General features: G+C 29.1%; 28 protein-coding genes (1 of these 28 only partly in view). 11 read left to right on the forward strand and 17 right to left on the reverse strand.

Annotated elements, in window-relative coordinates:
• Positions 1 to 28 precede the first annotated feature (28 nt).
• The 3 genes from CG473_RS01940 to CG473_RS01950 all read left to right on the forward strand — a co-directional run bounded on the left by CG473_RS01940 (position 29) and on the right by CG473_RS01950 (position 9,189).
• Entirely contained in the window at positions 29 to 7,840 is a 7,812-nt protein-coding gene (locus CG473_RS01940; protein WP_166623184.1) for an ABC transporter permease, read from the forward strand.
• A gap of 77 nt (positions 7,841 to 7,917) precedes the next feature.
• Entirely contained in the window at positions 7,918 to 8,274 is a 357-nt protein-coding gene (locus tag CG473_RS01945) for a hypothetical protein (protein ID WP_094254630.1), read from the forward strand.
• A 369-nt stretch (positions 8,275 to 8,643) separates the two neighbouring features.
• On the forward strand, positions 8,644 to 9,189 hold the full coding sequence (locus CG473_RS01950; RefSeq protein WP_166623185.1) for an IS3 family transposase: 546 nt from the start codon (positions 8,644 to 8,646) through the stop codon (positions 9,187 to 9,189).
• Positions 9,190 to 9,340: 151 nt separating this feature from the next.
• On the opposite strand, the gene CG473_RS01955 is transcribed toward CG473_RS01950, so the two are convergent.
• Positions 9,341 to 9,811 (reverse strand): hypothetical protein, encoded by a 471-nt coding sequence (locus CG473_RS01955; RefSeq protein WP_094254632.1) that lies wholly within the window; start codon positions 9,809 to 9,811, stop codon positions 9,341 to 9,343.
• Positions 9,812 to 9,951: 140 nt separating this feature from the next.
• Here CG473_RS01955 and CG473_RS01960 point away from each other — a divergent pair, with 140 nt between their 5' ends.
• Together CG473_RS01960 and CG473_RS01965 are read left to right on the forward strand one after the other, a co-directional pair.
• On the forward strand, positions 9,952 to 11,109 hold the full coding sequence (locus CG473_RS01960) for a hypothetical protein (RefSeq protein WP_094254633.1): 1,158 nt from the start codon (positions 9,952 to 9,954) through the stop codon (positions 11,107 to 11,109).
• Positions 11,110 to 11,341: 232 nt separating this feature from the next.
• Complete coding sequence (locus CG473_RS01965) at positions 11,342 to 12,955, forward strand: ABC-F family ATP-binding cassette domain-containing protein (RefSeq protein ID WP_094254634.1); 1,614 nt, start codon at positions 11,342 to 11,344, stop codon at positions 12,953 to 12,955.
• Between the two features lie 60 nt (positions 12,956 to 13,015).
• Here the strand turns inward: CG473_RS01965 and CG473_RS01970 are convergent, their stop codons facing one another.
• Positions 13,016 to 13,516, reverse strand: coding sequence for a hypothetical protein (locus CG473_RS01970; protein WP_094254635.1), 501 nt, complete (start codon positions 13,514 to 13,516; stop codon positions 13,016 to 13,018).
• Positions 13,517 to 13,649: 133 nt separating this feature from the next.
• Complete coding sequence (gyrB, locus tag CG473_RS01975; protein ID WP_094254636.1) at positions 13,650 to 15,590, reverse strand: DNA topoisomerase (ATP-hydrolyzing) subunit B; 1,941 nt, start codon at positions 15,588 to 15,590, stop codon at positions 13,650 to 13,652.
• Positions 15,591 to 15,717: 127 nt separating this feature from the next.
• On the opposite strand from gyrB, the gene CG473_RS01980 reads away from it, so the two are divergent.
• Entirely contained in the window at positions 15,718 to 16,443 is a 726-nt protein-coding gene (locus CG473_RS01980; RefSeq protein ID WP_094254637.1) for a phosphotransferase, read from the forward strand.
• On the opposite strand, the gene CG473_RS01985 is transcribed toward CG473_RS01980, so the two are convergent.
• The 3 genes from CG473_RS01985 to gli349 form a co-directional block, all read right to left on the reverse strand.
• Positions 16,444 to 16,899: a hypothetical protein gene (locus CG473_RS01985; RefSeq protein WP_094254638.1), complete on the reverse strand. Its 456-nt coding sequence runs from the start codon at positions 16,897 to 16,899 to the stop codon at positions 16,444 to 16,446.
• A 121-nt stretch (positions 16,900 to 17,020) separates the two neighbouring features.
• A complete protein-coding gene (gli521, locus tag CG473_RS01990; protein ID WP_094254639.1) occupies positions 17,021 to 30,547 on the reverse strand; it encodes a gliding machinery surface structure protein Gli521 in 13,527 nt (4,508 codons plus the stop codon).
• A gap of 14 nt (positions 30,548 to 30,561) precedes the next feature.
• Positions 30,562 to 40,134, reverse strand: a complete 9,573-nt coding sequence (gene gli349 / locus CG473_RS01995) for a gliding machinery surface structure protein Gli349 (protein ID WP_094254640.1) — start codon at positions 40,132 to 40,134, stop codon at positions 30,562 to 30,564.
• 238 nt (positions 40,135 to 40,372) lie between these two features.
• Between gli349 and CG473_RS02000 the strand changes: the two genes are divergently transcribed.
• The 3 genes from CG473_RS02000 to CG473_RS04340 all read left to right on the forward strand — a co-directional run bounded on the left by CG473_RS02000 (position 40,373) and on the right by CG473_RS04340 (position 41,518).
• Positions 40,373 to 40,834 carry a hypothetical protein gene (locus tag CG473_RS02000; RefSeq protein ID WP_094254641.1) on the forward strand — a complete coding sequence of 154 codons (462 nt, stop codon included), beginning with the start codon at positions 40,373 to 40,375 and terminating at the stop codon, positions 40,832 to 40,834.
• Between the two features lie 79 nt (positions 40,835 to 40,913).
• Positions 40,914 to 41,333, forward strand: coding sequence for a hypothetical protein (locus CG473_RS02005; protein WP_094254642.1), 420 nt, complete (start codon positions 40,914 to 40,916; stop codon positions 41,331 to 41,333).
• 50 nt (positions 41,334 to 41,383) lie between these two features.
• Positions 41,384 to 41,518, forward strand: a complete 135-nt coding sequence (locus tag CG473_RS04340) for a hypothetical protein (RefSeq protein WP_279526408.1) — start codon at positions 41,384 to 41,386, stop codon at positions 41,516 to 41,518.
• Between the two features lie 66 nt (positions 41,519 to 41,584).
• Here CG473_RS04340 and CG473_RS02010 read toward each other — a convergent pair whose 3' ends face one another.
• The 11 genes from CG473_RS02010 to CG473_RS02060 form a co-directional block, all read right to left on the reverse strand.
• A complete protein-coding gene (locus CG473_RS02010; protein ID WP_094254643.1) occupies positions 41,585 to 42,517 on the reverse strand; it encodes an NAD(P)/FAD-dependent oxidoreductase in 933 nt (310 codons plus the stop codon).
• A 9-nt stretch (positions 42,518 to 42,526) separates the two neighbouring features.
• Positions 42,527 to 44,032 (reverse strand): APC family permease, encoded by a 1,506-nt coding sequence (locus CG473_RS02015; protein WP_094254644.1) that lies wholly within the window; start codon positions 44,030 to 44,032, stop codon positions 42,527 to 42,529.
• Positions 44,033 to 44,098: 66 nt separating this feature from the next.
• Positions 44,099 to 44,950 carry a DegV family protein gene (locus CG473_RS02020; RefSeq protein ID WP_166623187.1) on the reverse strand — a complete coding sequence of 284 codons (852 nt, stop codon included), beginning with the start codon at positions 44,948 to 44,950 and terminating at the stop codon, positions 44,099 to 44,101.
• Between the two features lie 59 nt (positions 44,951 to 45,009).
• Positions 45,010 to 46,578: an MHO_4530 family protein gene (locus CG473_RS02025; protein WP_094254646.1), complete on the reverse strand. Its 1,569-nt coding sequence runs from the start codon at positions 46,576 to 46,578 to the stop codon at positions 45,010 to 45,012.
• A gap of 2 nt (positions 46,579 to 46,580) precedes the next feature.
• Complete coding sequence (locus CG473_RS02030) at positions 46,581 to 48,767, reverse strand: ATP-dependent helicase (protein WP_094254647.1); 2,187 nt, start codon at positions 48,765 to 48,767, stop codon at positions 46,581 to 46,583.
• Position 48,768: 1 nt separating this feature from the next.
• Positions 48,769 to 49,392: an RDD family protein gene (locus CG473_RS02035; protein WP_094254648.1), complete on the reverse strand. Its 624-nt coding sequence runs from the start codon at positions 49,390 to 49,392 to the stop codon at positions 48,769 to 48,771.
• Complete coding sequence (asnS, locus tag CG473_RS02040) at positions 49,393 to 50,745, reverse strand: asparagine--tRNA ligase (RefSeq protein WP_094254649.1); 1,353 nt, start codon at positions 50,743 to 50,745, stop codon at positions 49,393 to 49,395.
• An 88-nt stretch (positions 50,746 to 50,833) separates the two neighbouring features.
• Positions 50,834 to 52,771 carry an ATP-dependent helicase gene (locus tag CG473_RS02045; protein WP_094254650.1) on the reverse strand — a complete coding sequence of 646 codons (1,938 nt, stop codon included), beginning with the start codon at positions 52,769 to 52,771 and terminating at the stop codon, positions 50,834 to 50,836.
• Between the two features lie 81 nt (positions 52,772 to 52,852).
• Positions 52,853 to 53,542, reverse strand: coding sequence for a 50S ribosomal protein L1 (rplA, locus tag CG473_RS02050; RefSeq protein ID WP_094254651.1), 690 nt, complete (start codon positions 53,540 to 53,542; stop codon positions 52,853 to 52,855).
• 3 nt (positions 53,543 to 53,545) lie between these two features.
• Positions 53,546 to 54,130: a 50S ribosomal protein L11 gene (gene rplK, locus CG473_RS02055; protein WP_094254652.1), complete on the reverse strand. Its 585-nt coding sequence runs from the start codon at positions 54,128 to 54,130 to the stop codon at positions 53,546 to 53,548.
• Between the two features lie 181 nt (positions 54,131 to 54,311).
• Positions 54,312 to 55,004 (reverse strand): hypothetical protein, encoded by a 693-nt coding sequence (locus tag CG473_RS02060; RefSeq protein WP_094254653.1) that lies wholly within the window; start codon positions 55,002 to 55,004, stop codon positions 54,312 to 54,314.
• A 144-nt stretch (positions 55,005 to 55,148) separates the two neighbouring features.
• On the opposite strand from CG473_RS02060, the gene CG473_RS02065 reads away from it, so the two are divergent.
• Positions 55,149 to 57,410 carry a HinT-interacting membrane complex protein P80 gene (locus CG473_RS02065; protein ID WP_094254654.1) on the forward strand — a complete coding sequence of 754 codons (2,262 nt, stop codon included), beginning with the start codon at positions 55,149 to 55,151 and terminating at the stop codon, positions 57,408 to 57,410.
• A gap of 9 nt (positions 57,411 to 57,419) precedes the next feature.
• On the forward strand, positions 57,420 to 57,671 hold the beginning of the coding sequence (locus CG473_RS02070; protein ID WP_094254655.1) for a HinT-interacting membrane complex lipoprotein P60. It continues 1,053 nt past the right edge of the window; 252 of the gene's 1,305 nt are visible here — the first part of the coding sequence; its start codon is at positions 57,420 to 57,422; its stop codon lies beyond the right edge, outside the window.

Consider the following 57,671-nt stretch of genomic DNA (forward strand, 5'->3'; position numbering starts at 1 on the left):
AGTGATTTACAATCGGGAAGGAAAAATAATGAAGAAGTTATTTAAAGAAGCGTTTCATTCGCTTAAAAATAATAAATTCATGATTCTTTTACTTACTATAATTACTTTACTTAGTTCAGGATTACTTACGGCACTTTTTAATGTTAGAGATAGTTATATTAACCAATATAGAAATGTTGAAACGGTTTCAAAATTACATGATTACACAGTAGATTTGGATTTGCAAGCAAATGGTTCACTACCTGAAAGCGGAACATATTTAAAATCTGAAACAGTTTTTAGTTTGGCTAGACCAACTGCTGAAAGAAAAGTTTTAAATTTTAATTCAAGTTATGTTTTATTAAATATTTTGCTTGATATTGATTCTAACATGTATATAAATACAACTGATTTAGAACAATATTTTAATGAAAGTAAAACTTCAAATGAAGTCGTTGTCGATAGAAATAATAACACTATAACATTTGCTAGTGGCTATGTTATGAAATTGTATAATTTGAGCGGTCAAAACACTTACAGTGTTGCTAAAACTAATTATTCAATTGATTCAAATACTGAATTTAGTTTTGATAAAAAATATTTTTTAAGAGAAATTGCAAATTTGAATTTAAAAAATATTGATAATGATTTTTTGTCTAATGTTGGTTCGATATATTTAAACATTAGAACAAAAGAAGCTTCATTAAGCGTTGCAAAATCAGTGCAATGACAAAGAAATAATGAATTACTAGTTGTTGAAGGTCAAAATTTAGCAACTATTTTAGGGTATAAATTAAATTCTGATGGCTACTACTATTTTGATGCAACAATCATGCCAGGAATTAATATTGAAAATCATTTTATTAACAATGATCAAAGCATACTTAATTATGCTTCTAGTTTTAGTGGTAATTTTAAATTAACTTATTTAACCACGCCTTTAAATATCCAAGGTGATCAACTTTTTATTAGTCAAGGTCAAACATTTAATATTCCGCAATCAGCAATTCAATCAAGTTTAATTAAAACTGAATATTTAAGAACTAATTATGATTTCAATTATAACAACGGTAATGAATACACTGGAGTATATAAAACTATAGCTGATAAAATTAATGATGGCAGTGAATATCAATCATTAAAAAGCGGCTATTTTTGAAAAAAACGAATTGTTGAATACATAAATGGCACACAAGTTTTGAGTACAGACTATGTTTTAAATTCAAATGACATAAATCAAGAAATTGTTTCTTCATCACAACCAACAAGCACTTCAATTTTTCAATTAGAAAATTTTGCAAATCTTAATCGACTTGAATATTCAGCAAGAATTGGTGAACTTAGTGATACAAGCGTTGTTGAAAAATTAGATAGTGCATTTCAAAGTTCAGCAGTAGCTGCTTTAAGAAATACAGTTATTCAAAAAGTTGGTGAATATGCTGGCAAGTCAAACATTGGTTATCGTCAAACTACAGTACTTAATTTGCTTGTAGAAGACAAAGATGGAAATAACCAAAATTATAGTTATCTTTTTGTTAATACCGGTAATGAAAATGCAGTGGTAGCTTCTGTAGTAACTGGTGTAGGTAGGTTAATTCAAGAAAGCGAAAAAAATACTCTTAATACTAACGATAGTAAAGATTCTGAATTTTTTAGAAAAGAATTTGTAAATCCAGCAGCTGCAGGTAAATTAGCTTATGACATGTTAGTTTCAAATACATATGTTGATCCAACTTATTTAAAAGTTAAATTATTTTGAGAAACAGCTGAATTTATCCACGAAGGACAAAGCCAAAAAGCAGAAGAACAAAAGATTGTTCAAATTGTTAAAATTGATGATCCAGATCAAAAGTACGGAGTGTTTTTACAAAGAACAGGAGATTTTGAATTCTTTTTCTTAGCAACTAAAAAAGGTGATGTTTGAGTTGAAGAAAAGAAAATAAATGGACCTGATTTTATTCCTTGAATAGTGGAAAATAACTTTTCACTTGATGCAACTCATGACGGTCCTTGAGCTAAAGTAAATGGTGATTTAATAACAATTCCAACTTATTTAGTAACCATTAAACAAGATGCTGTAGTTGAATTAGCTAAGACAGGAAAATTAACAATTGCAGCTAGAAGTATTAAAGATAATTTATTTAAAACATCATTAGTTACTGAAGGTTTTTGAAGTAGTGAAAATGTTGATCTATTTGTTGATTCAGGAGTAAGAGCAATTATTGAAAATGACGTTGGTTCTTTAATTGCAACTACATTCAATCCTAATGCAATACCTAAATTAGCTTCTGACATAATTTACAACATTGTTAACAATCATGGAGAAGAAGCATTTGAAAATTTATTTACTAAAATAATTGACAATCTTTATACAAGAATTGAATCAAGTGGTTCAAGTATTTCTGAACAAAAAAAATACATAAAAGAACAATTAGATAATGTTTCAATATTTACAGGTTATTTAAAACTTAACCTATTTTCAAATTTACCTTTAGGTTTATCAATTGAGCAAATATTAGAATATATTAAAGATCCAAAAGTGTTCTTAACTATAATTAAAAATTTAATTATTGCAATAAATTGAACAGAATATACAGCCGAAGTTAGAGACTTTTATAATAATGTTTGAAACAAATATATCGATGATAAAAAAACACTTCAAACTGATTTAAATCTACTTTTACCTTTGTTAAAAAATTTAGATACAACTGTTTTTAAAGATTCATTTAAAACAATTATTAATAACATAGATTTGAATGCTTTATTAAATCCAGAATTAGAAAATTCACTTTATCAAGTCGCTTTAAAAAATAATAATGTTACAGAATTAAACCAACTTAAATCACTATTGATTAAATTGCAAGGTTCATCAGAACAAAGTCCTTACGAAAATATTAATTCAGCTTTAAACCAATTTATAGACATTTGAGATGTTGATGCTTTTGTTTCACTTATTTTAGCTAATGCTAATTACAAAGATTTTAAATTCAACAGCGAAGGAATTACATATCGAGCTTTATCATTAGAAAAAGAATCAGTTTTAGCCGCTTTAATTAGTAGTATTGTTAATCGCTCAAATTCAAATACAGGAAATAATGAAAAGCAATTTAAAGAGATAATTATTAGATTGCTTAATTTAAGTGATGCCGGAGTTTTTAACGACATAATTGGATACATTCCTGATTTTTCTAATTCAAATAAAATTGGTATTGCTGATTTAGGTTTATTAGGAAGTGCACTTTCACAACTTACAAATAAAGTAAATGTCAACAATACAAATCCAGTAAATACATCTACTGAAAATAGTACTTTAATCATAACCAATAACAACAATTGAAATAATTTTAGACTTACTTCTAACAATTTTATTAATGCCTTAAGTAATAAAGAAACTTTATTAGAAATTGAAAAAAATTGAATCATTTCAAACATTTGAGATATACCAGAAATTACTATTGAAAATTATGATGCAATCATTAAAAAAATTGAAGAAGAAATAGCATATAGATCAGCATATGTTTTCGAGCAATCACAAAATAACTTTGCAACTTTAACAAATATTGCTTTAAATACAACAGCCGATGATGAAATTTATAATCAAGCCAAAAATGAGATTTTAAAAAATGCACCAGTAAGTATTGTTTACGAAGATGGCAATTTAAATCTAGATGCTGGTAAGTTAAGCTCGCCTTTATATTTTTTAATTTTGAAATTAAAGTACGCTTTTAAAAATGATTTAGATACATTTAAAACTGAATATAAAAAGATAGCTGATTTAATTTTTAATAGTTCAAGAAATAGTCAAACATTGCAACTTACTTTTGAAGCAGAATTTTTAAATCTTATTAATTCATATGATCTTTATCCAGATACAAGCGATAATATTACTTTAGAAACTAATTTTAAAATTTCCAAATCTTTAGCATCTAACCGAAGATTAAGTAATGAATTATTTCAAAAAGATTCTAGTGGTAATTTTTTAAATTCATCATTTAATAATTGAATGAATACATTACATGATGAAACTAAAAAATTAATATCAGCCGATCCTAATTTATTTGTTGAAACAATGGGAATGTGAGCTGCATTATATAATTATCATCCTGGGGTAATTAATACATTTAGATATGATGTAAATAATACAAATACTAAAAATTTATACAACTATATTGTTGATTTAGAAAATGTAGTTTTTAGTAACGAAAATGTTTTTGTTCGTATTTTAAATGATGCTAATTCAAGTTGAAACACTGGTAGATTATTAAATCTAATTAGTCTTTCATCAACTTTAGTAAATCCATTAATGAATGCAATACTGCCTCAAGTAACTTTATGATTTATTGCCGATATTGCTGCTCATCCTAATTCAGCTGCTGAAGAATTAGTTAATAGAGCTAACTTAGCTTATATTGTCAATAATAAGTTAATTAATTTTAGTTCTTTAAATTTTGATGAAATTAAAGAACTAATTGTGCAAATGCTTAATCCTAGTCAAATTTCAAATGTAGCTGATAATACAAATAGTAATTCTGCTAACGTAATTGAAACGGAAAACCCGCGTGCATTTGTGTTAGATTATGCTTATTTAATCGATAGAGGAATATTACAAAATAACGATAATTCTCAAAACATTTTACCTATTTTTGGAATTCAACCAAATACCCTTTTTAATGCTCTATTAAGCGCCTTTGCACAATTAATAGAATTTGGTCCAACTGTAGTTTCATATTCTAATTCTGCTTCATCTGTAATTAAATTAAACGAAAGCTTTATGCGTGCAAATAATTTAACAGCATACACAGGAACACTTCCAGCTGATCCATCAGAAATGAGCGACTTTTTTGTAAAGAATGCAAACGAGAAATTTATTTACGAAATCTTAGGAAATAAATATGTAATTGTAGGTTCAGATACTACAGGTGATTTACTTTATCCAGTTCTTGATGAAAATAATTTACAAGTTAATACAAAATATCAAGCTATTGTTTTTGTAAATCAATATGGCTGAGATAAAGCTACAAAAAGCAGTAATTCTGCTATAAAAAATTACTTGCTTGTAGCAAATCAAACAGGGGTTTCAAATGAAGATGCTGTTAATAATGTTAAAGCAATCATTAATGAATCTAGAGGTGTAGAAGGCGGACTTGAAAAAGTTTATTTAGCTAATGTAACCGACCCTATTAACCCCGAAAGAGCTTTAAGAAGCCGTGTACCTTCAAATTTATTTTCGGCAATTTTAAACTTTAATTTAGCAGTTGTTATCTTTTTACTTTTTTTAATGGCTGTAGCTTTTGTCTTTGCAATTAGAAGATACATCAATAATAAAAGTGCAGTATTTGGGATATTAGTATCGCAAGGTTATAGTAATAATCAAATTGCTTTATCTGCACTTCCAGTAGCACTTGTTACTACATTATTAGGAAGCATTACGGGTTATTTAATTGGAAGCTTTTTTGTTGGAAATTTAACATCTTTATTACAGAGTTTTTGAACTAATCAGCCCACACCTGTGTTATTTAGTTTTTTGTCTTTTAGTCTTGCTTTAATTGTTCCGATTCTCTTTGTTGTTATTCTTACTTATTTAAGTGTATATCTAATATTGCGTAAAAATCCACTTCAGTTGATGAACGGTCAGTCGAATTTAGTATTTGCTAATTTGGTAAGAAATGTAAGTACTAAATTTAGAAAAAATAAAATAACAACTAAATTTAGTGGAGCTTTATTTTTCAATAGTTTTTATCGTTTAATTTGGTTAGTTGGTTCTGTTGTATTATCTATAGTTGTTTTCTTAACAAGTATAAGTTCACAAACAACATTTAATAATTCCATTGAAAAAACTTTTGAAAATAGGAAATATGCATATAAGCAAGATTTAGTTAGTCCAACATCACAAGCTGGAGCATACAAAAGTTTTGATCCTAGTTCAATTAATAATAATGTTTATGTTCCAATTGGTTTAGCGCCAGAAGCTAATACAAATTATGGTAATTATTTTGCTCCTGGTTTTAGTGAAATTACTAACGCTTCGGCAAGTAATGATAGATTTACAAATGGTAATCCAACTGAAAATGATATCCATATTGTTTCTAAAGCTTCAGCAGACATATTACTGCAAGGTGTTGTAACAATAAATCCTTGATCAACAGGGTTTTCTCAATTGCCAGCTTCATTTAAAAGCAAAATTGATTCAACACTAGAATCAATTGCAACTAAATTAATGTTTTATCAAAATAGAACTGGGTATAAATTTATTTTAAATCAAAGTGAAAATGAAGTTTTATTAGGTGCGGCTCCATATCTAGATCAAGATGAAAAAACTCATAGTTATTTTGTCTTTGGTCCTAGTGCAGGTAAAGGAAGTTTATATTCATCATTTTATTTAAATTACTTTAGTGATGATTTAAATCAATATATTGCAAAGCCAATTACAAACATTGATTCCGTTTACAATACGTATACAAATTCACACACAAGTAGCCGTGATTATTTTAGAGATTTTTTAATAGATGCATATACAAAACTTTATAAAGATGAATCATTAAGTGATTTTTTCATAAGTTTTGGAGGAACTAAATTTATAAAAGAAACAGATGAAACTTATTCATATGCTTCTGGTAAATTCCTTGGACAAGTAAATCAACTTAATGTAAATAACAATGTAAAAATATATGGTTATAAAAACAATAGCAAAATGGTTGAATTAGTAAGTTCATCTAATAATAAATTAGGCAGCTTATTAGAACAAGAAGTTCTTAAAGAAAAAATAACATTAAGAACAAACGGAGTAGATGATCAAGTAATAACTTCTGAAATTGAAGTAGATGTTTATCCATTAATAATTAACCATGTTAGTTCAAAAAAATATGGACTTAATGTTAATAATATTATTAAATATGAAGTTGATAATCACGTTGATAGATTTAAAAATAAAATTACAAATCCAAATTCAGATTCTAGTTATATTTATTTTAAAGTTGTTGGAGTAAATGACACTTACGTTAATGATGAATTTATTACATCTCAAAATTATGTAAATAAAATTACAGGTTTAGATACTCTCAAAACACCTAATAACGAAGTAGCATATAATGGAATATTTACAAATGATTCAAATAATAATTTGACAAATGGCGGAATACCATTTTATTCAGTAAGTGGTTATTATCCAGCAATTTTTAGTTGACCTGATTCAACTTTTAATAAAGAACTATACAAGCAAATTTATTTAAGAAATGGAATATTGCAATCAAGCGGAATTACTGAAAGCGAGTTACTAAGATTTATAGGTGATCCAAGTATTAGTGATTTAGAAGCAGCACAAGATAATTCTAATTATGTTGCAAATGCCTTAGAAAAATACAAAGCTTTATATGGCGAAGATATTTATTCAGTTGCTTTAAATAATTTATCACTTAAATCAGTAGAACAAAATTTTGCTGCTTCAGTAAGTACTTCTTTAACCAAATTCATAAATTGAATTGCAATTATTTCAATAATTATTTCAATCATAATTCTAACTTTAATTTCAACTTTTATAATATTTGAAAACAAAAGAAATATTGCCTTATTTAGTATCTTAGGTTATACATTAAAAGAAAAGGTAAAATTGTTCTTTGGTGTATTTGCTCCCTTCTTAATATTTGCTTTCCTAGTTGCTGTTGGTTTAACTTTTGCTTTATATAATGTTTTAGATAATTTCTTAGCAAAAAGCACATCAATAAGCTTGCCAAATGGAATAGAAGCGTGACATGTTATTTTGGGATTACTATTGATTGTTGGTGTTTTTATTGTTGGTGCAGGTTTAGCATTTTTTAGGATTTTGAAAATAAAAGCAATCTCAATAATGAATAGTTCGAACTAATTCCTGGGTTCATGATTTTAGATAACATATAGCTAATTATGATAAAATAGGCTTAAAACGTTTTAAAGGAATTACATATGACAAATATCTCTACTCATGAGAAATCACTATTAAAATTAACCCTTGCTACAATAATTGTATCTGCAATTTGAATACCAGTTTATATAGCATTCTTGAGCATAATTTTCGCGCGATTTTCAGCAATTTCTGGGTCAATTTATGCAGCAGTTGGTTTTGTTGGTTTTGTTGCTTCTGGTTTAGGTATCGCAATTATGGTTTTATCAATACTAGTTGCAGTGCAATCAAGTCAATCAAAAAATGAAGCTGCAAATAGATTGTTATTATGAGCAGTATTAAATATATTTTTTTGTGCATTACTTTTCCCTTGAATTATGCTTATTATTCAACGACAAAAAGTTATTAACGCAAAATAATTTGAGTTTTAAAACCCTTAAATTTGTTTATTGCAACTTAAAGGGTTTTTTTATTTTACCCAAATCAAATTGATTAATAACTCGAACTAACAATAGATTACAACTAGAAAATAATAAGAGCCAATAAATATCAAAAGTTCCAAAATAGCGCTTTGAAAAATACTTATTTTTTTTAACACAAAATATAAAAATACTAGTCATTATTAACTATAGGTAATATGAAATTGTTATAAGTAGGATAAATAATTGCTAAAAAATCAAAAGTTATACAATTTAACCACAGATACTTCAGTACATAGATGAATTAACTCTATTAGTAAATTGGGTTGGATGCTGTATTTGCAAAAATCTGTCCGAAGGATTATAGATATGACAAAAATAAACAATGAAAAAGATTCAGAATTTAACAAACAAAGGGATGAATTAATTAAAGAATTAGATTTAGATCCAGAGACATGAAAAATTTACCCGCGTGACTCTAAAGAGGTTAAAGATTCAAAAAAACAAATAATGAAATTGGAAATGCAGCGCGCTCTTGAAAGAAAAGTTTTTGAAGCTCATAGAGGAAAAAGTGCAGAGGAAATACGAAAAAATAAAAAAAGAATCGAAGCAATTGCAATAAAGCAGCTAACAATAATATTTAATCTTAAGGGTTTACTTTCAATTGCAAAATTAGTAAAAAAATCTTCTTATTATTACAATCTAAAAGAGAAAATTTTATCAGATGAAGATAAAGACATAATTGACTTTATTGTAAAGAAATTTAAATCATTAGAATCACATAAAGGTTATCGAATGATCACAATATATGCTCGTGATTACTGTGAAAGTAAGGGTTATCCAAAAATTAATCAAAAAAAAGTAAGAAGAATAATGAGAGAAAATAATCTTTTTGCAAATAAAAAAGATGTATAAATATTTGAAAAATTAAAAAACTGGACTAATTAAGTGCGGTTCAATGTGGCCTACAAAATAAAATTAATTAGTTCTATTTTTTGATTGTCAGTCATAATATTGAGAAACCATAAAAATAAAAAGGGCAAAACGCCCTTATTTTTTCTTACAACTAATCTTGCAAATCATCATTTTTTTCAGATACTTTTTCTGAAATCATTTTAATATTTCTATCGCAAATAATTCAAGGAAAGAAAAACTGAGAAAAGAAGATTGCTAATATTGGTCATACGATTTGACTATTAATTTCACTATTTCTAATATTTGAAATTTTTACAGCTAAAATAATTTGCAATACTAAATTTGCAATTCAAATTGCCCATGTCGCTATTCACAATATTGTAATCATAATATAAAGCACGGATGCAGCAATCAAATGTGGGGCTACTAAAATAAAGTAAAATATATTAATAGTAAAACTAAAAATATCATAGCTAATTATAGAAGCTATAATAAATAAAACAGCTGTCACTCAAAATAGAATTGCTAAAGTAATCGCAATTCTAACAGTCGGTTTAATGTGCCTTTTTATTTCTATAAATTTTTGTAAATCTTTTTTGCTTAACTCGATTTTTTCTTCCATGATTACCTCAATTTTATTTTACACAAATCGCAAAATTATATGAATTATTTAATACGGGGGTGCAATTTAATGATTTGCATTCATATTAGGTAGCTTAAAATAAATTATAAATGTAAGCTTTTAATATTTATAATAGTTTTATGGTCGAAAAATTAGATGAATTGTATTCATGCGAAAATTTTAAGAAAAGTGTTGAACCAAAACTCACCGAACTTGTTCAAAAATATTTGTTTGAAAAACAAAAAGAAAGAATAAATAAATTTAACTTTTGAAAAGGGTGAATATTTTGATTTGTATTTACAATTTTTATATTGATTGTTTTATCTTGTTTTGCCGGCTTCATTTATTTTTATTTATTAACTGATTCATTTTCTGTGTCTTCAATTTCATTTTTAAGTGTAGCGTCTATATTTTTAATTATTTTAATATCAATACTAATTTATAAAATTTATTATGACTATTTTACTCGTGCAGTCAAAAAAGAAATTAATAGAATGCAGATAATTAACACTATGTTAAGCGCAATGCCAGGAATTTCAGTACTTGAAATGAGTGAAGATAAAATATTTGATTTTAGATACATATTAACTAAAAATATTCCACTAGAAGCTGAAATAAAAAATAAATCTCCCTTTATCACTTTAGTAATTGAGGGAAGACATAAAATGGAATTAAAAGACAATATATATTTTTGAGTCGATCAAGAAGAAGATAAAAAATATAAACATTGAGTAGATTTTTTTGGTGCAAGAATTACCTTAAATAATCAAACACCAAGCTGAAGATTATTCAACTACATGTTGCTAAACAAAAAGAAGGATGTGCCTAAAGGTTATTATTATGTAACTGACGATGATAAATTTAACATACTAACTCGGTTTGTTGTTAACAGATTGACTTTCAAAGATAAATTACATCTTGAAGATACAAATATTATTTTAAATTCATTGCCGCCATTACATTTTAGAGATACGAAAATTTTAAAAAAGGGAACTGAAATAACTATTGCAACTCAGCAGTTAAGGCGTTCATGGTTAATAATGGATGATACAATAAGACCTCATCAAACTATTCAAATAAATAAAAAAATTAACGAAATGATGGAAGATGCATTTCAATTTTACAAATTTATTATTTTAGCTTTTTATCCTATGAAAATATATGATAGAGAAGGAATTTCTGAAAGCGATGATCTAGTTACAGACTTATATAAAATGAAAAGCGAAAGCGAAGAATTAATTGAAATAAAAAGAAAAAATGAAAAGTGAATAAGCACAATTTTTGATGACACTTTATAGAAAATAAATGTTTTATAACCAAATTATTAAAATATCTTTAATTTTTAAAACTTAGTTATAGTTTTAAATTTTTTGATAAAAATCAAATTTGAACACCAACTTATATAATTACTATTTTTTTAAAAATTATGCTAGATTTTGAAAACAATAATAACAAAAAAATATATAAATACAATGCTATTAATGATTTATGATAAAGTTAAATATATTACACATATTAAGGATGTATTAAATGCTACAAGTATCATCATTAGGAAAAAGATTCAACGATAAAAAATTATTTGAAAATGTTAATTTACAATTTTTTGAAGGCAATATTTATGGTATTATCGGCGCAAATGGGGCCGGAAAAAGTACTTTTTTAAAAATATTATCTAAAGAAATTGAACCTTCAAGCGGGCAAATAATAATTGATAAGGGTAAAAGAATTTCTGTCTTAGGTCAAGATCATAATCAATATAACGATATGGTTGTAACTGATATTGTTATAATGGGAAACGATCAATTATTCAAAATAAAAGAAGAAAAAGATGCAATATATATGAATCCTGACTCGACTGAAAAAGATTACGAAAGAGCTGGGGTTTTAGAGGAAAAATTCGGTTTAATGGGTGGATATACAGCCGAAAATGATGCACAACACTTGCTTAGCTCTTTAAGAATTTCAAAAGAAAAATGAAATGTACCTTTAAAGGATTTAAAGGCTAATGAGAAAGTTAAAGTTCTTTTGGCAAAAGCATTATTTGGAAATCCTGACATATTAATTATGGATGAGCCAACTAACCACCTTGACCTTATTTCTATTAAATGATTAGAGAAATTTCTTCAAGAATATGAAAATATTGTTATTGTTGTTAGTCACGACAGCGATTTTTTAGATGAAATTTGTACAAATATAGTTGACATTGATTTTGGTGAAGCAAGAATGTTTACAGGTAATTATTCATTTTGAAAAGAATCAAGTCAATTAGCTTTGGAAATGAAAAAGAAAACTAATCTTAAAAAAGAAGAACAAGCTGAGAAATTGAAAAGTTTTATTGCACGGTTTTCTGCTAATGCTTCAAAGTCTAGTCAAGCTACAAGTAGAAAAAAAGAGCTTGAAAAAATAACGTTAGATGAAATTAAACCTTCAAATCGAAAATATCCGTTTATTCAATGAGAAATCAATCGTAATCCAGGTAAACAAATTTTACATGTTGAAGACCTATCTTTATCAAATGATAAAGGGGAATGATTATTCCAGAATGTTTCTTTTACAATGAATGCAAATGAAAAGGTTGCTCTAATTGGTGATGATGATATTGCAAAAACACGGTTTTTAGAAGTTTTATTAGGATTAAGACAGCCAACTTCAGGTAAAGTCGAGTGAGGAAAAACAATTAAAACCAGTTACTTTCCAAATGATAATAGCAAATTTTTTGAAACAAATGAAACCATCTTAGAATGAATCGCAAAATGGCCTCTAGAAAATGAAATCGCAGAAAATAAAGACAATAGCGATCATAGAATGAGATCATTTTTAGGTAGAATGCTATTTAGTGGTGATTCTGTATTTAAAAATGCAAGCGTAACTAGTGGTGGGGAAAAAGCAAGATTAATGTTTTCTAAAATGATGCTAGAAGAAGCAAATTTCTTAGTTTTAGATCAGCCTCTAGATCACTTAGATACCGAATCAATTGATTCTGTAATAGATGGTTTAAACCAATATAAATCTTCAGCAATTTTCACAACATATAATAGAGCTTTAGTTAAAAAAGCAGCTAATGTAATACTTGAAATAGGTCCAGAAGAATCCTTTATTTTCCGTGGAACATTAGATGAATATGACGAAGTAAGAAAACTTTAATTAATCATAAAAAAAATATCTAGAATTATGTCCTAGATATTTTTTTTATTTCAAAATAATTTATTGTAAGTTATGCAAACCTTTTAAAACCGAAACATCTGAGTGTAAAATTTTGTGAGATTGTTTTAACACCGCGACATCTGCTTGTAAAATTTTGTGAGACTGTTTTAATTCATCAACATCTGCACGTAAAACTTTATGTGATTGTTTTAATTCATCAACATCAGCACGTAAAATTTTATGTGATTGTTTTAATTCTGCAACGTCTTTTCCAATTTCATCAACTTTTTTACTAATTTGTTCTATCATCATTATGATTTTGTTTTCAAAATTATTTGTTCTCATATCGATGTTATTATAGCTAAATAAATTATACGATTCTAGAAAATGGTTTTTTAAAACCTTATATTTAATATCTTTATAGTGTCAATAATACATTTGATCTCATTTGAGTTTAGTGTCTATATCTATTATTTGACCTTCGCTATGATTTTTTACAAATTTTTCAAATGCATCTGCTTGAGCTTTTTGGGCTTCTGTTATTTTTGATTTATCCTTCATACTTATATATGCAAAAATAGTTCCTTATTTGAAAAAACGCATAAAAAAATTTTAAAATGTTAATTTTCTTACATGTAAATCTAGTGGAAATCCATAAAAATAAAAAATGGGCAACTAAATAATGCCCATTGCTCTAAACATCTAAATCCGTAATGAATTGAGCGTTTTCTTCAATAAATTCTCGTCTTGGTGCTACTTCATCACCCATTAATGTTGTAAATGTTCAATCTGCTTTAGCTGCATCATCAATTTGAACTTGATACATACTTCTAATTGCTGGATCCATTGTGGTTTCTCAAAGTTGTTCAGGATTCATTTCTCCAAGCCCTTTATAGCGTTGAATTGAATATTTAGCATCTTCTTCTAAAGAAGATAAATATGTATCTTTTTCAGCAACTGAATAAACATATTTAATTGATCTTCCTTGTGTGATTTTAAATAAAGGTGGCTGAGCAATATAAACAAATCCATATTCAATTAGTGGTTTAAAATAGCGGTATAAAAATGTTAATAGTAAAGTTCTAATATGTGCGCCATCGACATCGGCATCAGTCATAATTATAATTTTATGGTAACGTAATTTATTAATATTGAAATTGTCACCTATACCTGTACCAAAAGCAACAATTAAAGATCTTATTTCTTCGTTTTGGAAAACTTTGTCAATTGAATTTTTTTCTGAATTAATTACTTTTCCACGTAGTGGTAAAATGGCTTGAATTTCTCTATCACGACCCATTTTTGCTGAACCACCAGCAGAGTTACCCTCAACAATGTATAATTCTCTTCTTTCTGGGTTTTTGCTTGAACAATCAGCTAATTTACCAGGTAATGATGAAGAATCAAAAACTGATTTTTTTCTTTCTGCATCACGGGCTGAATTAGAAGCTAATCTAGCTCTTCTAGCTGATATAACTTTGTTAATAATCAAAGTTGCTTGATCAGGGTTTTCATTTAAAAATCTTTCAAAAACATCACTAAAAACTTTATTTACAGCTGCTCTAGCATCTTTATTTCCTAATTTACCTTTGGTTTGACCTTCAAAAATTGGATCAGTATGTTTAATTGAAATAATAGCCGATACACCTTCACGAACATCATCACGGGAAAACTTTTCTTCTTCTTTATCTTTTTTAATTAAGTTTCTGTCAGCAGCATAATTGTTGATTAATCGGTATAGTGCATCACTAAAACCTTGATCATGAGTACCACCTTCAATGGTAGTAATATTATTAGCATATGAAACAATGTTGCTTGTGTAACTATCTGTATATTGCAGTGCTACTTCTACTGCTACTTCCGGTGCATCACCAAGTGCGTATGAACCTTCTGCAAAAATAATTTGTTCGTGTAAAGGCCTTTTTGATTTATTAAGTTCTTTAATAAAATCAACAATTCCGCCTTCAAAGAAAAATACTTTCTCTTGCTTGATTCTGTTATCTAAAACTCTTATGGTAATCCCGCGGTTTAAATATGCTAATTGTTTTGCTCGGTCTAAAACAATTGAAAGTTCAAAATCATTAACTTCCATGATTGAAAAATCTGGCTTAAATTTTATAGTTGTTCCTGAATTAGCACCTTCATAAGTTCCAATTACTTCAAGTGGCTTAATTGATTTACCACCATTTTTAAATTCAACATAATGAATTTTATTATCACGATATACTGTAGCACTTAAATGCTCACTTAAAGCATTAACAACACTAGCTCCAACACCGTGTAATCCTCCAGAAACTTTGTAAGTATTACTATCGAATTTACCACCAGCATGTAAAACTGTTAAAACTGTTTCAACTGTTGATAATTTGGTTTTTGGGTGAATATCTACTGGAATACCACGACCGTTATCTTCAATAGTAATTCAGTTTCCTTCATCAATAGTGATTTTAATTTCATTTGCAAAACCTGCCATTGCTTCATCAACTGAATTATCAACGATTTCTCAAATTAAGTGATGCAGTCCTTTTTTAGCAGTAGTTCCAATGTACATACCTGGTCTTTTTCTTACGGCTTCTAAGCCTTCTAAAACTTGAATATTGCTTGAACTATATGAATTTAATTTTTCTTGACTCATGGCGGCTCCCATCTGTATTTTTTTATTAAAAAAATTGCTTAAACATTATACTTTATAATTGGTTCAAAATAGTAATATGAAAAAGTTCATATGAATTTAAATATTGAAACTTCTAAAGGAATTTGATATGGAAAAAATAACAGTTGGTCTTACCAATCAATCATTCAAAGATAAAGATACTTTTTTACAATATAAAAATATTAATGAGTTTAATCATAAAATTAATTATTCGCTGCTTAATAAGTTTGAATTTGTCCCAAATTTAATAGAAGATAATGATAAGGTTTTGCGTTGAGAATATATATCTGGTAAAGATATTGCTTTTGATGATAAAAGCTTAATTGAAATAAGCAAAATATTATCGAAATTGCATACTTCAAACTTGGAATTTCCGCCTTTTAATATTAGAAAAAGAGTTAATGCATACCGCCAGGAATTAAATAAGCGCAATATTAAAATTGAAATAATTGACAAGTATTTCAAACGAATAAATAAGATTCTATCAGCTATGGATAAAAATACACCAGTTCATAATGATTTGTACACAAATAATTTTATTCAATCTAAAGGTAGAATCTATCTTATTGATTGAGAATACGCTACTTTAGGTGATAAACATTTTGATTTAGCTTACTTTATCGAAGGAGCACAGTTAGATGATGAACAAGAAAATGTGATCTTAGATAATTATGGTTCATATGATTATGAAAAATTAATTCAACATAAAATTTTGGTGAATTATTTGGTAATTTTGTGAGTAAATGTTCAGCCTATTAAATATTTTGATGATGAAGTATTTATAAAACGGGTTGTTGAATTAAATAACTATTTAACTGAATATAGGCTTAAGTAATTAATTGTTAGTAAACGGATTAACGTATATAGTTTCACGTTTAGTCCGTTTTTTTAGTAGTCTAATTCGCTTTTGCATTAATTCCATATTGAAATTGTAATTATCAAATGTAGTTACTAGTTGATTTAGTGTCATAACTGAAAGCTCAGCAACATTAAATAAAAGCGATTCTCGCTTAGCTTCTGAAATTTCTAGAACTTGAATTTCTAGTATAACTTTTTCCAGCATTTTTTGAATTTGTCTTACAGCATCTGCATTGTCAATTTCTAATTGTAATGGTTCGAGTTCTGGATCCATTTTTGGTCTTTGTGCATTATTGTTTTTAAATTGCGCTCAAATTTGATGGTTATTGCCATTTGGATCTCAACTTAATTCAATATTTTCATTTTCTGAGTTTTCAATTATTTTGATTAAGTTATCTTTAGAAATAACTATTATTTCATCTTTTTCGTTCATGTTTTTCCTTTTGTAGTTTTTATATCATTTATATATGCAATAAATTTGCCTTATTTGAAAAATGACATTATTATTTTATTAAAAAATGCACTCCAAATTGCTAAGAAGTGCATTTTTAAATTTATTTACCTAACTTGAACTTTCTGATTAATACATAAGCAAGTGCTGATAATCCGATTGCACCAAATATTGATGCAACAGCAATACCAATTGTTGCTCCAATTCCGAATATAGAATTTGGTTCAGGTAATTCTGAAACTATATATTTATCATTGCTTGAAGTATATGTTGAAGGTAATTCTTTGTTTTGAGCTTGTGCTAAGGCAGTAACAACTAATTCAACACGCATTCTATCACCATTAGATAATTGAGCGTTGATTAAATCTGTTATTACACTAACAACACCTTGTGAATCAATTTTGTAGAATTTAAGTTCTGTATCAGGAGGTAATGTGATTTTTGATGCATCAACAAATAATGAAGCTACACCGTTATCTCCTCTGTAAGTTAGAATTAATTCATCAAGTTTTGAAGCATTAAAATCACCTACATCAATTACAGTTTTTAGACTGTTGATTAAGTAACCATCAACTTCAATTTCTTCTAAGATTGCATTTCCGTTTAAATCAACTCTTCCTGTATTATTCATAACTTTTGATTTAACAGTTTCAAGATTTTGTGATCCAAGTGGAGTTGCGACTCTATTTGCAAAATTATTAGCAATTAAGCCATCAGAATTGATTGCTAAACGTCATTTTACTAAATCACCATTAGCTAAATCTTTTGGTAATGATTTAGATCATGTTAATCTAGAATCATTTTGAGTATAATCTTCGCCTTTTCTAATTAAAGCATATTCATAATGGAATTCAGCAGGTAGTAATTGTTCTCGAGTTTGTGGATTAGTTGAAAGTACTTCAAAACTTCCTTGTTTATCAAATTCACCACCTGGGTTCATTCTTACATAGATTAGATTGTTGATATCAATTTCACGTGCTAAACCACTAACTGTTAGTGAAAATAGTAATGATTCATAAGCAAAATCAGGATTATCACTAACTATTGAAACATTGATTTCATCGTTATTTGCTAAGTTAGTTGGGAATGTATTACTTAAATCATCATAAACAGTTGCACCTAGATTATTTGAAACACGATTTACAGTCATTCTTAATCGTAAGTTACCTACTGGTTGAATTGTTTTTAATTGGTTATTAATTGCACTAAAAACGGTGATTGTTGATAGTGTACCATTGTTATTAAATGTTGCACTTAATGCATCATCTGCTAATTGAGCAAATCCTGAAACTGGGTTTTGATCACTTCTACCCGCAGGTACAGCATAATTACCATTTAATGATTGTAATTGCAATCCTAATTCACCTGGTTCAATTCTGTATTTTACTCCAGTAACTGTGTAATCAACTTTTGTATCCTTTTCTCAAGTGTTATTATTAGAAGCTAATCTATATCCATTTCTTACTTTGTAAGTAAAGTAGACTTGTTGATTTCTAAATAATGAATTTTGAGGAGTTCCAGTTGCTTGAATAAAGTTTGCACTTAATGATGGATCTTCTAGTTGAATTTGTACAATTGCGTCGCCTACAACAGGTGCACCTGGTACAAAGTAAGTTATTCCGTTAACTGTTTCATATGCACCAGTTAAAAATAATAATTTACCAGTTGAATCTTTAGCTTGAGTACCGTTTCTCAATAAAACGGCAGGTCCTTCGGTACTTCCAGATCTTTCAACGATTGGAGCGCCGCTTTGGTCAAATTGGATATTACCATCAGCATCTCTAATAAATTTCAGTGTTGTATTTAGAGTTAAGTCCACACCAGCAAAGTTAAAGTCAGTATCTTTTACCATTGGTACTAGTGTAAATCTTGATAATCCACTAAAACTATTGTTAAATCTTGAATTATTTGAACCATAACCAATTTTTGCTGTATCAACATTAATTTTTGTAGTATCTAAAATTAAGTTAGTTACAACTAGTGGTGTTTTTGAAAAGTAATTTGTTGAATTAACTAATAAGTATTTACTTGGATCAGTTACATCGATTTTTACATAAACAAGATCTCCAACTTTTAAATTACTTGGAACGTCCTTGGTTCATAGTGAAGGAGTTTTAACCATTTGTTCTAATTGCGCATCACTATAAGTTGTACTTGAAATTAAGTATCAGTATGCTAAATCATCTTCTAATGTACTTGCACTATCTTTAACTATTGCTTTACCTTTACCTTGGTAAATATCTGTTGTAGATCCATCAGTAGCATTTACTAAAGTTAAACTTGGAGCAGTAGCTCTAACTACATTTCTTTCGGTTAAAATGTTGATTTTGTTATCAGCAAATCTGTAATCAAATGAACCTTGTATTGTTCCATTTGTACCAATATCATAGTTGGTATTAGCAGTGAATCTGAATCCAAAACCAATTGCATTTTCGTTTAGTCTAAATGCTTGATTGTTACCTTTAGGGTTACTATTTAGATTAAATGCTGGTTGATAAACTGCAGTTGAATCTTGATTAAATAAGGTAATTGCACCATTAAAATCAATACCAGCATCAGTTACGTTTGAACTATAAACAATTCTTAAAGGCTGACTTGTGTTGTAATTTGTTAAGAAATTCAGGAATTTTTCATGAAGGTTTAATGTTGGATCATTATTTGTTCCAGTAATTGTTAAATCTGCTAATCCTAAACTTAATAATGTTGAAGTATCAATATAACCTTTAACATTACTGTTTAAATCAGGAGTAATTAGTTGCTGAATAAATTCTGCTCCAACTGTATCAATAGTAGTTTCATCTACACTTGTAAATGAAGTAACACCATCAGTTACTTGTCCTGGGAAACGCATTACAAAACGGTTATTTGAGCCATTAGCAAAATCATAACGAGCCACAATTGAATTACGTAAGATAATTGTATTGTTATTTGCAGAACCCTTTAAGGTTTTTAGAAGTGCAATAAATTGATCTTTTGTAAATCAACTTGCCCCGTTAATTGCTGTTCCAGAAATTGAGTATTTGATTTGTACTAAGTCTCTTAAATTACCTGCACCAACACCTTCATAAGCAGCATCATCGTTAATAGTTAAATCACGTAGATTACCACCTAAGTTAATTGTGCTTAATCTATTTCTAATTGTAATAGCTTCAAGTACTCTTGATGTATCTAATGTATAAACTGTTGTATCTTCATATACATAACCATCTAAAGCAGCAAATCTTGCAAATAAGGTTCTATCACTATCTAAAGTAGTTGGTAAACTATCTGTTCAGACTGCTTCAGCTCCATTATTTAGTGAATATTGAACTTTTAACCCAATTGGAATTGTAGTACCAACAACAATTGATGAAGATAGTTGTTGGGTATTACCGTTAATTTCCATTGCTAGTCTTAAATCAATAGATGATTTTTGAACAAATATCTTAACTGCATCATTAACACCAGTTGTATTATTTACAACAATGTTTTGACCAGTAGCAAAATATGTTTCTGCATCAGCTGCTTTAATTGCTCATCTTGCAGTAATTTGTTTATTGTAAATTGTTACTGGATATGATTTAAGCGCTTGTAAAAATTCACCTTGTGTGTATCAAATTTTTCCAGCTGTTAATTCGATTTGTGCATTTGAAGGTCCAATTGAATATTGAACTTCTAAAGCATTTCGTTTTGATTGATCAGTTGTTAAACTATTAATTAATTCTTGTTGTCCAGTTATTACTAAATCACGAGTATTACCATTAAAGTTTAATGCAGCTAGTGAAGCCGATGTTGCTTCTCTAATTGTAATAAGTGATTTAACTTGCAATTGAATTGGTGTTTTAGAAACTTCAGGAACAAATACTGATGAATTTACTCTGGCAACAAATCTAACAAAAATAAAGTTTTGTGAACCGTTATTAACTGTAGTTACAGGTTGAGTAGAAGATCATTTAGTTGGATCAGGCGTTCAAACACCGTTTGACAGTGTTCCGTTATTATTTCACTCAATACCTAAACCGTATGATAATAAATTGTTGTAAATAACTCTACTTGAATCGGTAAACGGTAACTCTAATTCACCTAAACTTGTGTTTGTATTTGAATCAGATGTTGTTGCAATATTTTGTTTTAATTCATCAATTAAATCTTGAATATGCAAGTAACTTAAAACATTAGTGCTTCCTAATTCAGCAAAGTTTTGTAAATTATTTGTTGTTTTAATTTCAACCGAAGGATTCGAAGGTCTAAATGTAGCATAGAATGCTTTATCAGAACCAACAATATTGTTTTTATTTGTTTTTAAGAAAGCGAGTAATTGATCTTTAGTATAAAAGTTTTGTCCAACGAATTGGTAAGCTTCTACACCTGAAATAACGGTGTTTTTAAGTGCATACATTATTGTAGTACTTCCACTTACAAATTCTCCTCATTCTTTACGCAACTCATCTTCGTTGATTACTAAATCCACTGTGTTACCACTTAAATTAATTTTAGCAGCAGTTCTTGTTGCATCAATTGGAATAGATCTAGTACCTGGTACTGTCATTAACTGAGCCTTTTTAGACGCTTCAGAAAGAATTGTCTTTATTTGTGTACCAGAAACTAATCCATATCTAAATCAAACTCTTGGAGGTAAAGTAGTGATTGATTTAGGTAACTGAGTTATATCAGTAATTGTAAAACCTTTAGTTTCGCTTGTAGTACTAAATTCAACCTGAATTACATTATCACTAAAGAATTTTTTCTGAGCATCGGTAAATGGATTTACTGGTTCACCAAGTTCTAAGTTAGAAACGGCATTTGGATAAACTAATGACCCACTGACTAATGTTGAATAGAATGATTCTTTACTTACATCAACAAATAAACTAACATTTGTAGTACTTAGAGTTCTTGAAGAAGAACTGCTTACTGCAAACGAATCACTATCAACATTTGTTGCAAGCGCATATCTGGCATTAATAACGAATTCTGAACGTTGAATATTTTTATTATATGTTTTCAAGAACGATATAAAACTTGCTTCGCTAAATCAAACATCAGCACTACCATTTTGAATAGGCACTAAACTTTGTAATTGACCAATAGAATATTGAACTTGAACTCTACTACGGTTAGATTCATCAATAGCACTTAATGCACTTGCAGAATTAATTGTTAAATCATTTGTTGAGCCTGATAAAGTGATTCCGCTTAATTTCCTTACATCTGTTGTGATTACAACAGGTACAACAAGTTGTGCATCACCTTGCAATGTAATTATAGAAGTATTTTCAATTTCTACCAATGCAGTTTTATCAATTAACCCAAATTGCATAGTTAATTTTCTAGGATTCCCTAGATTTTGAACATTTGTTGTTAAATCACTATTTCAATTTATATTTGAAGTTGTAATTAAGTTTGATCCAAAAGCAAGATTTAATTGAATTCCTTGATCTTTTAGAACCGCTTTTTGTCCTTCGCTAATACCAACATTGATAAAATCAATTCCAGTAATTTTATCAGCGCTTGTTGATGCTCCAAATGTTATTCTATGACCTTTACTTGACACTGCTAATTCACTAGCAAAATTATTTGTTCTAATAAATGATTTAACACTAGCCAATTTTTCGGAAGTGAATGCTTTTATTGTACTTGTCTCAGCAACTGAATCTTGGAATTTGTAGCTTGTAGGATCGTTTTGTGTACTTTCTTTTAATGAAAGTCTTGCCACTATCCTATAGTTTTGAGCAATGTTAGATGAATTAGAGCTTGTTGCTCCATTTCTATTTAAGAAAATATTTATTGAATTATTTGCCACTAAGGCTTGCTTTAATTGAGTACTTGACATCCATTTATCAAAGCCTTCAAATTGAACTAAATCTGCTTCTATTGTTGAATCACTACTTGTATTTTGAAGTAATTGAATTCCGTACTCTATATTAGATTTAAAATATGCAAATGAATAATTTTTTTCAAAAATTGTTTCATCAATTTCAATATTCTTTGTATTACCACTCAGGCGAACTGAATCAATAATTTCTTGAGAACCTGCATTTATAGTTACTGCTAAATTAGATAAAACTAAGTCAATTGGCGCACTTGCGTTTGCATTTGAATCGCTTGGTCTAGAAAGAACTGTATTTGCTTGATTTGGCCCTGTTATGTTTACAAAACGTACAAATAATTTCGGAGGATTTCCTAAATTTACTGGATTTTCTGAATTAAGATCCTCTAATTTATTTCATGTTCCAGTTGCGCTTGTTGAATATTCAATTCCGACATTAATAGCTTTCAATTCATCAATTGCTCCGGCTTGTGAAAAACCTAAGACAATGCTTGTGACTTTTGAAGATGTATCTTGCACACCAAAAGTTGGAGCATTACTTGTTACGGCTTGGATATAATTGTTAATATCGGCATATAATTTAATTACATTGCTTGACTTAATGCTTGATGCATCACTAACAGCAAAATCTGCAGGAGAAGCCCCTTCTTTCAATGCATAACGCATAAATACTTGTCTATTATCAAAACTAAATTGACCAGTATATTCAAGAAGTGCATCAATAAATTTTTGTCTTGGCAGTCATTTATCGTTTGATGCAGTTATTGGAACCAAATTGCTTTCTGAAGTTCCAATTGCATAAACTACCGTTACTCTATTTTTATTTTCTGGAGAAAGTTTAGATAATGCAGCTGTCTCGGTAGCTTCTTGAATTGATACATTTCTTGTATTACCTGTTATAGAAATTTGACTTAATTCTGATGAATTCACCTGTATCGAAACAGGAACTTTAACATCTACTTGAATTGTGTATGCATCACCACTATTAATTGTTGACTTTACGATTGTACCGTTTGAACCATTTTTATTTGCTTCATTTGAAACAATTGCTTTGAAATATTTAGGGGCATTAGTTACATAAGAAATTCTAACGTTTAATTTATTTGTAGAACCTAATGAGTTGATTGTTCCTAATGCACCGTATGTATTATTTACTCCTGGTGCATTAAATAAAATTTCTACACCCATTCTGTTTCTCATAAAATTAATAAAATCGTTTAATGTTTGAAATCTGTTTAAAAGTGTGCCCGTAAATGGAATTTCTAAAGAATTAATGCTAGCCGAACTACCATTAGCAATACTTTGTCTGTTCAATAAATTAATTACAAATTGAGAAATGTCAAAATCCGATACAACTTGACTCACACTTAAATTTGCGTCATTAGCAATATTAGCATTTGGTATTTCATACAATGATGAATCTACTGAAGATCTTAGTCTTCACCTTGCTTTAAAAACACTAACACCTTGATTTGTTAAACCATCTACTTTTGCGCTTGATGGATATGTGTCAAAAGTAATAGGACCATTATTTGAAAGTTGATATGATCTAATGTTTGTTAAAAAGTCGTTATATGTTACCCAAGTATTTGGTTCTGCCTGCCCAAAACTATATTGAATTTCTAATAAAGTTTTTTGAGTGTCAGTAACTGTATTTGGTAAAGCATCAAAAGCTCCTTTTTCAAATTCAATTTGACTTCTATTTGCATTAAGAGTTGAAATATCCCCTGAAAAGTTTAGCTGAGCAGCTAAAACATCGTTATTTGCAGCAATTAATTGCTTAATAGATGTATGGTCAATTTGATATCCATATTCTCTTTGAGTGTCACTAGTTGCATTACTTATTGTACGATTTGACAAACCAATATTTGTTTTAGTGGGGTCAAGGGTCACAAACCTAAAACCTAAAATAAAAATTTGTTTCAAGATATCTTCGGTTGGGGTTGTAGTAACAACTGTGCCATCACTAGCTTTCTGAATACTTCAGTTTGAATAACTGCTTAAAGTTGGAACATTTAAATTAAGTGTTGTTGGAGGAGTGTCACTATAAGAATATGTTGCTGTATTTCCACTTGTTTTTCAAGTTCCATATTGAATTTTATAACCTATTTTCTGTGCAAAATTAGTGTCAAATGGGGAATTGACAACGGGTTGAATAGTTAAATTTTCTGTTGTTCCAATTAAATTGAATCCAGATTTAATAACGCTTGGAGATATAAAATCAGCAACCGTAATATGCTTTTTAAGATTTTGGATACTTGGTTTTACACCAGCTGCAATTTTGGACTGCAATTCTCTACTAAAAGCAAATTCATTTAAACCATTTTCTGTTAATTGATAAGTTACATTTAAAGTTTCGATATCTAAATTATTAATTTCTTCATTAGACATTGATTTAATTTTACCTTGAAATTCTTTTAGAGGTAGCGCTTTATCTGTAGTTCCAAATCTGTAACCAACATATAGATTATTTTTAAATAAATCTTTAGTTGTTAAGCCATCTGTTTTTGAATAATTAAATAAACCGTCTGCTTCCGAAGAATTGAAATGATATGAATCGCCAAAAATATTTAATAATGTTACGTTTTGTAATTTATTTAAATCCAAATCGGTAATTGCAGCTAAAAATTTGGCTTTTAATTGTTTAGGCTGTGAATATTCATTATCAATTGAATATCCTGATTTAGGATTAATTTTTATTCAAAATTCCTGACCATTAATTTTAAAAGTAACAGGGGTTCCATTTTCATTCAATTGTCTTTGAAGTTTAACTTCACCTTTTGTTGCTTCTGCGGAGTCTTTCCCTGCTCAAAAGTCATTTTTAGCATAAAATTGCGGAAAATTAAAGCTTGCGCCTTCATCTATTAAAACAAGTTCTTCGTTAGAAATTCCAGAAGCGACTAATCCAGATGTTAAATTTAATTTACTGAAAAATGATTGAACATTGTTGTAAATTGTAAATTTAGAATTATCAGTTGCAGCACCTTGTTCAAAACCGTTATAAACAGTCATAACATCATTTGGAACAACGCTACCGTCGTTTACATTTTGTTTAAGTCTAACTCTACCTAATAAAATTGTGTCAGGTGTTAATAGGCTAGCCAATAATGGATCGTTCGCTTCACCGTTTGTACCGATTTTTAATAAATTCTGAATTGTTTCTCTTGTATTTCAAGCAGCTCCATTTGAACCCCTAAACAAGTCTTTGTCAAAAGCATCACCATTGTATACTGCCCTATATGTTGCTTTTGGTCCAAATGCATAAACAATTTCTGTATTAGCTTTTGATTTTGTACTCAAAACAGTATCTGAATCATCTATTCAAGAAATATCTTTTGTAGAACCAGTAAATTTAGAAACTTTTATTTGTTTAATGGTTGCATCTTCAAGGACAATAGGAACTTGGAATCCGTTTATTTTTCTTGGAATAGATTGAGTTGTCCCGCCATTGTATGCAACATTTATTGTCTGATTGTTCAAAGTATAATTTTGTCATTTATAAGAAATTGTACTTGCTGCAGAATTTTGTTTATTATCTTTAACAAATATTGAATAGTAAAGATTTTGATTGTCTCCAGAAAATTTTAAAGTTGATGCATCAGCAACTCATTCTGTTGCGTTGGATGTAGTAGCATATTTAACCTCTAATGCACCATTTGTTTCGTTAAACAGATTTAGGGTAGATAATTGAGAAGGTAAAATCATTTTAAAATTACCACTATTTATCAATCTTGTATTATCTTTTGCCACATATGTAAACGATTGTGAATCAGGATTTTCTCTAGTAAAAGTTGTTCATAATGTTGCATTATTCTCTCCCAATTGAGTAGCCTGTGATTGCACGGTACTTGCTGGATCAATTAATGATAATGTCTGTGTAAGACCTTGAGGGTAATTTGTCGATGATAAATTAACTGGAGTCTGTAATGCATTTTCAAATGAAACTGTAGAGTCAAATGTTGTGCTTGACTTTAAGCCAAATCTTACTTGTATTTTTGTTAAATCAAAGTTATTTTTTTGAGATGCAGTTAAAGTATATTGACTATTGGCTGATGAAACAACACCGGGCTTTAATAAATCTGAAAAAATATCTTTAGGTTCTTGAGAGCCACTACCAATAACCCAAACTTTTTGACCGTTTGAGTTTGTTCAACCGTCAAATGAATATTGAACTTCTACATCTTTATAAAAATTTCTTTGTATTTTTTCTTTTTCAGTTACATTATTAAATGAACCGGTAATCTTTTCGATGCCTTGAGACCAAACTTTTGACTCATCAATTTTCACACCACTTAATGTATCTCCTGTGAATGTGATTGATGATAAAGGTTTGTTTGAATTTGTTGGAACTTTAACAACCTTCTTATCAAGTCTTGCCAAATCCTTATTATGTGAATTATATCAAGCATCAGAATTTGCCTTATTGATTTCACTCGTTAGAGTAGCAGCAAACGATGTATACAAAGTAGATGATTTAGTAAAATCTACATAACCTTGATCCGATAAAAGAGGATTTAAATATTTAGCTTTTTGATCTGAATCAGTCACGATTAAATTGCTAATTGAATCAAGTGATAAACCTACGATATCATTCATGTCATTCATGTATGTATAATTTATCAATTGAAAATCCCTGTTTAATCTAACAATCACTTTTTTTCCCGCTACATAAAATCCACCGTAACCATCTGAAATAAAACTAGATATTTCAAAATCATTTGGAATAAAATGAGAATATTCATTTGATGAAAAATCAATTTTAGGAGCTGCCGAATGAATTGCGGTCATATTTTGTCTATATAGTTGACTAATATTATTTTGTAGTTTTATCTTGTTTGCAGGGTTAGATCCACCACCATTGAATACCATTTTTTTATTTGAATTAGTATAAATTAATTCTGCTCCTCGAAAACTAATAGCACCTATAGATTTACCAGATGCTATTGCAACACCATTTCTTATTCTATTATTATCTAAGTATGAATATGTAATTGAATGAGTTTTTGAACCAATAGACTTTAGAATTTGTCCGCCAGTCAATTTTGTCTCTGTACTTGAAACAGTGTCTGAAGATAAAATATTGTTTGTAGAAACAGTACTTAGAACATTGTAAACTTTTTTTGTCATAAAGTTTTGGAAATATTCATCAATTGTTTGACCTAGTTTAACTGTATTCAAAGAAACTTTAGTGCTATTGTAGGTAAATGACATTACTCCAGATGACCATTTACTATAATTTGTGAAATTAGAACTTCAAAAATTGATTATGGGGTTAGTTGTTGTATTGCTTGTAGTGAAAGCTATAACAATATTACCATTTGCTGAATCATTAAACAAATCAACAAAATTACCTGTTGAATTTTCAAATTTATTTTTATCTATTGTTATGTGTTGATTCGCAATTACATTTGTTTTTGTGTCATATGAATATAATGCTAAATCAATACCGCTTTCAATTTTTTTATCTGTGGAAAAAGCACCTACAAAATAGATTTTGTTTTCGTTACTGTATGTTGTTCCGACCATTTTCTCTAATGTTTTTGTTGAACCAAGAGTTATATTTGTGGCAGTTATTGTTGTACCGACTTTTACAATAAACGCACTTCCGCCTTTTTCGTAGGCTAAATATATCTTATTTGTCAACTTGGTAACTTCAATGTTTTTTGCATCTTTGAAAGCATTAACTTCATTTGCATTCGCAAAAAGAGCTTTAATACCACTTGTAGAAACTGAAATTCCAGCTTTATTTTCTCCAAAAATAACTTTTGCAGCAACTGAATTGTTACCCAAAATTTTACCTGAAGCATTTGTGAAATTAACATTGATCATTCCATTTTCAGCTGCAGTTACTGAATTAGTTGACACTCAACTTGACATTGAACCGTTTTGATCTAATTTTCTAAATTTACCATCGTTGTGGATTGTTAAATATTCTCCGTCTGGAGTTAAATAAATATCATTTATTCCGGTCATGTCAGTTAGTGGCATATTACCATCTGCGTAATCCAAAGAACCTCAATCTGTATTTTGCTCAATAATAGAGCCAGATTCATTAAAAAAAGTTAGTGCAGTTGGACTATATGCTAGTGGATTACCACCTGTAGATGGAAGGAATGATTCATTTTGAAAGGGCTCTCTAAATGGTTCGACAACTCTCGGGAAATATGCAGGTCAATTACTTGCACCTTGTATCTCTCCTACATAAATACCATCAAATAATGTACCAATTGTCATGAATGAAAACGGTAACTGAGTACCATTGTTGAAAAATGAAGTTGCTCCTCCAGCCGACATATAAGCGTTGGCTAAATCTGCTTTGGTGAGTTCACCATCTCTAGATAGAACCGTGTAACCACCATCTGCTGATAAAACAATTTTGCTTAAGAATTGATTACCAACAGTACCTGTTTGATTATTTAAAAATGTTCCTGAATTGATAGTTTTAACTACTGTAAGTGTTTGAGGATTAATTTCATAAATTCCTAAAGTACCAATTGCAATTATACTTCCGTTCCCAAGTTGCACGGCATCAATGATAGATGTGGGAAGAGAAGTTGCAGCACTTGCAGAAACCGTACCATCTGTGTTAATTTTTCTAACGAAACCAGTAGTTCTATTCAGACCACCAAATGCCAATATAGTGTCATCACTTAATTTTAAAAATTTATTAACACTCGAGCTTCAATTATTAACAAATTGTTGTGTATATTTAGCATGATAATGACTGTTTGTACCAACAGTTTGTATTGTCCCTTTAAAATCTATTTTATCTTGTCCTTGAAAAATACCATATTGCCTATTCGAAATAGTACCAGTTTGAGAAACTTTAGCTAAATATTCCCCTTCCCCTCCAAATAAATATGAACCATCTTTTAATTCTATAAAAGCTTTTGTGTTTCAATTATTATCTTGATAATCTTTATAATCAGTTTCAAGTTTTGCTTTAATGGCTGTATCTAATCAGATATTCGTTCCGTTAGTTGTATATTTAAATGTTCCTGGTGCATCAGTATTTGTTGATGCATTAATAGATTGTCCGGTTCTGGTTGCACTTGTATTATGTAAAAACATTGATGTGGCCGCTGAACTACCAACTGATTGCGTCAATCAATCGTGTGTTTTGCTAGTAGTAGAAATAGCGGGTTTATTGAAAATTGAAACACCGCCATTATCACCATAAATGATTATTTTTCCATTTGATACACTAATTTTACTAAAAACATTTGAATATCATCTAATTGTTCTACTTGTACCAACTCTATACCTAAAAATATCGGCATCTCATTTGTTATACATGTTGAAGACACTATTAGATAGTTCAATTTCATTTTCTTTTGTCCAAAAATCCAAATCATTTTCATACTTGAAAATTCTGATTTTTTGATTCATGACCTTGTTCATGCCTTCGTTTTCTTTATATCTTTTCGAAAAAGTTGAACTTCCTGAAAAATCATAGTGTCTAATACCTATTTCACCTTGTCCTTGAGAAAAAGCTGAAAGAAGTGCTATTTTAGTTACTCCAGATTCAACAAAATAGTGTGCATCAATTATCGCCTCACGGAAATCCAGTGTAGCAGTAATGGCTGGACTAAGTCCTTTATAAGATCCGTGATAGTTTTGAGATGCTACAGTTGCAACAGTTGGATTAGCTACAATTGTAGGATTAATTGCCCCTTGTGTCGCAGCACTTTTAAAAACTTCACTGTTTCCGTGATCTAATTTATTTTTATTTGCTACGAACCCGCCAATTACAGCGGCAGCAGTTACTACAGTTGTAGCAGCTATTCCTAGACCTATTAATTTCTTATTTTTTTGTTTCATTGTTCACCTATGTCTTATAGTTTTGTTCAGTCTACTTGTGTTGTGTTATTTGTGTTATCACTCGTTGGAACAACTCCTGTTCATTTTGTTGCTAGAGCAATCATAATTTGAGTTCTTTCATTTCTAGACAATAATTGACTACTATTGTTAAATATTGTTAAAGAGTAAATATTTGATTTAGCCGAATTTGTTTGCGATCCTAAAATAGATCAGAATGAGTCAGTTACTTCGTTTCTTAATAATGCTGCAGCATATCTTGAAAATTGCTTTGAATTTCCGCTGTCGTTTTTAACTAAAAATGTCAATTTAACTAAACCGCTCGATGTACCAACGGGATTGGAATGATTCATTATTTCCAAAATGACATCTTTATTAATGAATTGAGAAGGGATAACCGAATTAAATTTGTAAGATACACCATTTTCAAGATTACCAGCTCTTGTAATATCGTTATTATTATATTCGTTACCTGTAATTCAATTAATATTAGGTTGATTTAAATCTGTCAATTCTCATCTACTTGCACTTGGGTCAATTGTTCAATCTGCTGTACCCCTAATTCCTAGTGTTTCTTTACCGGCTTGTAAATTGTAGAATAAATTTTTACCACTAAATAGAGTCTCTAAACTTTCTGCGGTTCGAGGGGTCATCTTAAATGCAATATATAATGCTCCACCTCGGTTGGAAAGTATTTGTCCGGTTTGATCCGTATTAGTTAAAAATGTTGATATTGTGTCTTGTGCTAGATTTATAGAATTTTTATATCCACCTTTTGATTCATCGACGGTAAAACTAGGTCTAAATATCTCATTTGATTGGTTATATTCTTGGTTTGTTCTATCATCTTTTCAACTAGATAGTTTTTTGTTTTGTAAGACAATTGTATCTAAGTTTGAAGCATCAAAATTATTTGTGACCTTTGTATCATAAAATTCTAGTGATTCTATAGTTGTTTTGAACCCATAAACTTTTTTTGAAAATTCCTTTGACTTAACTGTATTACCATTCGTACCTATATTAACAGTATAGTTTAGAGTCAATGCACCAAATTCATCTTTTGCGTCAGAAATTGGAGTTGTATTCATCGAAAAAGTAATGTCCCCTAATGTTTGGAAATTTTCTGAATTTTCGAATCTAAAATTATTTGCTTGAACTTCACTTGCTTTTGTTTTGTCTTTATCGCCTGAGTTCAACAGAACAGCTGCCAATTCTGCTTTAGAAAATTTTCAATCATGGATTTTATTTTTCTCAGAAGTAGTTGCAGCTGCAAAAACATTTTCTTTAAGATATTCTATTTTTGTTAAATCTAAACCTGTAAGAGAAGCTAATGGCGAATTGGTAAATGCTGAGTCTCCAATATTCATAAGTGATTTTGGTAAATCTAGTAAAGTGATTTTTGCGCTAGAAAAAGCATTAGCACCTATACTTGTTAATCCTTCATTTAAAGTTAATAAAACTAATTTATCAGAATTACGGAATGCGTTTGCTTCAATACTTGTTTTTGTTGGGTTTACTTCTAATTTTGTAATTGCAGTTGGATTTGTTGGTGTGTTAGAGTAAAAATTACCTTTGTCATCTTGATATCTATATGCATCTGCACCAAAATTAGTTCTTTTAAATCCATTTACTTGTGAAATGTAATTATCAGATAAATTAATTGTACCTTTAGCACCAGAAAATAGAGTTTCTAAACTTTTAGAAACAGTTACAATAAAATCTACTTTAGACGTGTCTGTATTAACAACACCATTTCCAACACTTATTATTAAATTATTAATTTCTCTATTTTGTAATGGATAATTGTCTTTGGTGCCATTAAAAATTGTTTCAAAATTTGTAGAAGTGGTTTCTGCTGTTTTGGTCCACAGTGCATTATTGTCTAATTTTGATTTAACCTCTAACCTTTTGGTAATATCTTCTTTATAAGCATTAATTGCATCTGAAGCAGTTCTAAATCCTTTAACTTGCATCGAAAAATTCTGAGTTGCACCTTCTGCAGCTAATGTAAAATTCACGATAATACTTCCGGTCAAAACATTTTCTCTAGTTGTTCTAGAAACAGATGTTCTTGTGAATGTAAATCCTTCATTAGTCAATTCTGTTTGCTTATCTGCGGGAACTTCAAAATCTTCTACTGTGAAGAAATTGTCGCCAATTGCTGTTTTAGTAGTCAAAATCTTTTCAACAGATGATTGTTTGACCTTAATATATTGATTTTTGCCAGATTCATTTGCTTCCAACATTTTTTGAATTTTTAAGAATATTTTACCTGCACCAGGATCCGCAAAACCAAAATATGTTTGATCTCTATTTAAAGTAACAATATCATCGCCTTGTCCAACTGAAATTAAAAATGTAACTTTAATATCTCTTGGTATACCATTTGAATCATTAATTGCAACAGCATTTGTTGTTGTTCTTGTTATTCCTAATTTAGTCATATCAGTTGTTTGATAATTATTAAAATAAGTTTCTAATAATGTTTGATTATTTGTTGAAATAGCTGTAGAAATTTTATTGATTTCAGTGATAGCAGTGTTATTTGTTGTAATGTTTTGGGTATTAAGTTGTAAAGTAACATTATGCTGTATGCTTGATCAATTTGTAAGAACTTGTAAATTATCAAATTTAGTTTTAGTTAAAAAACCGTCGATTGTTTGTAAATATGTACGAGGTATTGCAGTTGTTTGACCTGAAATTCTAATAGTTAATCTAGCTTTAACGCCATTTTCAAGTGCCTCGATATTAGTTACAGAATATGTAAGACCTCTATCATTGTCACTAAGATTTTTTAGAACAGCATTTGAAGCTTCTAAATTATAATTGGCAAAAACAGTTGATGATGCAGTGCTTCTTGTTCTATCACCGCTGAATCTAAATTGATATTGAACAGCGTTATTAATCTGAGCTTGTCCTGATGTTAATAATCCTGTAATTGTCACACTATATGTTGCTTCAAAAGCACCAATTTGGTTATCTTCAATATAACTAACTCCTAAATTAACTGTTAAAGCACCTTGGTCATTATTTGGCACTACCGAAATAATTGTGGATCTAATATTAGTTCTGTCGGTGTTAGAATGACTTGTTTGAGCTGGGTTTGGTAAACCAATATTTAACATGTTAGAAGTTATTGAACTGGGTAAAATTGACTTCAATTCTTCAGCGCTATATAAATTATTTTGAGTAAAATTGTCGTCCGTTTTAAAAACAGCTGGTCAAACACCTAAAGTTGCAAATTTAGATGCTTCAACTCTGGCTTTAGAAAAGAAGGATGTGATAGTAGAAATATATGTTCTACTTATGTTTGAGTCTTTAGTAGATGTAACTATAACTGGCACTTCTAATGTAGTTTGATTAATATCTGTTACTTTAGGTAAAGTACCAATTTGTAAGTTAACATCACTTCCTGTTGGAGCTGCATTAATCGTAAGTTGTGCTGCGGTGATTGTATCGGGAGAATTTTGTAAATCTACTGTTCTTCTCAATTGAACTTGATTTCTTGTTTGACTATTTATGTAGTCTAAAACGCTTCTTGTTGCTGCACCAGTTGCTCTATCTGCAAAGCCAGATTCTTCAAATGTAGATTGTTGTGTAGCAAAATTCAATCCAGAACCTGCAGAAACAGTTCAAGTAACTCTAGCTATTTTTTGATCAGCAGCACTTTCTCCTTTTTCAACTATACTTGTTACATTAATTGATAATGGTGGGTTTTGACTAGTGTTATTTTTTATTACATAATCAGAAACAATTAAGTTCTGAACTGATGTAACAGCTTTATTAATTCCATCTCTTAATGTGGGTTTATTTGCTGTATTTTCAATAAATGCTTTAACCGCAGCAATGTTTGCTGCTTTTTGGGCACTAGAAAAACCTGAAACAGTTGAAATGTACGTTCTAGAAACTGTTTTTTGAGTACTATGAGTAACAGTAATTGTTACCTCAACAACTGTATCATCAGTAGAAGATGGTTTGACAGAAGTAATAGTTGGAGTAACATTAACTACGCCAGTTGTATCTAAAGTAAAATCTGACACAGTTACATTTGCAGCTTGTTTATCTGTTGCATTAGGTTTTGCAACTGGATTTACTCTATTACCACTTGCTATATAGTTATTTACTACTAATCAAGCTTGTGCAATATCATTAGTTGCAAAACCATTTACTGTAACTTTTTCTTCTTTTTCATATAACGTTTCTCCAGCACCAGCTGCTACTCTAATTGTTACTTCTACAGAAGAACCATTTGAAATCGGAGTAACTTTTGAAATACTTAAAACAACTTCTGGATCAGTATTGTTATTTATTGGTTGACTAATACTAAAATTCTGAGCGATAATTGAATTACCACTTGTTTGTTCTTTATTAATAAGGTTATTTAAAACTGGCACGCTTTTTTCAGCTGAATTTCTGGCTAAATATTTTTCAACTGCAATTCTAGAATCTTCTAATCCGGCTTTTCTAAAACCTTCAAATTTTTGTGAATATGTCACGGAATTACTAATAGCAGTACCATTACCAACAGAAACTCTAACTGTTACAACAGCAACAGTTTCATCTACTGGATCTACTGCAACACTAAAAACACTTAATCTAACAGCAGTGTTATCACTTGGTTGAGTAATACTAAAATCAGCTGTAGTTAAGCTTTTTACAGATCTTGAGGTATCAACTAATAAAGTTGGAGTGATTCTATCTGTTCTATCTCTATAAGTAGAAGCAATTTGGAAGTTTCTTGACTGTAAATCAGTTAAGAAACCAGGAATAGTAATTACATATGATTTTGTAGCTCTTGAATCAACATTTGCATCATTTGCATTAGCTGTAATTAATACAGTTACATCAACTGCATTAGGTGTATCTGAAGCAGTTGCAGAAGAAACTGTAAATGTTAATAATGGATGTCCGGCTACCGTTGCAGCAATATTTCAATTACTTAAATTACTTGCACCTACTACTGAACTAAGAGCCACTTCTTGTGGTTTACGTGAATTAGTTAAAATAGGTTGATTATACTTAGTTAAATCACCTTGTAATTGACTTTCATATCTTCTAATTAAACCAATAGCATTAGCTCTAGCTGCACTAGCAAAACCAGGGAATTCTGTTGTATAAGTTTTAGTTGCCAAAGCACTACCTGTTCCTAGTGTTAAAGTTACAGTTACAACTGCAGTTGTATCTGTTCCTACTTTAGCTTGTAAATTGGTAATTGATTGACCAATTTGTGAATCTACTGTAGATCTAGGAGTAATTGTAAAATCACTTGTTTGTAAATTTGCAACTGCATATTCATCTTTAGCGTTTTGAATTGCAGCAAGCAATACTGGATTATCTCTATTTTCACTAGCAATATATTTAGTAAGTAGTTTTTCATTTGAACTTTTAGTTGCTTGTAAGAATCCAGTAATAGTTTGATTATAAGTATTACTGTAAGCATTAATTCCAGTACCTGCAGTTACTTTAATTGTAACTACAGCTGTAGTATTATTTGCTGAAGCAGGATTGATATCAAGTACTTCAAATGATAAATTAGCTTTAGTTCCTTCAATAGTAATATCTGTATTTACTAAATCACCAACTGCTTTAGATTTTTTGATTTCATCTGAAGCAACTGCTTTTAAATGGTTTGTGGTATCTTTGATATATCCATTAACAATTTTGGCGTTATTTTCTTGAGCAGTAGGAATAAATCCAGTTAAAGTAACTGTGTAACTGTTTGTAACACTTGGATTTGTTTTTAAACTTACTCTAATTGTAAAAGCTGCTGTATTTCCTTCAGTAGCATTTTCTCCTGTAGGAACAGAAGTAATACTATTAATTGTGTAATCATATAAAGAACTATCTGAAGCTCCAACAACGTGGAAATTAGCAATACTTGCGTTTACTGCAGAAATATTTCTATCTGCTCCTTCATTTCAATCTACTGTTAATCTTGGGGCATCTTGAACTAATTTAGCTTCAGAAGGTAAGAATAATCTTGCTTTAATTTCTTGATCTAAAGTGTAATCATAAATAACGCTATTTTTAGTTAATGTACCTTTAATTTTGAAAGTTACATCTCCAGTTTCGTTATTACGTGAACCACTTAAAATTTGTGCACTAAGTTTTACATCTGAACCTTCTTCAGATGTAATGATAATATCTTCATTTAAAGCAGCAGAAGCTGATTTATTTTGACCTGATGGTGCTAAACGAATTACATTAGTAATTGAACTAAGTCTGTCACTTTTAGCTGCTTGATCAATAATAATTGCTCTAGCAGCAGCAGCTTGGTAGATTTCGTATTTTTCTACTGATAAGAATCCATCATCTTCAACTATATATGTAGCTGTAGCTCTAGTTGAACCGTTACCTGCAGCTACTTCAACAGTAATAACAGCTCTAACACCGTTAGAACCTTCTTTAGAAGTAACTGATTTAATGATTCCACTAATAATACCTGAAGCTATTTCAATTCGATAATCACTAGTTAAAACACCACCATTAGCAGCTGTTGCTTGTTGTTTTTTATTACTATCAATTAAAAATGGGATAGCTTTGTTAGTATTAGTTGCACCAGCATATTGATCAACAATTTTTTGGTTTTCAATTTTGCTTTGATTTGGAAACCCAGAAACAATAACATTATATGTAGCAGTTCCTACATTAGTTCCAGTTCCAATTGAAACTTCAACTAAAGCAGTACCTTCACCTTTAGGTTGACCGTTTGAATCATTTTCTTGTGAAGCACTAAATTCTAAAACAGTTAAAGTTGCATCAACTTCACCAATACCGTCATTACCAGTATTGAATTTAACTTTTTTAGGATTAAAACTTGAAGCAGTAACAGTATTAACTAAAGTTAATAATTTAGAAACATTTAAATCGGGTGTTGCTTCAGTGCTTGAAATAATCCCTGAAGCAACTGAATTAGCATATGATTGTGCAAATTCTCTATTTTTATTTTTTGCTGTTGTAGCAAAACCTGTCATTTTATAAGTAAATGTACTTGAAAAAGCAGGTTTTGAATCTACTTCAGTTGCTGAAGATACTCTAATTGTTAAAGTAACACTACCATCATCATTAGATGAATCGATATTAGTTACTTCAGCTCTTACTTTAGAATCAACAGAAGTTACAGTGTAATCTGAATTAACTGTATCAGAACCAAGTGTTTGGTCCTGTACTTTTGAAGTATTAGAAAAACTAATTCTTGCAGGATTTGCTTTTAAATCTCTAATAACAGCTTCAACATCGCTTTTAGCTTGTGCTACTACTGTTGTTTGGAATCCGCCTACAATTCTAACTGTGTTAGTTTCGAATCTATCACCAACAGCGGTTGTACCAGCAAATACTCTTATAGCGATATTTGCTTCACCTTTAGAATCAGTTGCAAATAAATTGATTATTTGTGAATAAACCTTAATAGTTTTATTGTTAATTGTAATGTTATGTTCAGTTACACTTTGACCATCAACTGTTGTTTTAGTACCACCGATAAAGTCAAAATCTGATACTTTTGTATTTGAAGGTAAAGTATCAATTTTTGGATGAGCGGCTTTAGCAGCTTCTGTATATTCAACATCACGACTTTCATTTGCTGTATTTGATCTAGAAACTATGTAATCAGTAACAGCTAAGGTGTTATCTTTTAAAGCTGAATCAAAACCTGTAACAGTAGCTTCGTAAGTTCTAGTTACAGTTTTATCATCATTTGTAATAGTAACAAGCGCTACTAATGAACCTCTAGTTGCATCAGTAGATTTAATTTGTGTTACTGTAGCACTTAAAGGAGAAATATTAGCACGTGGATTTTCAGATACTAAATTAAAATTAAGTGGCTGAAAATCTTCAACTTTAATTTCAGTCGGTTTTTTATTCTTATCTTCTTCATTTTTAAGAACTGGAACTTCTTTTTTATTAACAAAGTAATTAATAATAGATGTATCTAATTGAGCTTTTGTAGCTCCTTGTAATTCTTGTGTTTTTGTATAAGCAGATTCAGTAATAGCTTGGTTGTTTTCACTAATACCGCGAATTGAAAGAGTAACTTGAATTTGTCCAGATTTGTTTCTCTGGGCAATTTCAGCACCTGTTGGAGTTACAACAGCTAAAGAAATTTCAATTTTACTATTGCTTCTACTATTATTAGCTATTGAAATTTCATTCAAAATGTCTCTAGGTAAGTTAGTAGTAAAATTTTCACCACGCAATTCGCTGGCAAAAACTTGAGGAACAGTTCCATTAAAAATAACTTCAGGCTTGAAGATACTAATTTTATTCAATACATTCTTCACGTAAGTTTCATTTTTCATGAAACCAGTTACTGTAACGTTGTACTGTGCTACTGCTGTACCTACTGCTACAGTTACTGTACCTGTAGCTTCACCGTTAGGAACACTTCGAACACTAAAACCGGTAACATTTACATTAAAACGATCAGGCTTGTTTTTAGTATTTGTTTGTGAATAATCAACACTTGTACCTGCTATAAATTCATTTAATGTAACTAATTGAACTGGTTTAGCAGCTAATTCAGTATTTATTTTTAAAGGAAATTTATTTCAGTTACTTTTAAGATATCACTCATTTGGAGTATATAAATTGTCAATTGTAACTTGATAGTCACTAATGAATTGAACACTGGTTTCTGTTGAGCTTTTTCTAATTGTAATTAGATACTGGCTGTCATCAAGATTATTGGGTTCTTTTTTAGCAACACTGATAATTTCATATCTTACTAATGTATCTTCAGAAACGATAGGATTAAAATTTGAACGAGAAATATTATTAGGATTGATTCCGTAAACTTGTTTGTGTCTTTTATTTGTTAATTCAGAGAAAGTATCTTCCAAACTTACATTAAGTGTTGGAACGATTTCTGGAGCTTGATTTACTTTAGTTTGCAATTGCGGTACTATGTTTGAAATAATTATTGATCTTTGAACACTAATACCATCTCTACTAATTTCATAAACAACTGAAACACTAGTTGTGTTTCCTGCAATTGTGTTAACACTTTTAATAGTTGTAGTTGCTCCGGCAATAGGAGTTTCATTGGCACTAATAATTAAATCATCAGGATTTAGCTGATTAGCTGTTTTATTAGCAGCTGCTGGCGCTATAGTGATGTTTACATAATCATTTGAAGTTGAATCAAGAATTTTTTTAGTTCCTGCTTCATTATTTAATCAACCACTTGATTTAACTGAATAGTTTCTAGTTGTTAAAGTACCATCAATATTTTTAATACTTACTCTAATTGTTAATTCAATTTGAGTACCATCACTACTTGGGTCAACGGCAGCCGAAACAACACTGTATTCTAAACGTGAATCCAGATTTGTTGCATTTTCTCTTGCTGAAATAAAATTAAATCCAATGATGCTATTCCTTGAATTAATTTGTTCAATAGCATCAATTGCAGTATAGTTACTTAAAACTCCATTATTATCAAGACTAGGGATTAAATCAGGCGAATTTGTAATTGCAAAAGTATCAGAATTATTGTCAGTTGATAGACCAACTCCTACACCAATACCTACTGTTGCACCTACAGTTACAACTCCGACTGCGCTACCTATTAATATCTTGCTTTTTTTATCCATTTTTATATCCTTTCGGGTATTTTTTAAAATACTAAAAAAACTTACTTAACATTTTATTTTGATTAAGTTGAGTCTATACATACTTTTACCATGATTACTTCTGTCAAATAACCATGGGCTTATTATAACCCATAGCTGATATTTTAAATTTTTTTAAATAGGCTAATTTTTGTGAAAATATACCATGTTTTCTATACTTTTTGCCTAATTAATTCTTTTAAGATGATAAAGTTTTTAAGTGAAAAAAATAGTTTGGAAAGCCTTATTTTGAAATCAATACAAAACTATTATTAAGAAAAAAATTATTTTTTTAAATTTGAAAAATTTCTTTGCTTTTATTTTGTATGTACTTACTGCTACATTAATTTTTCTAGTTGTTTTATCACAAGGATGAATAGCTATCGATATTGCTTCATCTCTTGTAGGGTTGTTTTTATTTTTCTGAGCACTATCAGCTTTTGCATTGCTAAAAATAAATAAATATTTTTTAAAAATTGAACAAGATTCAATTAAATTTCTCGTTTCCAACCAAGAGGATTTAAAAGAAGAAATTTCTTCAGTTCAAAATTTAGAATTTTCTCTATTTTTAGAAACAATAAACTCATTTTTTTATTCTTTTAGAATTTGAAAAATTGTTTCAAAAAATGCCAAAATATATTCAATGGAATTTTTAGAATACTCAAAATCAAATAAAGAGTAATTTATTAGAGTAAAAAATATTTAGTTTTAAAAAAAGTATGCGTTTTTTCAAATAAGGACTTATTTTTGCATATATAGGTATGCAAAACAAAAAAAATATAAAAAGAACTGATGCTCACACAGAGCAGATAAAGAAATTTGAAAAATTTGTCGACAGTCATGAAAAAAGCGGTAAATTAACCATCAAATCTCTTAATAAATGGGTGCAATTGTATTACTGGCACGGTAAGGAAATCAACTTTAATATTTTAGAGAACCGTGATTTAGAAGCGGTAGGTTTATTTAGGTATAATAAAATTACTATGGAAGATATTAGTTTTAAAAATCAAGTCCTAATGATGCTTGGGCAAATTAATAAAAAAGTAGAAAATATTGAAAAGGAAATAATAGAGCTTAAAAAAGATGTGGCTGAGCTAAAAATCAGAGTTGGAAATTTGGAACAAAGAGTGGCAAACATTGAAGTTGATGTAGCTATGTTAAAAAATATACACAATTTATAGAAAGTGGCTCTTTAGAAGCAGCAGATTTATTTAGGTATAATAAAATTACTATGGAAGATATTAGTTTTAAAAATCAAGTCCTAATGATGCTTGGGCAAATCAATGATAGATTAGAAAATATTGAAAAGGACGTAGCTATGTTAAAAACTGATGTAGCTATGCTAAAACGCTTACACAATTTGTAATGATCTACTTTTAGAATTAAAAAACGAACTTTTCTCGAGTCCGTTTTATTTTAATTAAATTGTGAATTACTTAACTTTTTGAGCCGCATCTTTAGCTGCAATTGCTCCGTCACTTGAAGCAGTAACAATTTGTCTAACATCTTTTAGACGGATGTCTCCTGCTGCATAAATACCTTTTATTTTAGTTTGCATTAATTCATCAGTTTTTATAAACCCATTAGGTTCTAAAATTCCCAAATCTTTAGCGAAATTAGCTGCTGGTAAAAATCCAATATAAGGGAAAATAGATGCTACAGATACTGTAGTAGTTTTACCATCTTTAGTTTCAATAGTTACTTGTTCTAATTTATTTTCGCCTGCAACTTCTGTAATTCTAGATTCATAATGAATAGTTACATTTTTTCGCTTTAACAGTTCTTCAACAAGAGATTGTTCAGCATTAAATTTTGCATCACGAACTACAAAATGAACATGGCTAGCAACATTTGCTAAATACGCTCCTTCTTCAACGGCTGAATTCCCGCCCCCGATTACAACTGAAGGTTGGTATCCAAAAATTGGACCATCACATATTGAACAAAATGAAACACCTTTATGGTAGTAGTTTCTAATGTTAGGTATGTCTAGAGGTTCTCTATTAACCATTCCTGAAGCAATAATTATACTTTTAGCAGATTTTTTAAATTCTCCTTCAGGATTTTTATATGTAACAACGTGATCATAATCTCCATTAGTTTCAATTTTAGTTACTTCACCAAAAATGTGTTCTGCACCAAATTTAATTCCATGGTTGTACATTCTAATTGCCAAATCTGGTCCTTCAACTATTTCATCACCCAATCAATTTTCAATTTTTGATTGATTAACAACTTTACCACCAGGAGCATCTTTTTCTATAAAGGCAGTTTTTAAACCACCTCTAGATCCGTACACCGCAGCACTAAGTGCTGCTGGACCACCACCAACAATAATCAATTCGTAATCAAAATCTTTTGCCATATTTTCTCCTTAAGAAGCTTTTGCCTCTACTTTAATTTTATCTAAATTAGTGCCTGGCTCGGACAATTTCAAATAATCCTTTGCAAAAACATTTTCTAAAAGAACAATAGTAAGTGGGAATACTAATGTAAAGACAAAGAACACAAATTTAATAATTGCATTTACTTGATCAGGTCCTGTCAATAAGAAAATGTTTACAAAAGATTCAACTGTGAAAAATCCACTTGCAGCAAAAATAAATATCACGCTTATTATTGCACTCACAATAAAGAATTTTTGCTTAACAACTTCAACTTTGCCAGTCCTCCGGTTTCTTAAAGCTCCCAGAATACTTATTGCTATTCAGAAGAAAATAACTAATGAACTAAATCCTGTGATCAAATCGGCAACATTATATAAGTTAGCTGCTTCTTGCCCGTAGTCACTTGCACCCGAGTTTGCAGTTAGTGCATATAAACCAATTGGTATTCATAAAACATAATAAGCTAATACTATTGTTATGAAAAATGAAAAGGCTGCTAAATTTTGATTTTTAAATTTGAATAATTTAGCAAATTTATGGAGCAAGAAAAACTCATTATCTTCTGCCACACTTTTATATACTCTCGGAATAGCCATAACTTGATTATTAATAAGCCCTAGAATTGACATTGAAATAAGAATATTGAAAAGCAATTTAACTCAATTAGGCGTATTAGTTAAACCGCTGATTTTCCCGTTTGTTGTCCCAAGAGCAAACCCGATTGTTAAAAATAAATATGTAACAGTTACAATAAGAATTCCAATAATCATCAACGGACCAATAGAATTCTTTTTCTTAATATTAGATCTTAATGATGTTGCAGTATAAAAACCATCATAAACAAATATTATTGAAGGTACAGCCGCAATTAAACCAAGTCATTTACTATAACCAGATAATCCAGAAGGATTAACAACAGCTGATAAAGCCTGTGAATCAGTTGTATTACCACTTGCAACAAATGCAAAGATAGGAGCTATTAAAAGCGGTATATATTTCAAAAATGTAAATACTCATGCTAAAGCTTTACCTATATTTAAACTAATATGAGTTAAAATTGCTAATCACAAAAATATTCCTAAAGCAATAATTGCTACTACTCAACCATTAAGTTGAAAATTACCAGCATCTTGTAATGTTTGAACTACAAATAAAGGTAGTGTCAAAAATTGGAGCGGGAAAGATATTATTAACATGTAGGACATTGTGTACCTACTGAAAAACCTGTTATTAAAATTCTTTATCCAAGCCAGAAAACCTCTATCATTTTTTGTTGAACTAGCTAATTCAATCAAAGCTAAACCGATAAAAATCATTCCGGCAGCTGAAATAATTCAAGCTGCAACTATGAATGCAATATCTCTTTGTGCATAACTAGCAACTGCTCCGTTTTTGAAAAATATTCCTGCTCCGATTGTTGAACCAACGATAATTATCAAAGCAGAAAGATAACCGATTTGAGCGGTTTTTTTGTTTTTTGCCATTTTTTTCATTATTTCATTTTATTATAAAAAAATGAAAAAAGTGCAAAATGCACTCGTTTTTCAATGATAAACGCACTATTTTTGGAATTTTGGAGTTATACAAATTCCAAAAGCAGTAGGACCTGTATGAGCCATAACAACTAATGAACCTCATAGTTCGCTTGTTAATTTCACATTCACTTCTGATAGTTTTTTATGTAAATGTGTTAATGGTTCACCCTCAAAGTAACGCATAACGTGGAAATCATAATTGTCTTTATTTTCTCAGCCGTTAATAAATTTTTCAATGTGTGAAAATAATTTTTTAACCATACCTTGACTTTTTAGCGAAAACCCTTTAAGTGCATTTTTTCCTGAAAATTCAATTACTGGTGAAATCTTCAACATTTTTAAAATTGGTTGAGGTATTTTTTGTAATCTACCACCTTTTGCTAAGTATTGGATTGATTCCAAACCTACAAATGTGGCGCTTCCTTCACTGTTCTTTCCTAATACTTTAATAATGTCTTCTATAGACATTCCTTTAGCATATTGCTCTTGCGCTCATTTAGCTGCTGCAATGATTGCTCCACAGCTGAATTTGTGATCAAGAACGTGAATATTATGATGGTCTTTTGCAGCTGTTGATACCGCATTGTATGTACCACTTAATGATTTAGGAATTGGAATCACCAAAACATCATTATATTTTAGAGAAAACTCTTTTAGTGTTGTTTGAATAACATCTAAGTTTGGCAAACTAGTAGCAATGTTTTTTGCTTCTTCAAAAGCTCTTCTAATACTTTCATCATGAACTTGAATGTTATCAATTTTCTTTTGTCCATCTAATTCATAAGATAATTTTAAAACCTTATATCCTAATTCTTTTTCTTGCTCATCTGTTATAGTTGAAAATGAGTCTAAAATAATACCTAATTTTTGTTCCATAGTTTTTAAATTATAACTAAAATGCATAATTAACTTATTTAATTTACCTAATTTAAGTGCTAATAATAATACTGAATACCAGCTTTTTTAATTATGTTTTCCTCTAAATTTTTAGGGACTTTTTCAATTATAGTTTTTATTTTTCTTTCTTGAGTTATTTGATTTAAATATGCTGTTTTTAAAAACATTTCTTCGTTTGTTATGTTTGCACCGATCTTTTCACCAACAAAAACAAAAGCGACATCATTTGTAGAAATAAAGTCAAAAAAATCTTCATGATATTTATTTATTTTGACACCGAATAATAATTTCAAATTTTGAGTTTTTAAATATTCGCTTATTTGAAAAAGTTGATTATTACTTGTCACTTTAACAAAATATGATATTTTTTGACTTACCAATTTTTGCGCATGTTCAATAAAATTTTTAAAACTTAATTCCACAAATAATTTGGTTTGAGAATCATAATTATTTTCTAAGGCTTCAATAAATTTTGCTTCTAGTTGATCAGCATATATTTCACTTAATAAAATATTAATTTTACTTGTGTCCATTTCTTCTAATACTTTTGGAGATGCAAGTTTATTAGAAATCGGATTGTGACTAGGAAATTGATAAATTTTTTTCAAATTCGTTCCAATTTTGTAAGTTTGCATAGCGCGATTTAAAATCTTAACTTGGTTTTTAAATGATTCATATCTTGAAATATTTATTGCATCTAATTCAAACCTATAAATTTTTCCTGAAACTTTAGATTCATATAATCCATATTCCATTCTCAGTTTTAAATTGGCAATATCATCTTCATATTTAACATCAGCCATTTCGACGATAGATAACAATTCTATAAACGAATTGTAAAATCAATTTGATTTCCCGTTTTGAATTTGGTTTAAAACTGTGTTGGTTTGCTTTTTGAGTTTTTGCTGATCATTGTTTTGTAACTCTACAAAAAGGATTGAATTGTCATAAAAAATATTTATTTTATTAGAAAATTCAGTTTCTAATCTTTTAACTAGAATTTCCAGTTTCTTTTCTTTACTTGGAACTATTTTCAAACCAATAAAATTTTTGAAGGCTGTTTTTTGTGTTAACAAATCACTAATAGTAATTCTGTTATTGGCAACCTTTTTTTCTATTTCACGATTTTTAGATCAGTATAAACTAGCCATCATTTTTTTATTTGAAATAGATTTAAATCTAATTCTTAATGTCGTAACTGGACTAAATGTTAGATTGTGTATTGCCTTAGATATTTTATGAGTTTGAGTTATTCCGTTTGTTTCTAAAAGCTGGGTTTTGTCTAAAACATTATTCTTAGCTTGTTGAATTATTTTTGAAATTTCAACTCTTTCTTTTTCGTTAAAAATATCGCTTTTAATAAATTCCTTTATTGAAACTCATGCCCCTTTTGAAAAATTTTCATTATGTTTCTTTTGCTCATAACTTCCATAATTAAAGGGCGTTAACATAACTTTACGAACTCTATCATTTTCCAAATCTAGTACTATATTTGTTACTCCAAAAATATTGTTTCGATATATTTTTTGGACTTCAATAATTGTAACTACTGCAAGAGTAATTAAAACTGCAATTACAAATCCGACAAAAACATAACTAAATTGCATCCTTACCTCGATGAAACTCTACGGATTGATTCGTGAGTCTTTTTAATGCTTTTAATGCCGTGTTTTTGAAACTTAATAAACAATTCTTCATTATTTATAATATCGATAACTTCACCTTCACCAAAACTTCTGTGGCTTACGTGATCACCTATAACTCATTCAATATTTTTAAGCGAACTTGATTCACCAGTTTTAGCTTCAATATTATCAATATCCATTACATGTTTGTTTAAATCGATATCCATTTCTGTAATAAATCTTGATGGTTTTTTATTTTCTTTTGTTCTTGGATCTACTCCACGAGAATCACTAATAAACAATCTCTTTTTAGCTCTTGTTACTGCAACATAAGCTAATCTTCTTTCTTCTTCAACTTTATCAATATCTTCTCTACCGTAGGCATCTCTTGTTTTTGAAAACGCTGGAAAAATTCCTTCAGATAAGCCCATCAAAAATACATTTTCATATTCAAGACCTTTTGAATTGTGAACTGTCATTAAAGATATGTAATTGTTACCTTTATTAATTTCTTCATTTTCACTAAATAAAGAAACGTATTCAAATCATTCTCTTAATGTTTTATTTGGGTTTTCAAATTGTCACTTATCAATTGCAATATAAAGCTCTTTGATATTTTCCATAGCTTCATCTTCATCTTGAACGTGTTTTTCTAAATGTTTGTAGTAATTAATTGAAATTAAAAAGTTATCTAGTAGATATGATATTTTTGCTTGACTACCCTCATTTTCAAAAACTTTTTTGAATTTAACAACTGATTTTAAAAAGTTTAGTAACTCTTTTTTTTCTTTAGGTGATTGCTTAATATTCTTGTGATTTTTCAGTAAATATTTATAGATTCCATTATTTTTATTTGGATCTTTTTCTTTAATGATGTGATTCAATAACTCAGGACTAATTCTTTGCGTAGGAACATTAATAATATTTGAAAATGCAATATCAGAACCATCTAATAAGACTTTTAAAAATCACATAATTTCTTTTATTTCAGGGATATCATAAAATTTAACTCCACCATAAATTATGTGATTGATGTTTTCTATTATTAATTGTTGTTCTAGTGCTCTAAGTAAAAAGTTTGAACGATATAAAATTGCAATATTTTTAAGTTGTATTTTTTGTTTTTTCAAGTGATTAATTTTTGAAATAATTCATCTTGCTTCAGCTTCTGCATTAAATCCATGATTGAATTCAATTGAATAACCATCTTCGTTTTCAGTAAAAAGATTTTTATCAAATCTCTTTTTATTAACTGAAATTAATTTATTGGCTACATGAAGTATTTTTGCAGTTGAACGGTAGTTTTGAATTAACATTATGGTTTTAACGTTTTCGAATACATTATCAAAATTTAAAAATAAATTGACATCTGCTCCAAGTCAAGAGTAAATTGTTTGATCTGGATCACCAACAACATTTACTTCTGAATATGTACTTAATAATTGCAAAATTGAATGTTGAATTATATTTATATCTTGAAATTCATCAACCAAAATGTGTTTGAATCTTTTGGCTCATTTTTTGGTTATTTCAGGGTATTGAGTTAGTAATCTGTGAGTTTGAATTAACAAATCTTCATGATCTAAATGATCAAATTTTCTCAATCTAGATGTGTAAAAACGAGTCATTTCATCAAGTTTTTTTAATTCTTCTTTAGGTATATGAATTCCGCTCAATAATTGGCTATCAAAAAAATCGTTTAACTTTGAATGAAGAATGTATCTACGGGCAAATTTGATTGTTATATCTTTTTCACTTATTCCAGCTTGAAGAAAAGCTATTTTAATATTTTCTTCAATATCTTTATCATTTAATAAAGTGAAATTTTTTGAAATATTAATTATTTCAGAATCTTCAGAAAGTATTTCAGCACAGAGTGTGTAAAAAGTATGAATTCTTAACCTTGAAGTTATATTACCAATATGTTCTCTAATTCTGTTTTTCATATCAACTGAAGCTTTATTGGTAAATGTTAAAGCTACAATTTGTTCTGGTTCAACTCTTTTATACTTAACTAAATAAGAAATTTTTCTGGTCAAAACTTTCGTTTTTCCAGTTCCCGCCCCCGCTATAATTCTAAGTGAATTTCCCTCACTTAAAACCGCAACTTTTTGTTGCGGATTTAAATCGGCAAGTAATGGGTTTAAATCTTCAATATTACTATTTGACATATTAATCCTTTCAGACAATCGATAATTTCTTAACTGGGATTGCAACCAATTTTCTTGTGTCGATTTTTATATATATTTTTTTTGTATAAACAAGATGTGTGCCAAAAAGTTTATCTTGCAAGCTATATTGATTTTTACTTAATAAAGTTACTAAAAGATTTATAGTGCTAACTAAAACTCAAGCCGTTGCAACAGCACCTGGAACTGAATAAGCCATACTAGTTCAAAAATCTAAAGTTACATTATTTACCAATTTGTTAATGGTTGTAACAGGTACTAAAATAACAAAAAGCAAAAATGCTAATACAACTAAACCGCTAAGAATTAAAGCCCGCTTTAAATAATCTGTGTAATAGATATTTCCATTATTTTTATTAATGTATTTCAGTTTAAATAGAAATAATGAAATTGTTCTATTGTTGAATATTAAAGGAAATAAATAAAAATAAATTAGTGGCGTAATTATTGCAAGAAACATGAAACTGTAATAATGGCCTGCACTGATTGTCGAATTATTCGAAGATATAATAAACGAGTAAGCAATGATTAAGGCAATGTTGATTATTGTGTCAATCAAAGAGACAAGCAATTTAATTCAAAATTTAGCTTCTTTATATTTTCACATTTACATTTTTAAATTGTTTGGAGTTCTTGGAAAAGGTAAAACGTCTCTTATATTTTCCATTCCAGTTATGTACATAATTAAGCGCTCTAAACCAAGACCAAATCCTGCACTTGCTTTATAACCATATTTTCTTAAATCAAGATATCATTGCAAGCTTTGCTCATCAATATTTAATTCCTTAACTCTATTAAGTAACTTATCATATCTTGATTCACGTTGTGAACCGCCAATCAATTCACCAATACCAGGAACTAATAAATCAAATGCTGCCACTGTTTCATTATCATCATTTTGATACATGTAAAAAGCTTTAAATGATTTTGGATAGTTGATAATACTAATTGGTCCTTGATAATAAACTTCTGCTAAATATCTTTCGTGTTCTGTTGCTAAATCAGTTCCAAATTTAATATCTTTATTTTCAAAATCAACATTAGCTTTTTTCAATATTTTAATTGCTTCGCGATATTCTAAAACTTTTAAATTGGTTACAAGAAGTTTTTTTAATCGGGTAAATAAATCAACATTGTTAACTTCTGATAAAAATTTAATTTCAGCTTCATTTCTTTTTAAAACTCTATCAACAACAAAACGGAGCATATCGTCAGCAAGTTTAATTAAGTCTGGTAATTCATAAAATGATACTTCAGGTTCTATCATTCAAAACTCAGCAGCATGCTTAGTTGTATGTGAATTTTCGGCTCTAAAAGTTGGAGCAAATGTATAAACTTTTTGCATCCCTAAAGCATATGCTTCTGCATGTAACTGTCCTGTAACTGATAAAAATGGATTTACATCTTTACCAAAAAACGGGTCACTAGATTGTTCATTTTTTATTGAAAATGTCTCACCTGCACCTTCTCCATCATTTGAAGTAATTATTGGTGAAGCAACTAAAGCAAAACCGCTGCTTTGAAAAAATTCATGAATTGCAAACGAAATTGTAGAACGAACTAATGTAGCTGCTCTTAAAGTCGAAGTCCTATGCCGAATATGCGGTATTGTCCTTAAAAACTCTAAACTTGTTTCTTTTTTTTGAATTGGAAAGTCATCATCTGCTTCAGCAACTAAAAGTAATGTTTCTACTTCTAGTTCTGCAATTTGTTTTTGATTTGGTGTATATGAAAGTTTTCCTCTAACTTCAATAGCGCTTCCAAGTTTGTATGAACTTATTTGTTCTAAATCTAATTGTGGTGATTTTTTAATTACTAGTTGTAAATTTTCCACAGTTGAGCCGTCATTCATTTCAATAAATCTGATGTTTTTGTTTCCTCTATTGTTAGTAATTCATCCTTTTAGATAAAAGGATTTTTGGTCATTATTTTTAGCTAAATATAAAATGTCTTTAATCATGATTAACCTCACTTGTTGTCCCAATAATTATAGCAAAAAAAATGCCCGGTGACGGGCACGTTTTGCTATAATAAACGTTTTATTTAATTTATAAATATCCTCCGCTTTCCAAATTCATTTCTTTAATAAACATAGATTTCTTTTTTGGTCTTTTGTTTGAAAACGATAATTCTGTATTATAAGAAATATATAAAGCCTTTTTAGCCCGAGTTGTTGCTACATAAGCCAAACGTCTTTCTTCGGCCATTTGTGGAGTATCAAAATTTTCAATTTTATCTTCAGTATATGAACGGAAGCTTGGAAAAATACCTTGATTAAATGTGACTAAAAAAACATGAGAAAATTCAAGCCCTTTTGCTGAATGCACTGTCATAAGCGAAATTTTTTGAGTTTCAACTTTTTCATCTGAATCAGTATTTAAAGCTGTTTCAGTTAAATATTGGATCAAATCATCTACTTTTGAAATACCTTCTTTATAGATATTGTCTAAACCTTCAAAAAAAGTTCTAATGTTTTCAATTGCTTCTGAACTATATACTTTGGATTCTTTTATAAAATGGTAATAATCAATTGCTACTAAAAAATTATTTAAAATAAGGCTTCATGTTTCCACATTATTAAAAAACTTTTCTCGCGCTTGTTTAATCGTATTTCTTAAACTTTCAATTTTTTCTTGCAAGCTTCCAGATACTGGTAAATCACTTAAATGATTGTCGATTGCTTCTTGTAAACTAATTCGCTTTTCTTGAGCGAATTTGTTGATTTTTTCTAAGGTAATATCCCCAATTCCACGGTTAGGAATGTTGATCATGCTATTTCATAAAAAGTCACTCGGATTTAAAATTAAATTTAAGAAACTAATTACTTCTTTAATTTCCTTACGAGCATAGAACTGAATCCCGCTGTAAACAGAATATGGAATTTGCAAGAATCTCAAATTATCTTCAAACGGTTTTGATACATAGTGTGCTCTATATAAAATAACAATTTCTTGAGCAGCTACGCCGGATCGAAGTAAATATTTTATTTCTCTAGCTACATATCTTGCTTCTTCATAAGAATCTTTAAATTTGCGTAATTCAACATCGCTGCCTTCTTCGTTTTCTGTATATAAAGATTTTTCAATTCTGTAACTGTTTTTTTTAATTAGTGAATTGGCATGAAAAAGAATAGTTTTTGTTGAACGATAATTTTGTTTCAAAATAACAATTTTAGCATTTGGAAAATCATTTTCAAAGTTCATGATAATATCAAGTTTTGCACCTCTTCATGTGTAAATGGTTTGGTCAGGATCACCAACAATTACTAATTGAGATTTCTTAGATAATAGTTTTACAATTTCGTATTGAACGTTATCAGTATCTTGAAATTCATCAACTAAAATTAATTTAAATTTATTAGATCATCTATCTTCTATTTCTTCATAATTTTTTAAAATAGAATAAGTTAAAAACAAAAGATCATCAAAATCAATTAAATTGTTTTTTCTAGTTTCATTTTGATATTGATCAAATATAAATTCAAATGTTTCTACTTTTAAATTTGGTGTTAATTTCATCGCCTTATTAAAATAAAAGTTTTGCTTCTTTTGATTTATATATTCTTTGATTTTAAAGAAAGTATATTTCTCAGAATCAATGTCATTTTGTTTTAGGATCTTGTTTAAAATTGATTTTGAATCAGATTCATCTGCAATTTGAAAATTTTTACTTAAACCTAATGTTTCAATTTCTCTTCTTAAAAAATAAGTTGCAAAGCTATGAAAAGTTTTAAGAGTTAATCCTTCGCTTGCCTGTCCAAGTTCTGAATCAATTCTTTCTTTCATTTCTCTAGCAGCTTTATTTGTAAAAGTTAAACCTAAAATGTTTCACGGTTTAGTATTTAGTTTATCAATGTGATACATGATTTTGGTAGTAAGAGTTTTAGTTTTACCACTTCCTGCACCGGCAATTATTTTTAATGGACCATCAATATATGTAACAGCTTCATATTGATCTTTATTTAAAGGTAATAAGTAATTATTCATATTCTTATCTTAAATTAAAGTAGCTTAATTAAGAAATAAAAAAACACTTTCAATTAAGAAAGTGAATTAATAATATGTTGATTAATCAATAATTATTTTAACTGATGGACCCATAGATGCAGAAACTGTCAAGTTTTTCATGTATGTTCCTTTTACAACTGAAGGCTTTAATTTTTTAACTATGTCAATAACTACTTTTGCATTTTCAGCTAAAGATTCATCTGACATTGATTTTTTACCAATTAAAGTATGAACAATTCCATATTTATCAGCTCTATAGTTTGCTTTACCTTTTTTAAGTTCGGCAACTGTTTTTTCAGGAGTAGGAGTAACTGTTCCTAAACGTGGGTTTGGCATTAATCCTTTTGGTCCTAATTGTTTTCCATATTTACCTAAAACAGGCATCATTTTTGGATCAGCTACTATTACGTCAAAATCAAATTTATCTTCTTTAACAATAGCTTCAAATTTTAATTTGTCAACAACATAATCAGCTCCTGCTTCTTGTGAAGCTTTTGCTAATTCAGGAGTTTCTGTAATTACTAAAACTCTAACATTTTTTCCAGTTCCATGTGGTAGTAAAATAGATCCTCTTAATTGTTGATCACTTTTACGTGTGTCTAAATTTAATTTAATTGCAATGTCAATTGATGCATCGAATTTTGTATATGAAGTTTCTTTAGCTAATTTAATAGCTTCTAATAATGTATAAGCTTTAGTTGGGTCAACTAGTTTTCTTGCAGCTTGTAATTTTTTTCCAATTTTAGCCATAAACTATTCTCCCTCTTTTTCATTAACTGTAACAACTTCAATTTCTTTATCTTTAGATTCAACTAAATTGTGTTGAGCTGCTTCTAATTCATCATGCATTTTTTCTGCACGAGCAATAGCTTTACGCTCAGCAGCTGCTGCGGCATTAGCTGCTGCTATGTCATCTCATCCTTCGATTAAAATTCCCATGTTTTTTGCTGTACCAGCAATTGTTGCCATAGCTGATTGTAAACTTCTTGTGTTTAAATCAACCATTTTGTATTTAGCAATTTCTTCTAATTGTTCCAATTTAATTGTTCCAATAATTTGTGCTTTTGAATTTGCTGAACCTGATTTTAATTTTGCTGCTTGTAATAATTTAAATGAAGCAGGTGCAGTAAATATTTTAAAATCAAATGATTTATCTGCATAAACAGTGATAGCTACAGGAACTGGTTCGTTACCTCTATCTCTTGTTTGATCATTAAATGCCTTTGTAAATTCAGGCATTTTAATTCCAACTCCAGCAAGTGCTGGACCTGGTTTTGCTTGCCCAGCTATAAACTGAAGCTTAGCAACTTTAACAACTTTCTTTTTAGGTGCTGCCATTTTCATATCCTTTCGATAATGTGTGGTTCTAGTGTTAAACTCTGGGTTTAACTCCCACTAGTTAGGGAGCATTTTAATAAAATGCCTTTAAATTTTACAACAAAATCTAAAAAATAGGACTTTTATCCTCATATAAATATGCTTTGTTTAAATATTCAATTTTAGTGACTTTAAGTTAAATTTAAACACTTTTTTCTGTCAAATTTTTTCAATTTTCCCCAAAATAATTTTGAAAATGCAACTCAATTTCATTGATTAATTTAAATTTGTGTCCTTGGTATTCATACTGGTTTGTTTCAAAAGTTACATGTGGAATTCAGCTCAATTTCGGATTTTCATTTGGATAGGAAATGGCCAAAAATCCTTCATATTCATCTTCATATAAATTATTTATTGCAGCTTTAATGTTGATTTGATGAATCAAACTACTGTTGATTTTGGCTAAAAATTTGTAGATAAAAAAATACCATGGAGCTTTTTCGTTATTTGAATTATAGTAGCCATATGTTGCTGACAATTTCCATATTAAGTTGCTGTAGTTTGAAATTTTTGTAATTTTAGTAGGAACTAAAATAAGTATGTTTAAATAAACATCTGTAGTTTTCCAATTGCCTTTATCAATCATCATTCTTGGCATCAATATTTGGTATTCGTTTGTGAATAAACTATCAATAAACTTATCAGGATGCAGCGATCGCAATTTAAAATAATCGTCAATATTCATAAAAACATCAGCTACTTTTTGATTTTGCAAAACATTATCGTTTTTGTAAACTGATAGTGCAGTTTCTCTAGCTAAGGAATAAAAAAAATTGTTGGTTTCACAGATTTGAGTAAATGTATTTAAAAGTTGAATTAATTCGTTGTGTAACATGTAAATATTTTAAAACTAAGTAAGCTAAAATTGTTAATTGATTTTGATAAAAAATTTAAAATCTATGTTTGTTAGTCTAATCTAAGTCTTATGTAAAAAAATCATAGTTTTTAATATAATTATAGAAAAACTTAAGGGGTTGATATGGCCAAGTTCGATATGAAAAAATTAGATATTCGTAAAATTTTTAAAAAAAATAAAACAGATGAAAAAAAGAGGAACATTAAGTCTTGAATTGTTTTGGGTACTTTAGCTGGTGCAATTAGTCTAGGTGTAGGTATTCCTGTTGGTATTGTTAATAATACAGTAACTCAAACACCTGTTGAATCTGGTTCAAATACTTTAGTAACTTTTAAAGATGCAAATGGAAATATAAGAAGTTTTTCAATTGATGAAGTTTTTAATTTATCAAAAACAGCTGCTTCAAAAAATGAAGAGACTTTCAATAAATTTGCTCAAAGCACAATCGAATTAATGTACGAAGAAGAAAGAGTAATGTCTGAAACATTGCTTGCAGCTTTTCAAAAATCAACTTTAGAAACAAGTACATTGCCAACTGGTTTTTCAAAACTAACCCCATTAAGTGAAATAAAAGCATCACAGCAAGCAGTTATCGCTGAACAAAAATCTAATTTACAAAGACAATTTGGTTTTTCAAATTGACAAGCTCAATTTAATAATTTGTTAACTACTAATGAAACTTACGGTAAAACAGGAACTGAAGAAGGCGCCGTTAATTTTTTAGTTAAGCAAGCAATTAGTGCTGATGCAAATAGAAGATTTAATGCTTCAATTATTTCTTCTTTAAATGACAAAACATTAAAAGCAACTGTGAGTGAAAATATTACATTTACTGGTGATATTCCAAGCTTGGGAATTAAAGCTGGTGATACATATTTAAATAGTGGAGATAAAATTTTCCAAAATTATTTTGTTAGTTCAGCTGATACGACAAGCGGTTTAACACAAGCAAGTGATAACAATAATGTCAATGCGGTTGTGGATACTACTCAAGTTGAAAATTCAAGAAGCACTAGAATATTTTCAACTACATCTTTTTTAAATTTTTTACCTTCTTCATTTAAAGGCAAATTTACTTCAGCTTCAGATTTAGTTTCACTGCATTTAAAAAATAATTCAAATGCAATTTATCAAATTTCAAATTTCATTATACCAATTACTGCTGATGCTACAAATTTAAATGGTAACTGAACAATAACTAAAGCTAATTTTAAAAGCTTAGTTAATTATAGTTTTAGAAATAATCTTGCTAATTCATTACTTTCTGAAAATGGAATCTTAAAATATGCTGGCGCTAAATTATTTGATGAAACAATTAGTGAAGAAGCAAAAACTCAAATTGCAAATGATAATTTTTGATTAAACACTAGATCAAGTAATACCACAAAAACAAATCACGGTTTTTTAAGTTTTGGTCCAATTAACGACATTTATAATGCAATTAATACTTCAGCTTCAAGCACAAATATGGTTATGACATTAGCAATGGCAAAATCTATTTCAACTAACCAAGATCTATTTTCAACATCAGTTATTGACCCAAATACAAATGCAAATTGAAATCCAATTTCAAGATTGTATAATGCTTTAATTGCTGATCAAACTTTTTCACCTTTATTTAAAAAAGAAGATGGAAGTAATGTTGTTTTAGCAACTGATGTAACAAAAGATAATGTTGAATTACTAAATACAAATATGAATGAAAAAATTGACAACATATCAAGTGATGATTTCCAAGTAGCAATTAATAGAGTTTTAGATAATGCATTTTCAGTAGGACCAACTTTTAATACCGCAAATTCAACATATCAAAGTACAGAAAACAATGCAAGAAAACTTTCATACTATGATGCAACTAATGATGTTTATATTGTTGTAAATGCAAGTGGAATTAATGTTGTAAAACGAGATACAGTTAATACAGTTGCAGATTACCAAAAATACATTTTAAATGATTTATATGACAGCTTATTTACAAGTCAAAGTCAAAGATTTTCTTATGGTTCAATTACAGATTTAAATCAATATAATACTGATTCTTACAATATGAAAAACTTTGTTGAATTAAATAATATTAATGCAGATTCCATTACAAATCAAAGTGCTTTAGGTAATTACTATGTTGAAAAACTTTCATATCAAAGTGGTACTGTAAATGATGAAATAGCTAAAGTAATTGCTTATGCAAATAACACTATTTCAACAAATAAATTAACTACATTAAAAACCTTAACCGGTGCAGCAAACGCGTTTGTAAGTTCAGCTTTTTCAAATAAAACTTATGTTGATTTTGCTATCTTAAAAACACAAACTTCTGTTGTTGCACAAAAAGAATTTACTGAAAAAATTTATGAAGCACTTAAAGCTCAATTAGGACTAAATTAAGGAGTCAATATGAAAAAATGAAAATTAGGTTTAGGTTTAAGTGTTCCTTTAATTACTGCAGTAGCAGCTGTTTCTTGTGGAACAGTAATTAATTCTCCTGAAAGACAATCACAAGAAACTGAAATAGGTTCAAATGCAACTAAAGAAACACTTACTAAAATTTATAACCAGTCTATTTTAGGAAGCCTATATGGAGTTGATTTAGTTAATTTGGCAAACGATTCTTATTTTAATGATCCAGCAAGTGAATTTTACAAAGAT

Source organism: Mycoplasma testudineum (assembly GCF_002245785.1).
Classification (GTDB): Bacteria; Bacillota_I; Bacilli_A; order Mycoplasmatales; family Metamycoplasmataceae; genus Mycoplasmopsis_B; species Mycoplasmopsis_B testudinea.